At 71.9% G+C, this 41,168-nt stretch carries 37 protein-coding genes (1 of these 37 cut by a window edge); 10 read left to right on the top strand and 27 right to left on the bottom strand.

All coding sequences use genetic code 11. The features are described 5' to 3' along the window. Window positions 1–192: 192 nt before the first annotated feature. Both AAFO60_RS13555 and guaB read right to left on the bottom strand, forming a co-directional pair. Window positions 193–1,359, bottom strand: a complete 1,167-nt coding sequence (locus AAFO60_RS13555; protein WP_347956729.1) for a GuaB3 family IMP dehydrogenase-related protein — start codon at window positions 1,357–1,359, stop codon at window positions 193–195. Between the two features lie 66 nt (window positions 1,360–1,425). Then, the gene (gene guaB, locus AAFO60_RS13550) at window positions 1,426–2,937 is read right to left on the bottom strand and encodes an IMP dehydrogenase (RefSeq protein ID WP_347956728.1); all 1,512 of its coding nucleotides are present in this window, start codon (window positions 2,935–2,937) and stop codon (window positions 1,426–1,428) included. Between the two features lie 66 nt (window positions 2,938–3,003). Between guaB and AAFO60_RS13545 the strand changes: the two genes are divergently transcribed. Beyond that, window positions 3,004–3,390 (top strand): DUF5319 family protein, encoded by a 387-nt coding sequence (locus AAFO60_RS13545; RefSeq protein ID WP_424306989.1) that lies wholly within the window; start codon window positions 3,004–3,006, stop codon window positions 3,388–3,390. 124 nt (window positions 3,391–3,514) lie between these two features. On the opposite strand, the gene AAFO60_RS13540 is transcribed toward AAFO60_RS13545, so the two are convergent. The 3 genes from AAFO60_RS13540 to AAFO60_RS13530 all read right to left on the bottom strand — a co-directional run bounded on the left by AAFO60_RS13540 (window position 3,515) and on the right by AAFO60_RS13530 (window position 5,843). Then, on the bottom strand, window positions 3,515–4,354 hold the full coding sequence (locus tag AAFO60_RS13540; RefSeq protein ID WP_347956726.1) for an anti-sigma-D factor RsdA: 840 nt from the start codon (window positions 4,352–4,354) through the stop codon (window positions 3,515–3,517). Next, window positions 4,351–4,926, bottom strand: coding sequence for a sigma-70 family RNA polymerase sigma factor (locus tag AAFO60_RS13535; RefSeq protein ID WP_347956742.1), 576 nt, complete (start codon window positions 4,924–4,926; stop codon window positions 4,351–4,353). The genes AAFO60_RS13540 and AAFO60_RS13535 overlap by 4 nt, the downstream gene beginning before the upstream one ends. Before the next feature lie 83 nt (window positions 4,927–5,009). Next, on the bottom strand, window positions 5,010–5,843 hold the full coding sequence (locus tag AAFO60_RS13530; protein WP_347956725.1) for a hypothetical protein: 834 nt from the start codon (window positions 5,841–5,843) through the stop codon (window positions 5,010–5,012). 403 nt (window positions 5,844–6,246) lie between these two features. On the opposite strand from AAFO60_RS13530, the gene AAFO60_RS13525 reads away from it, so the two are divergent. Beyond that, window positions 6,247–6,543, top strand: a complete 297-nt coding sequence (locus tag AAFO60_RS13525) for a WhiB family transcriptional regulator (RefSeq protein ID WP_347956724.1) — start codon at window positions 6,247–6,249, stop codon at window positions 6,541–6,543. An 84-nt stretch (window positions 6,544–6,627) separates the two neighbouring features. Here the strand turns inward: AAFO60_RS13525 and groES are convergent, their stop codons facing one another. The 16 genes from groES to rplM form a co-directional block, all read right to left on the bottom strand. Continuing rightward, on the bottom strand, window positions 6,628–6,924 hold the full coding sequence (groES, locus tag AAFO60_RS13520; protein WP_066166059.1) for a co-chaperone GroES: 297 nt from the start codon (window positions 6,922–6,924) through the stop codon (window positions 6,628–6,630). Between the two features lie 166 nt (window positions 6,925–7,090). Further along, window positions 7,091–8,119 (bottom strand): tRNA (adenosine(37)-N6)-threonylcarbamoyltransferase complex transferase subunit TsaD, encoded by a 1,029-nt coding sequence (tsaD, locus tag AAFO60_RS13515; protein ID WP_347956723.1) that lies wholly within the window; start codon window positions 8,117–8,119, stop codon window positions 7,091–7,093. After that, window positions 8,116–8,652, bottom strand: coding sequence for a ribosomal protein S18-alanine N-acetyltransferase (gene rimI / locus AAFO60_RS13510; protein ID WP_347956722.1), 537 nt, complete (start codon window positions 8,650–8,652; stop codon window positions 8,116–8,118). The genes tsaD and rimI overlap by 4 nt, the downstream gene beginning before the upstream one ends. Then, entirely contained in the window at window positions 8,645–9,352 is a 708-nt protein-coding gene (gene tsaB / locus AAFO60_RS13505) for a tRNA (adenosine(37)-N6)-threonylcarbamoyltransferase complex dimerization subunit type 1 TsaB (RefSeq protein WP_347956721.1), read from the bottom strand. Before tsaB ends, rimI begins: the two co-directional genes overlap by 8 nt. Next, window positions 9,349–9,822, bottom strand: coding sequence for a tRNA (adenosine(37)-N6)-threonylcarbamoyltransferase complex ATPase subunit type 1 TsaE (gene tsaE, locus AAFO60_RS13500; protein ID WP_347956720.1), 474 nt, complete (start codon window positions 9,820–9,822; stop codon window positions 9,349–9,351). Before tsaE ends, tsaB begins: the two co-directional genes overlap by 4 nt. Then, entirely contained in the window at window positions 9,819–10,937 is a 1,119-nt protein-coding gene (locus tag AAFO60_RS13495) for an alpha/beta fold hydrolase (protein ID WP_347956741.1), read from the bottom strand. Before AAFO60_RS13495 ends, tsaE begins: the two co-directional genes overlap by 4 nt. Before the next feature lie 157 nt (window positions 10,938–11,094). After that, the gene (alr, locus tag AAFO60_RS13490) at window positions 11,095–12,255 is read right to left on the bottom strand and encodes an alanine racemase (RefSeq protein ID WP_347956719.1); all 1,161 of its coding nucleotides are present in this window, start codon (window positions 12,253–12,255) and stop codon (window positions 11,095–11,097) included. Window positions 12,256–12,261: 6 nt separating this feature from the next. After that, window positions 12,262–13,689 carry an NAD(P)H-hydrate dehydratase gene (locus tag AAFO60_RS13485; RefSeq protein ID WP_347956718.1) on the bottom strand — a complete coding sequence of 476 codons (1,428 nt, stop codon included), beginning with the start codon at window positions 13,687–13,689 and terminating at the stop codon, window positions 12,262–12,264. 7 nt (window positions 13,690–13,696) lie between these two features. Beyond that, the gene (glmS, locus tag AAFO60_RS13480) at window positions 13,697–15,559 is read right to left on the bottom strand and encodes a glutamine--fructose-6-phosphate transaminase (isomerizing) (RefSeq protein WP_347956717.1); all 1,863 of its coding nucleotides are present in this window, start codon (window positions 15,557–15,559) and stop codon (window positions 13,697–13,699) included. Window positions 15,560–15,576: 17 nt separating this feature from the next. Beyond that, the gene (locus AAFO60_RS13475) at window positions 15,577–16,479 is read right to left on the bottom strand and encodes a chlorophyllase/cutinase-like alpha/beta fold protein (protein WP_347956716.1); all 903 of its coding nucleotides are present in this window, start codon (window positions 16,477–16,479) and stop codon (window positions 15,577–15,579) included. Window positions 16,480–16,844: 365 nt separating this feature from the next. Beyond that, window positions 16,845–17,114 carry a hypothetical protein gene (locus AAFO60_RS13470; protein WP_347956715.1) on the bottom strand — a complete coding sequence of 90 codons (270 nt, stop codon included), beginning with the start codon at window positions 17,112–17,114 and terminating at the stop codon, window positions 16,845–16,847. Beyond that, a complete protein-coding gene (locus AAFO60_RS13465) occupies window positions 17,111–17,788 on the bottom strand; it encodes a hypothetical protein (protein ID WP_347956740.1) in 678 nt (225 codons plus the stop codon). The genes AAFO60_RS13470 and AAFO60_RS13465 overlap by 4 nt, the downstream gene beginning before the upstream one ends. Beyond that, on the bottom strand, window positions 17,785–18,105 hold the full coding sequence (locus tag AAFO60_RS13460) for a hypothetical protein (RefSeq protein ID WP_347956714.1): 321 nt from the start codon (window positions 18,103–18,105) through the stop codon (window positions 17,785–17,787). The genes AAFO60_RS13465 and AAFO60_RS13460 overlap by 4 nt, the downstream gene beginning before the upstream one ends. Before the next feature lie 112 nt (window positions 18,106–18,217). Beyond that, window positions 18,218–19,564 carry a phosphoglucosamine mutase gene (gene glmM, locus AAFO60_RS13455; protein WP_347956713.1) on the bottom strand — a complete coding sequence of 449 codons (1,347 nt, stop codon included), beginning with the start codon at window positions 19,562–19,564 and terminating at the stop codon, window positions 18,218–18,220. Window positions 19,565–19,572: 8 nt separating this feature from the next. Continuing rightward, window positions 19,573–20,094 (bottom strand): 30S ribosomal protein S9, encoded by a 522-nt coding sequence (rpsI, locus tag AAFO60_RS13450; protein ID WP_347956712.1) that lies wholly within the window; start codon window positions 20,092–20,094, stop codon window positions 19,573–19,575. Next, complete coding sequence (gene rplM, locus AAFO60_RS13445; RefSeq protein ID WP_347956711.1) at window positions 20,091–20,534, bottom strand: 50S ribosomal protein L13; 444 nt, start codon at window positions 20,532–20,534, stop codon at window positions 20,091–20,093. Before rplM ends, rpsI begins: the two co-directional genes overlap by 4 nt. A 234-nt stretch (window positions 20,535–20,768) precedes the next feature. Between rplM and AAFO60_RS13440 the strand changes: the two genes are divergently transcribed. Further along, complete coding sequence (locus tag AAFO60_RS13440) at window positions 20,769–21,332, top strand: YceI family protein (protein ID WP_347956710.1); 564 nt, start codon at window positions 20,769–20,771, stop codon at window positions 21,330–21,332. Window positions 21,333–21,467: 135 nt separating this feature from the next. Here the strand turns inward: AAFO60_RS13440 and AAFO60_RS13435 are convergent, their stop codons facing one another. Both AAFO60_RS13435 and eccCa read right to left on the bottom strand, forming a co-directional pair. Next, the gene (locus AAFO60_RS13435; RefSeq protein ID WP_347956709.1) at window positions 21,468–22,664 is read right to left on the bottom strand and encodes a type VII secretion-associated protein; all 1,197 of its coding nucleotides are present in this window, start codon (window positions 22,662–22,664) and stop codon (window positions 21,468–21,470) included. Beyond that, window positions 22,661–26,647, bottom strand: a complete 3,987-nt coding sequence (gene eccCa, locus AAFO60_RS13430) for a type VII secretion protein EccCa (protein ID WP_347956708.1) — start codon at window positions 26,645–26,647, stop codon at window positions 22,661–22,663. Before eccCa ends, AAFO60_RS13435 begins: the two co-directional genes overlap by 4 nt. Before the next feature lie 306 nt (window positions 26,648–26,953). On the opposite strand from eccCa, the gene AAFO60_RS13425 reads away from it, so the two are divergent. Both AAFO60_RS13425 and AAFO60_RS13420 read left to right on the top strand, forming a co-directional pair. Then, on the top strand, window positions 26,954–28,456 hold the full coding sequence (locus AAFO60_RS13425; RefSeq protein WP_347956707.1) for an amidase: 1,503 nt from the start codon (window positions 26,954–26,956) through the stop codon (window positions 28,454–28,456). Then, a complete protein-coding gene (locus tag AAFO60_RS13420) occupies window positions 28,453–29,124 on the top strand; it encodes a GntR family transcriptional regulator (RefSeq protein ID WP_347956706.1) in 672 nt (223 codons plus the stop codon). The genes AAFO60_RS13425 and AAFO60_RS13420 overlap by 4 nt, the downstream gene beginning before the upstream one ends. A 25-nt stretch (window positions 29,125–29,149) precedes the next feature. On the opposite strand, the gene AAFO60_RS13415 is transcribed toward AAFO60_RS13420, so the two are convergent. After that, window positions 29,150–32,047, bottom strand: a complete 2,898-nt coding sequence (locus AAFO60_RS13415) for an FAD-binding and (Fe-S)-binding domain-containing protein (protein ID WP_347956705.1) — start codon at window positions 32,045–32,047, stop codon at window positions 29,150–29,152. A 4-nt stretch (window positions 32,048–32,051) separates the two neighbouring features. Further along, window positions 32,052–33,338, bottom strand: coding sequence for an aspartate aminotransferase family protein (locus AAFO60_RS13410; RefSeq protein WP_347956704.1), 1,287 nt, complete (start codon window positions 33,336–33,338; stop codon window positions 32,052–32,054). Between the two features lie 79 nt (window positions 33,339–33,417). Between AAFO60_RS13410 and AAFO60_RS13405 the strand changes: the two genes are divergently transcribed. Beyond that, the gene (locus AAFO60_RS13405; protein WP_347956703.1) at window positions 33,418–34,404 is read left to right on the top strand and encodes a D-2-hydroxyacid dehydrogenase; all 987 of its coding nucleotides are present in this window, start codon (window positions 33,418–33,420) and stop codon (window positions 34,402–34,404) included. An 82-nt stretch (window positions 34,405–34,486) separates the two neighbouring features. On the opposite strand, the gene AAFO60_RS13400 is transcribed toward AAFO60_RS13405, so the two are convergent. Next, window positions 34,487–35,398 (bottom strand): LysR substrate-binding domain-containing protein, encoded by a 912-nt coding sequence (locus AAFO60_RS13400; protein WP_347956702.1) that lies wholly within the window; start codon window positions 35,396–35,398, stop codon window positions 34,487–34,489. 123 nt (window positions 35,399–35,521) lie between these two features. On the opposite strand from AAFO60_RS13400, the gene AAFO60_RS13395 reads away from it, so the two are divergent. The 3 genes from AAFO60_RS13395 (at window position 35,522) to mycP (ending at window position 39,641) form a co-directional block, all read left to right on the top strand. After that, window positions 35,522–36,760, top strand: a complete 1,239-nt coding sequence (locus tag AAFO60_RS13395; protein WP_347956701.1) for a Glu/Leu/Phe/Val dehydrogenase dimerization domain-containing protein — start codon at window positions 35,522–35,524, stop codon at window positions 36,758–36,760. A gap of 137 nt (window positions 36,761–36,897) precedes the next feature. Beyond that, window positions 36,898–38,346, top strand: coding sequence for a type VII secretion integral membrane protein EccD (eccD, locus tag AAFO60_RS13390; protein WP_347956700.1), 1,449 nt, complete (start codon window positions 36,898–36,900; stop codon window positions 38,344–38,346). Then, window positions 38,343–39,641 (top strand): type VII secretion-associated serine protease mycosin, encoded by a 1,299-nt coding sequence (gene mycP, locus AAFO60_RS13385; protein WP_347956699.1) that lies wholly within the window; start codon window positions 38,343–38,345, stop codon window positions 39,639–39,641. Before eccD ends, mycP begins: the two co-directional genes overlap by 4 nt. 59 nt (window positions 39,642–39,700) lie before the next feature. Here the strand turns inward: mycP and AAFO60_RS13380 are convergent, their stop codons facing one another. Then, window positions 39,701–40,654 carry a 4-hydroxy-3-methylbut-2-enyl diphosphate reductase gene (locus tag AAFO60_RS13380; protein ID WP_347956698.1) on the bottom strand — a complete coding sequence of 318 codons (954 nt, stop codon included), beginning with the start codon at window positions 40,652–40,654 and terminating at the stop codon, window positions 39,701–39,703. A gap of 34 nt (window positions 40,655–40,688) precedes the next feature. Between AAFO60_RS13380 and AAFO60_RS13375 the strand changes: the two genes are divergently transcribed. Next, window positions 40,689–41,168, top strand: partial view of a lipid droplet-associated protein gene (locus AAFO60_RS13375; protein ID WP_347956697.1) — the 5' portion only. It continues 264 nt past the right edge of the window; the window shows 480 of its 744 coding nt (coding positions 1–480); its start codon is at window positions 40,689–40,691; its stop codon lies beyond the right edge, outside the window.

The following is a 41,168-nucleotide window of genomic DNA, read 5'->3' as shown; positions in this document are numbered from 1 at the left end:
AAGACACCCAAAATGGCCCGCCGCGCCGTCATGCGCTACGTCACCCGAGACATCTACCGCTACCTCGAAGACAACAGCCCACAACCAGCCCCCACCGCTTGACAAAATCGATAAGAGCGTCGAGACCCCGCACCGCACAGAAGACGGAGGGCCCCGGCATCATGCCGGGGCCCTCCGTCGAGGTCAGGGATGTCAGCCGCGGACCGACAGTCCCACCTTCTGGAACTCCTTGAGGTCCGAGTAACCCGCCTTGGCCATCGAGCGGCGCAGGCCGCCCACCAGGTTCAGCAGACCGTCCGGGTCGTCGGACGGACCGTTCAGGACGGTCTCCAGCGACGGCCGACCCTCATCGAGCGCGACCTGCAGCATCGCACCGCGCGGGGTGTCCGGGTGGGCTGCGGCCGACGGCCAGAACCAGCCGCGACCCGGTGCGGTGTCGGCCGCGGCGAGCGGGGTGCCGAGAACCGCGGCGTCGGCACCGCACGCGATGGCCTTGGCCAGGTCGCCGGAGGTGTGGATGTCACCGTCGGCGATGACGTGCACGTAGCGACCACCGGTCTCGTCCAGGTAGTCCCGGCGGGCGGCGGCCGCGTCGGCGATCGCCGTCGCCATCGGAACACCGATGCCGAGCACCTCGCCGGTGGTGGTGGATCCTTCGGTGGAGCCGTAGCCGACGATGACGCCGGCGGCACCGGTCCGCATCAGGTGCAGCGCGGTGCGGTGGTCGTGGACGCCGCCCGCGATCACCGGGATGTCGAGTTCGGAGATGAACGTCTTCAGGTTGAGCGGCTCGGCGACCAAGCCGTCGTCGGCGCCCCGATCGACCAGCGTCACGTGCTCGGCGGAGATGATGGTGCCGTGCACGACGAGGACCTCGGCACCCGCCTTGATCAGCGTCGGCGTCAGCTCCGGGGCGTGCTGCGGGCTCACCCGGACCGCGGTGGTGACGCCCGCCGCGCGGACCTCGGCGACCGCCTTCGACAGCAGGTCGAGGTTGATCGGCGCACGGTGCAGTTGCTGCAGGTGGCGGATCGCCGCGGACGGATCCGGGTTGTTCTCCGCGATGTCGACGAGTTCGGCGATCTTGTCGTCGACGTGCTCGTGCCGGGCCCAGAGCCCTTCGCCGTTGAGCACGCCCAGTGCACCCAGCCTGCCCATCGCGATGGCCGACTCGGGCGAGCCGAGGGCATCGGTCGGGTGGTTCAGGATCGGCGATTCGAAGCGGTACGCGTCGATCTGCCAGGCTGTCGAGACGTTCTTCGACGACCGCGTCCGTCGGGACGGGACGATCGAGATGTCTTCCAGTTCGTACGTTCGGCGGGCTGTCCGGCCCATGCCGAATTCGACGAGGTCACGCACTATTGCGCCTTTCTAGTGGACTCTCCGTCGAGCAGATGCGGCGGCGGACCCGCCGCCGCACTCCACTCACCGTGAATAGTAGTTGGGCGCCTCGGCGGTCAGGGTGATGTCGTGCGGGTGCGACTCCTTGAGGCCCGCCGCGGTGATCTGAACGAACTGCGCATTCTGCAGGTCGGCGATGGTCTGCGAGCCGGTGTAACCCATGGCCGCGCGCAGCCCGCCGGTCAGCTGGTGGATGACCTGGTTCAGCGGACCGCGGAACGGCACCCGCCCCTCGATGCCCTCCGGGACCAGCTTGTCCTCGGCCAGGACGTCGTCCTGGAAGTAGCGGTCCTTGGAGTACGACTTGCCCTGCCCGCGGCCCTGCATGGCACCCAGCGAGCCCATGCCGCGGTAGCTCTTGAACTGCTTGCCGTTCACCAGGATCAGCTCGCCCGGCGATTCCGCGGTACCCGCCAGCAGCGACCCGAGCATGGCGGTCGACGCACCGGCGGCCAACGCCTTGGCGACGTCGCCCGAGTACTGGAGCCCGCCGTCGGCGATCACCGGCACGCCCGCCGCCTTGCAGGCGGAGACGGCTTCGAGGATCGCGGTGATCTGCGGAGCGCCCACACCGGCGACGACGCGGGTGGTGCAGATGGAGCCGGGGCCCACCCCGACCTTGACCGCGTCGGCGCCCGCGTCGATCAGCGCCTGTGCGCCACCGCGGGTGGCGACGTTGCCGCCGATGATCTGCACTCGGTCGCCGATCTCGCCCTTCAACTTGGAGATCATCTCCAGCACGCCGCGCGAGTGTCCGTGCGCGCTGTCGACGACGAGGACGTCGACGTCGACGTCGGCGAGCGCCAGCGCACGCGTCCACGCCTCCTCACCCGCACCGACCGCGGCGCCGACCAGCAACCGGCCGTCGGCGTCCTTGGTGGCGAACGGGTGCTGCTCGGTCTTGACGAAGTCCTTGACGGTGATGAGTCCGGTGAGCTTGCCGTTGCCGTCGACGATCGGCAGCTTCTCGACCTTGTGCCGACGCAGCAGGCCGAGCGCAGCCTCGGCGGAGACGCCTTCGGCGGCGGTGATCAGGGGTGCCGGCGTCATGACCTCCGACACCGGACGCGAGTCGTCGGCCTCGAACTGCATGTCGCGGTTGGTGATGATGCCGACCAGGTCGCCCGCCTTGTCGACCACCGGCAGACCCGAGATCCGGTAGCGGGCGCAGGTGGCGTCGACGTCGGCGAGCGTGTCGGTGGGCAGGCAGGTGACCGGGTTGGTCACCATCCCGGCCTCCGACCGCTTGACCGTGTCGACCGCGGCGGCCTGCGCCTCGATCGACAGATTGCGGTGCAGCACGCCCATGCCGCCCGCACGGGCCATGGCGATCGCCATCCGCGCCTCGGTGACGGTGTCCATCGCCGAACTCACCAACGGCACGCGCAGCGTGATCTCCCGGGTGAGCTTCGACGACGTGTCCACCGCATTCGGGACGACGTCCGACGCCGCCGGCAGCAGCAGTACATCGTCGAAGGTGAGGCCGAGCATTGCGACCTTGTTTGGATCATCTCCACCAGTGCGAACCTGCGTCATCAGTACATCGTATCCACTGTGGATCGAGCGAGCCGTGCGGCCGCCTGATCGGCTACGGTGGAAGACGTGCATGACCCGTTTCCTGGACTCCCGCCGGATCCCTTCGCCGACGACCCTGACGACCCCGCGTCGGTGCTCGACGCCCTCGACCCGGGAATCCCCCTTGACGAGGGAGAACGCACGGCTGTAGAGGAAGATCTCGCCGATCTCGACGTCTACGAACGACTCCTGTCGCCGCGCGGTGTCCGGGGCCTGGTGGTACTCTGCGACGACTGTCGTGAAGATCACTACCACGACTGGGACATGCTTCGCTCGAATCTGCGCCAATTGCTCGTCGACGGCAGCGTCCGTCCGCACGAGCCGGCCGTCGACCCGCAGCCCGACGACTACGTCACCTGGGACTACTGCCGCGGGTACGCCGATGCTTCACTGCGCTACCACGAACGCTACTGAGGTGAACGCTGCTGAGGTGGCGCGGCACCGAGCCTGAGCCGCCGCCGAGCCGCGACACCGCATGGGAGAGGGACCGTGATCGATGATCACGGTCCCTCTCTCATGCGTGTGCCGACTCGGGGCGCTACCGCACCAGCGATGACGAGGGCACGGTGATCGACACCGATGCCGACAGCGGAACCGACGTCGACGTGGTCGGCTCCGTGGTCGGTGCCGGCTCGGACTTGGTGGTGCTCGGCTCCACCGTGCTCGACGGGGTGGTCGGCTTCGTGGTGCTGGTGCTCGCCGGCGGCTCCGGCGTCCCGGTCGGGGCCTGCGACCCGCCGGTGTCGGCGACGGTCGGCGCCGGCTTGGTCTGCAGTGCGGGCAGCGACGGGATCAGCTTGCGCAGATCCTGCTTGCGCAGTTGCGCAATCAGATCGGCGAGGACGTCCTTCTCCCGCTTGTCCTGGATGGGGCCCAGCTTCGCCTCCGCCTTCGCGATGAGTTCGCTCGCCTTCACCGTGTCGCCGGCCTCCAGGGCCTTGCGCGCCTCGGTGATGCTCTCCTGGGCGTCGAGTCGCGCCTGCGTCTCCTGTGCCTGGTCGGCGAAAACGACCTGCTTGACGCTCCACAACGGGTCGCCGGGCTGCGATCCCTCCGACAGCACCAGCAGACCGGCTGCGGCGACGGCCATGACCGCGGCGGCACCCGAGACGATCCGCAGGCGGCGCGACAATCCGCCGCGACGTGCCCGCTCGTTGGTCCGTGCGATCGCCGTCTCGATCTCTGCGACGGTCGGCGACGACGGCACCGGGCCCGCCAGGGACTCGGCGCGCCACTGCGCGATCAGACCGGCCAGCTCGTACTCTGCGCGGTCGTTGACGGCAGCGGCGCGGCCGGCCGCCAGATCGTCGACGAACTGGTCGTCGCGGCGAACCGCGCCCACATCGATCGGGCCGGTGGACATGTCATCGTGACTCATCGATGTTCACCTCTTGGGGTCATGATCTTCTTAAGCTTCGTGAGTGCTCGGTGCTGCGCGACCCGCACCGCGCCGGGACTGCTGCCGACCATCTCCGCGGTCTCGTCGGCCGAGAGTCCGACGACGAGCCGCAGGACGAGGATCTCGCGCTGCTTGTCCGGCAGGGTGGCGAGCAGGTCGCGCATTCGTCTGGAGGCGTCCGAGTCGAGGGCAGCCTGCTCCGGCCCGCTCGCGAAGTCGAGCGAATCGGGCACTTCTTCGACCGGATCGGACTTCACACGCGCCGCTGATCGCATGGCGTCGGCCACCTTGTGCGAGGCGATGCCGTAGACGAATGCCATGAATGGCCGCCCCTGGTCTTCATACCGGGGCAGCGCCGTCATCACCGCCATCAACACCTCCTGTGCCACATCGTCAGCGGAGAACAGGTGACGTTCTCCCGAACCGATTCGTCCTCGGCAGTAGCGCAGCACGGGCTCGCGCACGCTGTCGAGGACTGAGGCCAGCGCATCACGGTCACCTTCAGCCGCTGCACGGACCGCCTGGCCCAACGCCTCACCTGTCAGTTTCATCGTCACCGGACTGCCTGAGCGTTACGCGTAGAGAGAGAACTGACCGCGACCGCACACCTGGTCCCCCGTAGATCAGCCATCAATCAAGCGTACCGATCTGCGATCACGGATTCGGGCGCGGGACCAAAGCCCATGCCCCGCTCCACGAGCACCCCGCGCAGCGCCTCGGCGCGGGCGCCGTCGGCACCGTTGCGCACCAATCCGGCGAGCATGCTGTGCGCCGCCCACTGCAGCGGAAGCAGGTCGTCGTCCGCACAGGCCCGGGCCACTCGCTCGGCGGCGGCGACCGCGACGTCGGATCGTCCCGCGGCAGCGGCGGTCGCGGCAGCGATCAACTCGGTCTTGAGTCGGTGCCTGCGCGAGGGTGCGTGCCGAGCCTCCCGCACCGCCCGCTCCCCGAGTTCCCCGGCGGCGCCGTCCCCGGTGTACAGCGCGAGCTCGGTGCGGACCCACGCCAGCCGCAGTCGCGGCCGACCGACCACGAGCCAGTCGTCATCGGTGTCCGGCAGATCGGCGAGGTCGGTGGCCGCCCGCCGGAGCAGTCGCTCCGAGGCGCCGAAGTCCCCGACCCCCAGGTTGTCGGCCGCCAGCCCGATCAGCGCATCGGCGCGGGCGGCGCGGACCCAACCATCGTGCTGATCCTCGGCGCGCTGCAGCACCGCCAGCGCGGCGCCGTCATCGGCGCGGGCGTCGGCGTGCCCGCCGGCCTGGCGCGTCAGCGACGCGCGCGTGGCCAACGCCAGCGAGACGACGGCGACGTCGGTCCGACGGTCTCCGACGACCTCGGCGACGACCGATCTCGCGGCCGCCGCGCGACCCGTCGCCCCCAGGGCGACCGACCGGGCCCATCTCCCGGCTCCGGTCGGCACCACCGACGGCTCGGGAACTTCGAACGCAGCCCACCACTGCTTCGACATTCGCAACACACCTTCCGACACTCCGCCCGACACGGAATGCAGATTTCATTTCGACTAACAAACGGTGAGCATCGGGAGCTGAAATTGCCCCACATGCAAACTACCGTTAGCTTCGTCGTCACCTTTCTCCGATCGTGATCCATCATCCCACTAGCCCCACTCCCGTCGAGAATCGGACACGCGGGTGATGCACCATTCTCATCGTCACTGCTCAGAGGTACTTTCTGCCGCGTTCCGCGCATCGGCGAGATGGCCCGGAGTGGTCTTGATCACGACACCTTCTGTTCATCTACCCGGGCTTCTGAAGGGCCGATTGCGCCCCGGAATCGGGTTTGACTCGCATTTCCGAGCGCACATACCGTGAGCGGCGTAGGCAGATGGCGTTTCTCATTCAGGAGCGAAAATGACCACCACACTCGACAGACTTCCCGGCCCCAACTCCGATTTCTGGGACTGGCAGATGCACGGGAAATGCCGCGGACTGGAGTCGGCCGTCTTCTTCCATCCGGAGGGCGAGCGCGGCCAGGCGCGTGCGCGCCGCGAACGGCGCGCCAAGCAGGTCTGCGCCGAGTGCCCCGTGTTGATGCAGTGCCGATCCCACGCGATGGCCGTGGACGAGCCGTACGGGATCTGGGGCGGGCTCACCGAGTCCGAACGCAATCAGATGCGACGACGCTCGCCGAGCCGGCTCGCCGGCTGACGCGCAGGCGTCACTCGGTCCGCCGAGAACGAATCAGCCCCGGTTGAAGATTCAACCGGGGCTGATTGCGATGCTGGGGCTGGATCAGCCGACCACTGCGAGGATGTCGCGAGCGGACAGGATCAGGTACTCCTGGCCGGCGTACTTGACCTCGGTGCCGCCGTACTTGCTGTAGATGACGACGTCGCCTTCCTTGACGTCGACCGGGATGCGGGTGCCCTGGTCGGTGACGCGGCCTTCGCCGACGGCGATGACCTTGCCCTCCTGGGGCTTCTCCTTGGCAGTGTCGGGGATGACCAGGCCGGAGGCGGTGGTGGTCTCAGCCTCGACGGCCTGAACGAGGATCTTGTCCTCAAGCGGCTTGATGTTCACGCTCGCCACGATGTCAGTCCTTTTCTTCATGTAACTGATGTGAAAGTTCGCGGCACCGGGTCGCATCGCCACGTCGTCGCGGGTGCCGCGGCGCTGCATCGGAGCCAACTAGCACTCTACCCATGCGAGTGCCAGCACTCAAGGGGAAGGTGTGCGAATAGGGGCCGCTGATCGCTCAGAGCTTACTGATCTGCACGCTCATGCCCGGGTCGGTCGCCACGGTCAACGGCGACGGCGGCGCGCCGCCCCCGATCACATGGGCGCCCAGGGTGGCGACCATGACCCCGTTGTCGGTGCACAGGCGCGGCTTCGGCACCCGCAGCTCGATCCCGGCCGCCGCGGTCCGTTCGGCGGCCAGCGAGCGGATCCGCGAGTTCGCGGTCGCACCGCCGCCGAGCACCAAGGTGTCGACGCCGCGGTCGGCGCACGCACGCAGCGCCTTCGCCGTCAGCACGTCGGCGACGGCCTCCTGGAACGACGCGGCCACATCGGGCACCGACACCGGAGCGCCGGCCCGAACGCGGCCCTCCACATACCTCGCGACCGCGGTCTTGAGCCCGCTGAACGAGAAGTCGTAGGGTGCATCGCGCGGTCCGGTCATGCCGCGCGGAAAGGCGATCGCCTCCGGGTCACCGTCGCGAGCGGCCGCGTCGAGGGCCGGCCCGCCCGGGTAGCCGAGGTCGAGCAGTCGCGCGACCTTGTCGAAGGCCTCGCCCGCCGCGTCGTCGACGGTGGTGCCCATCTCGACGATCGGCCGCGAGAGGTCCTCCACTCCGAGCAGGTGCGTGTGCCCGCCCGAGACCAGCAGCGCGACCGCGGAGGTCATCGGCCCGTGCTCGAGCGTGTCGACCGCGACGTGACCGCCCAGATGGTTCACCGCGTACAGCGGCACGTCCCAGGCCAGCGCATAGGCCTTCGCGGCGGCGACCCCGACCAGCAGGGCGCCGGCCAGCCCCGGTCCGATGGTGACGGCGATGGCGTCGGGCCGGTCGATGCCGGCCGCCTCGCGCGCCCGCTGCATGGTCGGGACCATGGCCTGCAGGTGTGCGCGGGACGCCACCTCGGGGACCACGCCGCCGTAGCGGGCGTGCTCGTCGACGCTGGAGGCCACCTCGTCGGCGAGCAGCGTCGCGCGCTCTCCGTCCCAGGAGACGACGCCGACGCCGGTCTCGTCGCAGGAGCTCTCGATGCCCATCACGATCATGAGTTCGCAGGCCCTTTCGACTCGGGGTTCTCGGCTGCACTCGGCTCGCTCCGGGCCGGTCGCACCATGGTGTAGGCGTCCGCACCGGACGGCTGGTAATAGTTGCGGCGCACTCCCGCGATCTCGAAGCCGTTGCGCTCGTAGAGGGCGATGGCTGGAGCGTTGTCGGTGCGCACCTCCAGGAATACCGGCGCGCGGGCCTCGTCGGCAACTCGCAGCAGCGCCTCGAGCAGGGCACGACCGTACCCGCGGCCCTGATGCTCCGGGTCCACCCCGATCGTGTGGACCTCGCACTCCCGGTCGCCGGGACGACCGAGCACACTGATCCCCGCGTACCCGACCGGCGGCGCGCCGGCCTCGGTGCGCGCGGCGACGTAGGTGTTGTACGGCGCGCGCAGCTCGGAGACGAAGCCGCTCAGGGGCCACGGCGAGTCGACGGCGAAGAGCTGCTGCTCGATCTCGACGCAGCGCACGAGGTCGGCCGGTTGGAGCGCGTCGATCAGCGGCTCGCCCGGCGCGGGCCGCTCAGGCATGTTCGGCCGGGGGCAGCAACGACTTGCGCTTCTGGTCCTTGAGCTCCACCGCGTCGGGTCGTCGCAGATACAGCGGAGTCAGCGGTTCGGCGGGTGCCGCGGCCAGCACCGCGGCGGCGCCGGCGCGAGCCAGCGAGACCGCGGTCGGCGACACCGTCGGGGCGGCGCGCGCCGCGAAGCGTTCGGTGAAGCGGCCTTCACCGACCACCTCGGTCAGTCCCCGGCCGGCGAACTCGGCGGCGACCGCGTCGGGTGCGTCGACGCCCGGACCCTCGATCCGTCGGCCGTCGCGGTACACCGCCCAGTACACCTCGCGGCGGCGGGCGTCGGTGAGCACCAGCCGCTCGCCCGCACTCGGCTCGGGCACGGCCAGGTCGATGGCGTCGAGCGTGCACACCCCGTAGGCGGGGATGGCGAGCGCGTCGGCGTACGCGGTGCCGGTCGCCATCCCGACGCGCAGCCCGGTGAACGGTCCGGGCCCGCAGCCGACGATCACCGCATCGAGATCGGCGCCGGTCAGGCCCGCCTCGGCGAGGGTCTCGCGCATCAGACTGGTCAGCACCTCGGCGTGGCGTCGCTGATCGTCGAGGATGCGTTCGGCGAGAGTCGACGCCGACCCGTCCGGCGCCAGTTCGACGACGCCGGTCACCACCGCCGAGGTGGCGGTGTCGATCACCAGCACCCGCTTGTGTTCCGTCACCGGTTCACCCACTCCCAGGTCGCATGTCGGGTCTCGCTGTCGTCGTCGCGACGCAGTCGGACGATGAGGTACTCGTCGACGAGGCGCTCGACGACGCCTTCGCCCCATTCGACCACGACGACGCTCTCGTCCAGGTCGGTGTCCAGGTCGAGCGCGTCGAGATCGTCGAGGCCGCCGAGCCGGTAGGCGTCCACGTGGACCAGTCCCGGTCCGCCGTCGGGCCCCGGCCTGTGCTGGCGGGCGATGATGAAGGTCGGCGACGACACCCGCCCGACGACGCCCAACCCGGCGGCGATGCCGCGGGTCAGCGCCGTCTTGCCCGCGCCCAGGGGCCCGTCGAGGATCACCAGGTCGCCCGCTCGCAGGACGGCTGCGAGTTCCCGGCCGAGCGCCTCGGTGTCAGCGACGTCGGGCAGGTCGCGCGACCCGGAGGTGCGTTCTGGTCCCGTCGGTCGTTCGGTATCGGTCACTTGCGCTTCCTTTCGCCGCCGCGGCGCCACGGCATCACCGGGCGTCCCAAGGCCAGCCGCGAGCGCGAGACGAGGTCGTCGATCGCGTCGGTCACCAGGTCGGGATCCTCCATCGGCAGCATGTGTCCGCAGCCCTCGGCGATGACCAGCCGGGAGTCGTCGCCGAGCTGCGCGTACATGTTCAACGAGTTGGGCAGCGGCGTCAGCCGGTCCTCGTCGCCGCACAGGACGACGGTCGGGACCTGCGCGATGACCGGCAGCGCCGTGGACTCGTCGTGGCTTTCGAGCACGCGGAGGAAGTTCACCATGGTCGCGATGGGGGTGTTCTGAATCATCGCCTCGACCGCATGGCCGGCGGACGGGCTGTAGTAGTCGTGCCCGAAGCTCGCCGCGACCAGGACCGGTTCCACTGCGCGCCTGGTGATTCCGCGGCCCGCCTGAACGGCTTTGGGAATGTACCGGACCGACAGGCGCAGGGCGTCGACGATCGGATTGTTGAGGCCTTCGCCGAGACCGGCGTCGGTGATCCCGCGCGCGGCGGTGGAGACCAGGGCCACGCCCGCGATGCGACCGCGGTGGGCGAACAGTTTCGCGTGCCGCCGCGCCAACGACATGATCGACATGCCGCCCATCGAGTGGCCGACGAGCACCACCGGCCCGGTCGGTGCCATCGTGCGGATGACGGCGGCGAGGTCGTCGCCGAGCTGGGCCATCGTGCAGCTCTCACTCGGTGCGGCGTCGCTGGCGCCGTGCCCGCGCTGATCGTAGAAGACCATCTTGATGTGGCGGTCGGCCCAGCGTTGCGCCAGCGCATAGCGCTGAAAGTGCCAGGAGGCCATCCGCAGAGTGAAGCCGTGAACGAAGATCACGGTGAGCTCGGGGGTCGCCGATCGTCCCCACTCGGGTGCGGAGCCGGCGTCGGGTTCACCGGTCACCACGGTCCGCACGGCGAGCAGGACGCCGTCGTCCGCCGTGACCGTGGCGGCCTCCCCGCGGTAGATCGACTTGAAGTCGACGCCGAGGTGCGGATCCACCCGGCCCTCGCTGCGACGCCTGCGGCGCCGACGCACGACGCTGCCCGCGGTCTGCGCGCCGAGCGAACCCGCCTGCGACAGGCCCGACCGCCACGCGCCGGTCCGCCTGCCGGTTCCGTTCCGCCCGTTCTGCTCGTCGCTCTTCGGTCCGCTGTCGCTCTTCGGTCCCCGGCCGCTCTTCGGTCCCCGCTCGCCCTTCGGTCTCCGGTCGCCGCGTCGCCGGGCATCGCCGGCCGAGTCAGTCATCGACGCCTCCCGCCGGATCGTTGAGGTAGCGGCGCACCGCTCGCGAACCGATCCGGGAGATCACCTCGTAGTCGATGGTGCCGGTCGCGTCGGCCCAGTCGGTGGCGGTGGGCACCGGCGCTCCCGGCGCGGCCTGTGCCGGACCGAACAGGACTGCTCGGTCGCCCTCGGCGACGCCCGACCCGTCGGGCCCCAGGTCGATCACCAGCTGGTCCATGCAGATGCGGCCGATCCCGGGGAAGAGCCGACCGTTGACGTGGACGCCGATCCTGCCCGACAGCGCGCGCGGCACCCCGTCGGCGTAGCCCGCGGGCACCACACCGATCACCGTGCTCGTCGGCGCCACCCACGTGTGGTTGTACGAGACTCCCTGTCCGGCGGGGATCCGCTTGATCAGCGCGATCCGCGTCTCGAGGGTCATCGCCGGGATGAGATCGAAGTCGCCGATCTCCGGCACCGGCGAGTAGCCGTAGATCGCCAGACCCGGCCGCACGGCGTCGCGTGCGAGGTCGGGTCGGGTCAGCGCAGCGGGCGAGTTGGCCAGGTGCACCAGTTGCGGCGACACGCCGCGACGACGCAGATCGGCGACCGCCTCGTCGAGCCGCTCGGCCTGCTGAGAGTTGAGGGGATGGTCGGGGACGTCGCCGAACGCCAGGTGACACATGACGCCGTGCAGCCGCACCGCGCCCTCGGCGACCGCCGCGGCCAGCAGGTCCGCGGTCTGCGCCCACTCGTCGGGGCCGACGCCGCTGCGGGCGAGCCCGGTGTCGACCTTGACCGAGACCGTCGCGGTCCGCCCGAGGTCGCGAGCCGCGGCCGTCACCAGGGCGAGCTGTCGCGGCGACGACACCGCGATGTCGATGTCGTCGGCCACGGCGCCGGCGAAGTCGGCCTCCCCGGTGTGCAGCCACGCGGTCAGGTGGGCGTCGATGCCGGCGGCCCGCAGCGCGCGGGCCTCGCGGATCTGGGCGACGCCGAGCGCCACGGCGCCCGCGGCGAGCGCCGCGCGGCCCACCCGGACCGCGCCGTGGGCGTAGCCGTCGGCTTTGACCACGGCGATCACGTCGGCTCCGGACCGCTGCCGAAGGACGCCCACATTGTGGGCGACAGCCCCCAGATCAACGGTGGCGTAAAGGTTTGCGTGCGAGTCCATCGCTGCCTATTGTCGCAAATTCAAAAGTTCGCGCAGCACCGGAGGGATGGCGTCGCACAGGCCGACGGCGCTGATCGGGGCGCCGCCGCTGGCCCGCTCCGCGGCCAGGGCGTGGACGCGAGCCGCCATCACACCGGCCGATCTGGGCGGCAGACCCGAGGCCAACAGCGAGCCGGCGATGCCCGTCAAGACGTCGCCGGCACCCGCCGTCGCCGCCCACGACGAGCCCGCGTCGTTGCCGCTGACTTCGCCGTCCGGGTCGGCGACGAGCGTGATCCGCCCCTTGAGCAGCACTGTCGCCCCGAGCTCGGCCGCCAGCGCGCGCACCGCCGACAGCCGATCGGGGGCGAGCGCGGTGCCCGACAGGCGGGCGAACTCACCGGCGTGCGGAGTCAGCAGAGTCGGTGCGGTCCGCCCGGCGAGCAGCCCGCGATCGCGCGCGAGCACGGTGAGTCCGTCGGCGTCGATCAAGGTCGGCAGGTCGGCGGCGAGCACATCGGCGAGCACTTCGTGTGCTTGCTCACCCGTTCCGAATCCGGGGCCGACCGCCCACGCCTGGACACGGCCCGCGGCGGCGACGGACGGCGCGGTCACCACCTCGGGAGACACGGCCAGGACCTCGGCGATCGCCGGGCCCACGTAGCGGGTCATGCCGGAGGTCGCGGCGACGGCGGCCGAGGTCGCGAGCACGGCCGCGCCCGGGTACACCGCCGATCCCGCGACCACCCCGACCACTCCCTGGGTGTACTTGTCGTCCGCCGGTCCCGGCAGGGGCCACGCGGCGGCGACCTCCGCGTCGGACGGGCTGGTCACCGTCGCCGGCGGCAGGTCCAGGCCGATGTCGGCGACGACGGTCGCGCCGACACGGGGGGCGGCGAGCAGGTGCGCCAGTCGCGGCGCCCCGAAGGTGACGCTGACGTCGGCTCGGACGCTCGGGGTGTGGACCACGCCCGTGTCCGGGTCGATGCCCGACGGCAGGTCGACGGCGACGATCACCGCGCCGGTGCCGGCGACGGCGTCGAAGACCCGCGCGGCGGCCGGGCGCAGCGGGCCGCGTCCGCCCAGTCCGACGACGGCGTCGACGGCGAGGTCGAGCGTGTCGGGCACTCGGGAGACGACGCGGCCGCCCGCCCTGCCGAAGGCGGCCAGGCCGCCGCGGTGAGCGCGATCGGGGTCGAGCAGGATCGCCTCGACCCCCACCCCGCGGCGAGCCAGGAGCGCTCCGGCGTACAGGGCGTCGCCGCCGTTGTTCCCCGCGCCGACCACCAGCAGCACGCGCCGCCCGTAGACGCCGCCGCAGGTCGCCCGCAGCCGGGCCAGCACGGCGACGGCCACCGCGTTCGCGGCGCGGGCCATCAGCGTGCCGCCGGTCAGCAGGTCGCCGGTCGCCTGCTCGGCGTCCCTGATCTGCTGGGCGGTGTAGTAGCCGGTCACGACGGCCTTACTCGACGGTGACCGATTTGGCGAGGTTGCGCGGCTTGTCGACGTCGTATCCGCGGGCCTGCGCGACGGTGGCCGCGAAGACCTGCAGCGGCACCGTCGACACGAGCGGCTGCAGCAGCGTCGGCGTGTGCGGGATCGGGATCAGGTGGTCGGCGACATCGGCGGCCGCGGTGTCGGTGGCCTCAGCGATGACGATCGTCTTGGCGCCGCGCGCCTGGATCTCGCGGATGTTGCTGATCATCTTCGAGTGCAGCAGCGCGCGGCCCTCCGGGGACGGCATCACGACGATCACCGGCAGCCCGTCTTCGATCAGCGCGATCGGTCCGTGCTTCAACTCACCGGCCGCGAAGCCCTCGGCGTGGATGTAGGCGAGTTCTTTGAGCTTGAGGGCGCCTTCGAGCGCGACGGGGTATCCGACGTGGCGCCCCAGGAACAGCACGGTGTCGGCCGAGGCGAGGCTGCGCGCCAGGTCGCGGACCGGTTCCATCTGCGCCAACACCTGTTCGACGACTGCCGGAATGGCCTCCAGGGCCTCGAACTCGCGCGTCACCTCGTCGGCGTACTTGGTGCCGACGGCCTGCGCGAGCGCCAGCCCCACCATGTAGGCGGCCGCGATCTGCGCCAGGAAGCACTTGGTGGACGCGACCCCGATCTCCGGGCCGGCGTGCGTGTAGAGCACCGCGTCGGACTCACGGGGGATCTGGGCTCCGTTGGTGTTGCAGATCGCCAGCACCCGCGCCTTCTGGTCCTTGGCGTGTCGGACGGCCTCCAGCGTGTCGGCGGTCTCGCCGGACTGGCTGATGGCGACCACCAGCGTCGACCGGTCCAGCACCGGGTCGCGGTAGCGGAACTCGCTGGCGAGCTCGACCTCGACGGGCAGTCGGGTCCAGTGCTCGATCGCGTACTTGGCGATCATGCCCGCGTGGTAGGCGGTGCCGCAGGCCACCACGAAGACCTTGTCGACGTCGCGCAGGTCTTGATCGGACAGGCGCTGTTCGTCGAGGACGATGCGTCCGTTCTCCAGGTGACCCATCAGGGTGCTCGCCAGCGCCTCGGGCTGCTCGGCGATCTCCTTCAGCATGAAGTAGTCGTAGCCGCCCTTCTCGGCGGCGGCCAGATCCCAGTCGATGTGGAAGGGCTTGCCGCCGGTGGGCTCTCCGTCGAAGTCGGTGACCGCGTAGGTGTCGGCGGTGATGACGACGACCTCGTCCTGCCCCAGTTCGACCGCGTTGCGGGTGTGCTCGATGAAGGCCGTCACATCGGAGGCGACGAACATCTCACCGTCACCGACACCCACCACCAGCGGAGTGGAGCGGCGGGCGGCGACGATGGTGCCCGGATGGTCGGCGTGGGTGAAGACCAGCGTGAACGCGCCTTCCAACCGTCGCAGGGTGCGGTAGGCGGAGGCCACGAAGTCGCCGGCGTCGACGCCCGAGGCGTACTCGCGCTCCATCAGGTGCACGGCGGTCTCGGTGTCGGTGTCGGAGGAGAACTCGACACCGGCGTCTTCGAGTTCGGCGCGCAGCGGCGCGTAGTTCTCGATGATGCCGTTGTGGACCACGGCGATCTTGTGGTCGCGGCTCACATGGGGGTGAGCATTGCGGTCGGTCGGCTGACCGTGGGTGGCCCAGCGGGTGTGCCCCATGCCGGTGGTTCCCGCCAGGCTCGCGCTCCCCACGTCGGCGATCTGCTTGTCGAGATTCTCCAGCCGACCGGCCTTCTTCTCGACGGCCAGCGACCCGTTGCCGTCGAGGATCGCCACCCCGGCCGAGTCGTAACCGCGGTACTCCATCCGACGAAGGGCGTCGACGACGATGTCGAGCGCGTCGCGACTGCCCACGTAACCCACGATTCCACACATGGGTACCAAGAATAGCGTCAGGCGGAGCGTGGTTTCGCGCCGAGCAACTGCGACACGGAGTCCAATTCGGGCGCTTGCGTCGTCGTCGCGTCCAGCGCGAGCACCTCACCCATCGTCGTCTCCGGATCGGAGAATGCGGCATACCGTTCGTCGCCGGTCAGCCGGTGCAGGAAGAATCCGGTGAGCTGTGCGCGGACGGCCTTGTGAACGCCGCGGTCGGCGCCGTTGACGCCGATCACCGAGCGCAGTGACGGACGTTCGATCAGATCGCCGGCGGTCGCGCCGGGCAGTGTGCGCAAAACCACATCACCGCTCACCTGCCGGGCGATGTCGAGGCCGTTGCCGGTCATCGACGACAGATGCTCCGAACCCGCGAGCACCAGCGTGGGCACGGTCACGCTCGCGGTCGCAGCGCTCAGGTCGGCTGTGGTCGGTGCGGGGAAGACGGCGGCGAGTGCGGCGACCCGGATCGGGGGCCGCCCCAGGAGAACGGTGTCCGAGGCCGCCCGGACTGCGGCGGCCGCGCCGAAGCCGTGGCCTGCCAATCCGATCCGCTGGGGGTCGACGGTCACCGCGCCGCCGCCCAGCTGGACGCTGCCCGCAACGGTCGCCGCGGCTCGCAGGTCGGTGCCCAGGTCGATGTCGGACGGAAAGGGCCCACGACTGCCGTCGGGTGCGGCGACCACGATGCCCCACGACGCCAGGTGGAACAGCAGGTCCCGGTACCGGGCGCTGCCGACCAGCCAGCCGTGACCGAAGGCCACCGCGGGCAGCCCGCGACCGGTCCGCGGGGCAAAGATCTGCCCCGACATGCCGACGATGCCGAGGTCGCCGCGGTCGACCTTGTTGGGTCCGCGGCGGGCCAATTCCTTCATCAGCTTGTCGGGCGGTGGGGCCACGACCTTCTTTTTCCCTGGCACGGTTCCCACCCTATGACATCGGATCTGCACCGCGACCCGCTCGGCGCCGACTTCGGGCGCGGTGTCGCCGGGCGGTGTCGCGGAGCGGTGTCGCAGGGCGGTGACGCGGGGAGGTGTCGCAGGGCGGTGACGCGGGGAGGTGTCGCGGGGCGGCATGCGTTGGCAGTCCGCCGAGTCGGACAGGATTCCCCGATGCGACCGGACAACGCAGCTACCGGGCATGTACCCAGTCGTCGGGGAACCTGGTCCGAGATCCGGCACCGGCGACGGCCAGCGCCGGGTGAACTCAGTGCCAGGCAGCGCCGCATGAGGTCGGTGCCCGGCAGTTGCCACGCTAGTGCTGGGCAAGCCAGCACCGTGCGAGGTCAGCGTCGGCGAACACCCGGTCGTGCTGCGGCACGATCGGCGGGCAGCAGCAGACGCGCCACCGGGGTGTCGGCCGCGACCGCGTCGGCCACCAGCCGTCGCCGGAGCCGCCCGAGCTCCGCCGACTCCGGGCGGGTCGGTTGCCGCGGCGCAGCGCCGTGTTCGCGGTAGCGGCGTTCGGCGGCGTCGAATCCGGCTCCCGCGGCGGCCGCGATCTCCTCCAGTCGCCCGGCAGTGCGATCACCGGCCGCGCGACCGACCCCGGTCATCGCAGGTCCGCCAGGACGAGTTCACCGGCCGACGCGTTCTCCCCGGCCCAAGCGTCGGCGACTTCGGTGAGGGCGGCCGTGATCGCCTCACCCGCCAGTGTCCCGGCGGCGGCCGCGTAGTCGAGGCGGGCCTGGACCTCCCCGCGCAACGCCGGTGGGTGCACGGCGCCCGAGTGCAGTGCCGCGGGCAGTGCACCGAGGTCGAAGCCGGCCAGCTGCGGGGCACTGACCGTCTCGAGCGCCCTGCGGTGCCGGACCAGCACGGTCTCCAAGACGCTCGCGGCGTGCGCGGTGGCGGCGGCCCCGTCGCGCAGCCCTCGCGCAGCCGCCGAGACCTCGGTGCCGACCAGATGCAGCACACTGCGGGCGGACCGGCTCGATCGGCCCGACCACTGCGCTTCGGTGACCGATGCGTTCCCCGTCGCAGCCGTCGATACGAGATCGGCGCCCGCCGCGACCCACAGCTCGTCGGCGAGATCGGTAAGCCGCCGTGCATCGTCGGCGAAGGTCGGGTGGCGGAACTGATCGACGGCCCGGTGCGGCTCACGGACCGCGGCATCGTCGACGCCGGTGAGTCCGAGTTCCCGGCAGGCGGCGATCAGCGCGACGAACCGGTCGGCGCACGACGGCCGATCAGCCGGATCCTCGAGTTCGGCAGCAGGCCGGCCGATCATTGCGACCACGCTCGCACCGCGGTCGCGGCCGCGTCGTCGGCGGTGTCGAAGGAGTCGGCGGCGCGGGCGAGATCTGCGGCGACGGCGTCGACCGCGACACCCGCGGTACGCAGTCGCGCGGCCAGATCCCCCATGCGATGAGCGGTCAGGGCCGCCGCGCGCTGCGCCGGTCCGGCATCGGCCCAGTCGCAGAGGCCGCCGTCGGTGAGGACGGCGGCGCACTCCCCCAGCCGGTCGACCAGGACCCGCTGGGTGGCGGTCAGCCGGGCCAGGGCATCGAGATCGACACCGATTCCATCGTCATCCTGCGCGCGCATACCCCTTTAGACGCAGCAGCGACCCGATCGGTTCCACGACACGCCGACGAATGCGCGACGTCCCCGCCGAGAGGTCTCGGCGGGGACGTCGCGAGTCGATGTCGGGGCGTCGTCAGACGGCGGCGACCACCGCGGCCACCCGTTCGGCGATGCCGCGCGCCGACTCGGGCGTCTGCGCCTCGACCATCACGCGAACGAGCTGTTCGGTGCCCGACGGCCGCAGCAGGATGCGGCCCTGTCCGTCGAGTTCGCTCTCCGCGTCGGCGACGGCCGCGAGGACCTGCTCGGCGACGGCGACGGCGTGCTTGTCGACGACCTGCACGTTGATCAGCTCTTGCGGGAGCACGGTCATCACGGCGGCGAGGTCGGCCAGCCGGGTGCCGGTCGAGGCGATCCGCGCGGCCAGCATGAGACCGGTCAGGACGCCGTCGCCGGTGGTGCCCGCGGACGGGATCACGATGTGTCCCGACTGCTCACCGCCGAGTGCGTAGCCGCCCGCGCGGAGTTCTTCGAGGACGTACCGGTCGCCGACGCCGGTCACCTTGAGCTCGATGCCCGCGGACTTCATCGCCAGGTGCAGGCCGAGGTTGCTCATGACCGTGGCCACCAGGACACCGTCGGTGAGCTCGCCGGACTCGTGCATCGCCAGCGCCAGGATCGCCATGATCTTGTCGCCGTCGACGACGGCCCCGGTCGAATCGACCGCCAGGCAGCGGTCGGCGTCGCCGTCGTGCGCCAAGCCCAGGTCTGCGCCGTGCTCCAGCACCGCGGCCTGCAGCTTCTCCAGATGGGTGGAGCCGCAGCCGTCGTTGATGTTGAGCCCGTCGGGTTCGGCGTGGATCGCGATGACCTTGGCGCCGGCCGCCTCATAGGCCGCCGGTCCCACCTGCGAGGCCGCGCCGTGCGCGCAGTCGACCACCAGGGTCAACCCGTCGAGCGGGGTGGTGACGGCTTGTGCCAGATGGGCCAGGTACCGGTCTGCGGCGTCGGCCGCGTCGACGATCCGACCCACGTCCGCACCGGTGGGGCGACGGCGCTGGGTGCGCATCTCGGCTTCGATCGCGTCTTCCACGTCATCGCGGAGCTTGTGACCGCCGGCGGCGAAGAACTTGATGCCGTTGTCGGGCATGGGGTTGTGCGACGCCGAGATCATCACGCCGAAGTCGGCTCGATAGTCGGCGGTGAGGAAGGCGACGGCCGGGGTGGGCACCACGCCGACGCGGATCGCGTCGGCGCCTGCGGCGGCCAGGCCCGCGCACAGCGCGGCTTCCAGGAGTTCGCCGGAGGCGCGGGGATCGCGTCCGACCACCACGCGCGGTCGGGTGCCGGTCGGGCGGGAGGAGTCTGCATCTGCACCGAGAACGCAAACGGCGGCCGCGGCCAGGGCCAACGCCAGCTCGGGGGTGAGCTGTTCGTTGGCCCGGCCGCGGACGCCGTCGGTGCCGAAAAGGCGTGCCACAGAAGCGATCAGCGCTTGCTGTACTGCGAAGCCTTGCGGGCCTTCTTCAGGCCGTACTTCTTCCGCTCCACGGCGCGCGCGTCGCGGGTCAGGAAGCCGGCCTTCTTCAGGGCCGGACGATCCTCGGGGCTGACCTCGATGAGGCCGCGGGCGATGGCCAGACGCAGGGCGCCTGCCTGACCCGAGGGGCCGCCGCCGACCAGGCGGGCGTGGATGTCGAAGGCGTCGGTGCGCTCGACGGTCACCAGCGGCGCCTTGATGAGCTGCTGGTGCACCTTGTTCGGGAAGTAGTCTTCCAGGGTGCGGCCGTTGAGGGTGAACTCACCGGTGCCGGGCAGCAGGCGGACGCGGACGACGGCCTCCTTGCGGCGGCCGACGGTCTGGACGGGGTGGTCGAGGACCACGGGACCGCGCGAGGAGACCTCGGTCTCGACGACCTCGACCGACTCGGTGGTGTAGGTGCCGTCTTCGCTGAGCGTCTCTTCTTCGATGATCTCGACGTCGACGTCGTTCACGTTGTTGTCGCTCACTGGGCCACCTGCTTGATCTCGTAGTTGACCGGCTTCTGCGCGGTGTGCGGGTGGTTCGGGCCCGCGTAGACCTTGAGCTTGCCTGCGATGGCGTTGCCCAGCTTGTTCTTCGGCAGCATGCCCTTGACGGCGCTCTCGACGACGCGCTCGGGCTTGGTGGCCAGGAGCTCACCGATGGTCTGCGAGCTGAGGCCGCCCGGGTGACCCGAGTGACGGTACAGGCGCTTGTCGGTCAGCTTGTTGCCGCTGACGGCGACCTTCTCGGCGTTGATGATGATGACGTAGTCGCCGCCGTCCATGTGGGGGGCGAAGGTGGGCTTGCCCTTGCCGCGGAGCAGGTTGGCGCTCGCAACGGCGAGGCGGCCGAGCACCACGTCGGTGGCGTCGATGACATACCACTCGTGGGTGATGTCACCGGCCTTCGGGGTGTAGGTAGGCACAGTAGTCCTCACTCGATTTCGTTTGCTGCTGGTCAGACGCTCCCGCAGAGTGCTCTCCCGGCGACCAGTGGGGACCCGGGAGCTCTGTATGCGCAGGGCACCAGCGACCCAGGATACGCGGACGGCGCCGCCGCGGTCAAAACGCCGCCGGTCACGGCGCCGGGTCCGCGCACGGTCGTTCGCACCGCTTCCGTCGCACGGTCTGTCTGACGATCCTGTCGTATCGTGGCGACCATGAGCCCGCAGCAGTCCGGCCCGCACCGCATCGAGTTCGGTCCCGATCGGGGGACGCTCACCGTCCGCACCGACGTCACCGGCCGGGCCGCCCGTACCGGGCATCGTCTCGTCCTCGGCTTCGACCGCTGGCGCGCGACGGTCTCCTTCGACGACGGTGTGCCGACCCGCGTCGATCTGACCGTCGAAGTGGAGTCGATGCAGGTGCTCTCCGGCGAGGGCGGCCTGACGCCGATGACGCTGCCCGAACGGCTGGTGGCCCGCGGCAACGCGCTCAAATCACTCAAGTCCGGGAAGTTCGGCGAGATCGGCTTCGCCGCCGACGAGATCACCGCCACCGACGACGGTTACGAGTTGACCGGGCAGCTCACGATCTGCGGAACGCCGCGGCCGCACACCGTGCGGGTCTGCGTGACCGGCGACGACGGTCGGACGCAGCTCGCCGGCGAGTCCACCGTGCGGCAGACCGACTTCGGGGTGAAGCAGTACTCGTTGATGATGGGAGCCCTGAAGGTCGCCGACGAGGTCGTGGTCGAGTTGGCGGCGACGGTCGGCGACACGTAGCCGACCGGGTCCGCACGAGATGCGAGCCGAACCTGCCGCAGTCGTGCCAGGTCGGACAGACGTCACCGCTGAGGCCCGACGCCCTTCCCTCGAACCATGCGGGCTCTCAGCGGGGAACTCTCTCCGGCGCATCGCCTAATCCGGCCCCACCCGCACCGACCCGACCGCCCCACGACACGCCGCCTCCACCGACTCCGCGCCGGTCCCGCCCTGACAGCCGACGCTGACCTGCGTGCGCTGATCGACGCTGATGTACCAGGCCACCGGCTCCCCCGACGCCGGTGTCTCGCGATAGCCGATCACCTGCCGCCCCGCATACGCCAGGTCGGGCGCGAACTCCGCCACCACGTCGTCCCCACGCTGCGCGATCCGCTGCCGCAGACTCGCCGCCACCGTCGCCGACGACGACCCCGACCGCAGCGTCGAGACCACCACGATCACCCGGCGCCCGTCGTCCGGTGCGGCGAACACCGCCCGCCGCCCGGCACCGTCGGCCCCGGTGGAGGCCATGTCCGTGCGCCTCCAGCCGCCCGGCACCTCCAGGCGAGCCCGCCCCACCTGCACCGCCTCCCGATCGACGACCGCCGGGCGCGGCCAATGGCTCCACACGCCGACGACCACGACCGCTACCGACAGCAACGCCGCCACCAGAGCCGGAGCCCACGCGCTGGGGCGTCGACCGGCGACCGGCGCCGCGGGCAGCCCGGCCAGCAGATCTGCGCCGGTGACTGCCGCGATCCCCGCGCCGTGCCGCCCCAGGAGCCGCCGGTCGACACTCTCGGCCCGCACCCCGAAGACCTCGGCCAGCAGGCGTCGCGCCCGCTCGATCGACGCCGGGTCGGGACCGTCGACGAACACCGCGTCGGACTCCTCGAGCAGCCGCGCCCACCCCGGATCGGCCGGGATCCGGTGCGGCAGCGTCACCTCCCCGTTCCCCAACTCCCAACGCCCCTGCCTGCGCGCCACCGCGTGCACGGACCAGTGCCCGCCGGTCGACGGCAGCATTCGTGTCTCCACGACGGCGCATCGATGCACGGTGGCATCGGCGTGCGAGGCGGCGATCGCGACCGCTCGCGGAATCGGCACGACAGCCGCGGCGTGCGGGGCCGCTGCGGCCAGCTCGGCCCGCAACGAGCCGGTACGCACCGGGCCCCACACCGTGGGGGCCACGACGGCGACCGAGCCGGCCGCCCGCAGCGCCTCAGCGAGCGCGGGCCGGGCCGGGGCGCGTCGTCGCGGGTCGTCGATGTCCTCCAGGACGACGCCGACGTCGAATTGCCGGTCGCCGACGCGCACCCGACCGTAGGCGAGGTCGAGCACCGACCCGCTCACTCCCGCTCCCCCAGCGCCACCTGCACGATCTGCGGCGGATGGTTGCGGGAGACGAGCTCGCCGCGGCCCGCGGGCAGCCGCTGCAGCCGGTGCCTGCCGACGATGTAGCCCTCGTCCGGGTCGCCGTTCATCAGCAGCACGTCGCACGACAGGTCGCGCAGGGCGGCGACGACCGGATCGAACAGCGCCCGGCCGAGCCCGCCGGACCGACGCGTCAGGATCATCCGGAACCCCACGTCGCGGCCGTGGCCGAGCAGTTCCACCAGCGGCAGCAGCGGATTGCCGGAGGCGGTGGCGACCAGGTCGTAGTCGTCGACGACGAGGTAGACCGTCGGGCCCGACCACCACGACCGTTCCCGCAGTTGCTCGGCGGTCACGTCGTCGCCGGGCAGCCGGGCCGCGAAGTATTCGGCCAGCTGCGCCATCATCGGTCCCGCGGTCCGCTCCGAACTGGCGTAGCCGCCCAGGTGGGATTCGGGGACCTCGCCGAGCAGGCCGCGCCGGTAGTCCACCAGGACCACCTTCACCTCGTCCGGGCCGCCCGATGCGACCAGCCCGCGCACCAGGGTTCGTGCGGTCTCGGTCTTTCCCGACTCCACGTCGGCGAACACCAGCAGGTGCGGCTGGAGATCGAAGTCGAGCACGGCGGGCCCCAGGTCGGTCTCCGACAGTCCCAGCGCGACCCGCCCCGCCGTCGCCGGGGCGCCCGCGGCGGCGACGGCGCGCGCCAGTTCGCCGTCCCCGACCCGCCGCGCGAGGGTCCGCACCGCCGGTGCCGAGCGGCCGTCGAAGGCCTGCGCCACGTGTGCGACGAGCGCGGCCGTGCCCGCCGAGACGCTCTGCGCGTCGGCGACGTCGTCGATCCGCGGCAATGCCACCAGCAGGTGCTTCTCCTGCGCGGTGAGGCCGCGGCCGGGCCGCCCCTCCGGGACCCCGGCGGCGGCGCGGCGCCCCATCTCCGAGTCGAGGGCGTCGCCCAGCTTCAGCTCGATCCGTCCGCCCATCAGGTCTTTCATCGCCGGCCGGATCTCCGCCCACCGGGTCGCGGTGACGATCACGTGGATGCCGTACGCCAGCCCGCCGGACACCAGGGCGTTGACCTTCTCCTCCAACAGCTCGAAGTCGGCGCGCAGCACCCCGATGCCGTCGATGACCAGGAAGACGTCGCCGTATGGGTCGTCCCGGTCGGCCTCGGGGCTGAATCGCCCCTTCGCCCGCGCCGCGCGGTACTCGCGCATCGACTCGACACCGTGCTCGGCGAAGGCCTGTTCGCGCGCGGCCCGCACGCCCTCGATCTCGGCGAGGGTGCGTCGGATGGTGTCCCGGTCGGCCTTGGTCGCCACCGATCCGACGTGCGGGAGTCCGACCAGCGCGGACAGGGAGCCGCCGCCGAAATCCAGGCAGTAGAACTGCATCTGCTCGGGTGCGTGGGTGAGGGCGGCGCTGCAGATCAGGGTGCGCAGCGCCGTCGACTTGCCGGTCTGCGGCCCGCCGACGACCGCGACGTGCCCGCCCGCGCCGGACACGTCGAGCACCGCCGTGTCACGTCGTTGCTCGTAGGGAAGGTCGACGACGCCGTACGCGATGACGAGGTCGCCGTCCGCGGCCGGGTCGGGCGCCCGCCCGCCGACCAGTTCGCCGAGGGTGACCGCGGTGTCCAGGGGCGGCAGCCACACTTGATGCGGGCGGCGACCGTGGCCGTGCAGGGCACCGACCATCGTCTCCAGCAGGGTGGCGGTCGGCTCGTCGTCGACGGCGTCGCCCGCCGCCGGGTCTCGCGGGACGATCGGCACGTCAGCGGTGGTGAAGGCCAGCGGCGCCGTCCCCGACGCCGACCGCTCGCCGCCGGTCGCGGCCGTCGCCGTCGTCGGCGGCCGATAGGGGCCGGAGACGTAGCAGGTGGTGAAGCGGGTCGGCGCCCCCGAATCGCATTTGAGGTAGGCCGCTCCCGGCGAACTCGGCAGGTGGTAGGCGTCGGGGACCCCGAGCACGGTCCGGGATTCGTTGGCGGAGAAGGTCTTGAGCCCGATCCGGTACGACAGATGGCTGTCCAGCCCGCGCAGGCGTCCCTCCTCGAGCCGCTGCGAGGCGAGCAGCAGGTGGATGTGCAACGACCGCCCCAGCCTGCCGATCGCGACGAACAGGTCGGCGAACTCCGGCTTCTGCGCCAGCAGTTCGGAGAACTCGTCGACGACGATGAACAGGGCGGGCAGCGGGTCGAGCGGGGCGCCGCCGCGGCGGGCGGCCTCGTAGTCGGTGACGTTGGCGAAGTTGCCCGCCGACCGCAACAGTTCCTGGCGCCGATTCAGTTCGCCGGAGAGCGCGTCGCCCATCCGGTCGACCATCGACAGCTCCTGCTCCAGGTTGGTGATGACCGCGGCCGTGTGGCGGAGCTCCTCCAACCCCAGAAACGTTGCGCCGCCCTTGAAGTCGACGAGCACCAGGTTCAGCTCGTCGGGCGAGTGGGTGGCGACCAGGGCCAGCACCAGGGTGCGCAGGAGCTCCGATTTGCCGCTGCCGGTGGCCCCGATGCACAGCCCGTGCGGGCCCATCCCGCCGTGCGCGCTCTCCTTGAGATCCAGCTGCACCGGAGCGCCTTCGGGCGTGTAGCCGATCGGCACGCGGAGCCGGTCGGCGCCGGTGCGGCCCGGCCAGACGCCGGCCGGGTCGGGTCGGGCCGGGTCGCCGATCCCCAGCAGCGCCTGCAGTCCCGGGTCGCCCGCCACCAGCGGGGTGTCCAGGTCGAGCAGGGCGTCGAACGACGCGGGCCGGTACCGCGCCAGGCGCCGCGCGACCGCTTCAGCCTCCGCGGCCCCCAACCGGTCGACGACGGCGAACTCTTCGAGCCCCGCGGCGGTGTGCGCCCCGATCCGACCGCCGTCGACCACCAGCTGCAGGCCGCGATGAACGGTCAGCGGGCTCGGCGCCCGTCCCAGCCCGAGCACGGTGACCCCGTCGATCCCGGCCCCGCCGATCAGCTCGTCCTCGGCGTCCACGGCGTCGGTGTCGACGACGACCACCAGGTGCGTGGCGGCGAGCGATTCGGCGGTGCGGCTGAAGCCCGCGCGCGTCGAGAGGTCGGCGTCGAGGTCGGCGGTGAGCGCGGCGAGGGTCGAGTACACCATCCGGGCCGGGCCGAGCGCATCGTTGCGCACCGGGTGTCCCGCGTGCGGCAACCACTTGACCCAATCCCATTCCGCCGCCGACGGGTCGTCGGTCACGACCGCGATCCGCAGGTGGTCCGGGCCCTGGAGCACCGCGAGTTGGCACAGCATCGACCGCAGCAGGCCGCGCACCTGGGCGGGGTCGCCGGTCAGGCTCACCGCCGGAAGACTCCGCAGTGCGACGGCGGTCGGCACGTCGTCGACGGCCGCGTGGGCGGCGGCGAAGCGTCGCAGCGCCACCGCGGACACCGGTTCCAGATCGTCGCCCGGCGCCGTCTGGGGCGGCAGCAGTTCGGTGGCCAGGCGGTGGGTGCCGCAGCCGACCCGCACATCGGCGAAGTCGTCGTCGGCCAGGCGGCGCTCCCACATCCGCCGACCGCCGACGAATCCGAGGAGCGCGGCCGGTTCCGGGTGCTGGAACTCGGCCGACTCACGTTGCCGCATCGCCGTCTCCGTCACCTGCTCCCGGAGTCTCCCGAGGTGCCGGAGATAGTCTTTGCGGTTCTCGTTGAGTTCGGCCGCGCGTTCGGTGCCGCCGCGTCCGCCCGAGGCGAGCATGCCGACCATCGACATCACCATCATCATCGGGAACATCAGGAACAGCGGGTTCGCCAGCGCGCTCGCGCCGCCGGTCACGAGCATCATCGCCACCATGCCGACGACGCCCAGCACCATCACCACCGGCAGCAGTCGCACCAGCAGGTTCGGCGGCACGGCGCGCGACAGTTCCGGCGGCGAGGTCAACTCGATCTCGTCGTCGGCGACGGGCGCCCCGACGATCCGCGGACGGCGTGCGAAACCGATTGTGGCACTGCCCATTCGAGCCCCCCAGCTCCATGGCGACCGCCCCCGCGATCGCACTCGCGCCCCGCGCGGCGAATCGACGGCCTCCCCGAACCCTCGACCCCAGGCGTCGCCGACACGACCGGCTCGGCGCCCCCTTCTCGCCGCGCAGGCGATGGATGACGTTGTACCAAGTTCTCCGCGGGCGGGTCCGCGGAATGGGCCAGGTTCGACCGGCCGGCCCCGCAACGTCGCCGCACCCGAGGACTCGCCGCCGTTGACTCCACCCACGCGAAGCGTACGATTGTCGACAATCAACAGCACGTCGGAAGGGGCACCGACATGGCCGCAGATCGTGCCGAGCTCTGCGCCCTGAGCGCCTTGGAGCTGTCGAAGGCCTACCGCGACGGCTCGCTGTCTCCGGTGGACGTGATCGACGAGGTCCTCGGGGCCGTCGACCGGGTCGACGCGCATCTGAACGCCTTCTGCCTCGTCGACCCGGACGGCGCGCGCTCGGCCGCCCGCGCCGCGGAGCGCCGGTACCGGGACGGGTCCGCGCTGGGGCCGCTCGACGGCGTCCCCGTCTCGATCAAGGACATCTTCCTCACCGCCGGGCATCCCACTCATCGCGGGTCACGGCTCGTCGCCGACCTCGACGGCGGCCGCACCGCCACCGTCGACGCACCCGCGGTCGCCGCGATCCGCGCCGCCGGGTGCGTCCCGTTCGGCAAGACGACGACGCCCGAGTTCGCCTGGAAGGGGGTCACGGACTCGCTGCTGACCGGGATCACCCGGAACCCGCACGACCCGGCGACCACCCCGGGCGGCTCGAGCGGCGGTTCCGCCGCCGCGGTCGCCGCAGGCCTGGGGCCCCTGTCGGTCGGCACCGACGGCGGCGGCTCGGTCCGGATTCCGGCGTCGTTCACGGGCACGGTCGCGCTGAAACCGACCTACGGCGTGGTCCCGATGTATCCGTCCAGCCCGTTCGGCACCCTCGCCCATGCGGGACCGATGGCCCGGACCGTCACCGATGCCGCCGCCTTCATGGACGCGCTGATCCGCCCCGACGCCCGCGACTGGTCGGCGATGCCCCCGTCGGCGACATCGCCGGAGCAGGGCGGCTACCTGACCGCCGCCCGGGACGGCACGCTCGGGCCGCGGCCGCTGGCCGGGCTGCGCGCGGCCTACAGTCGTGATCTCGGCTTCGCGACCAATCGGCCCGACGTGGAGCGCGCGGTGGATGCGGCAGTCGCGGTGATGACCGACCTGGGCGCCGCCGTCGAGGAGGTCGACCTCGGCCTGTCCGATCCGGTCGACGCCTTCCATGTGCTCTGGTTCGCCGGCGCGGCGGCGGTGCTGAAGCCGTTCGGCGACGACGCCGCCGACCATGTCGACCCGCGACTGCGCGAAGCACTGGCGCGCTATCACGACTACTCGGCCCTGGACTACCTCGACGCCGTCTCCCGACGGATGGCCCTGGGACGACGACTGGCAGCGCTCCACCGCGACCACGATGTGCTCGTGACCCCGACGATGCCGATCCCGGCGTTCGACGCGGGCGCGGACGTGCCGCCGGGCTGGCACAGCCCCGATTGGACCTCGTGGACGCCGTACACCTACGTTTTCAACATGACTCAGCAACCGGCGCTGTCGATCCCGTGCGGCACCTCCGACGACGGCCTCCCGGTGGGACTGCAGCTCGTCGGCGAGCGGTTCGCCGACCGGCTCGTGATGCGGACCGGCGCCGCCCTGCACGCCCGGATCGCCGATCAGACGCCTCGGCCGCCGATCCACGCCTGCGCGGGCGACGTGCCGGCCGCACCGACGTGGCCGCGACGGCGATGACTGACTACTCGGCGATGTCGCTGGAACCCGTCGTTCAGGAGTCGACGCCTGCGATCATCGCCCGGTCCCTGCGCCGGGCGATCGCGGCAGGCGACTTCCCTCCCGGCTCGCAGCTCGGCGAGGCCGCGCTCGCCAAGCATCTCGGCGTCAGCCGCGGCCCCCTCCGCGAAGCGATGCAGCGCCTCACCCAGGAAGGACTGCTGGTCTCGCACCGCAACCGCGGACTGTTCGTTCCCGAGCTGACCCCGGCCGCCGCGACCGACATGTACCTGCTGCGCACCACGATCGAACGCGCCGCCGTCGAGCAGATCCTGCAGGTCGGCGACGGCGCGGCCTGCGCGGCCCGGCTCGGCGCGGTGGTCGCCCGGATGGCCGAGTCGAGTCCGGATTCGCCGGAGATGATGGCCGCCGACCTCGACTTCCACCGCGAGCTGGTCGAGGCCGCGCACAGCGAGCGCCTCTCGCGCGTGCACGAGACCGTGATCGTCGAGACCAGCATGTGCCTGCGCGCGATGGCCTCGACCTACGGCCCCGACGAGGACCGGGTGTCCGAGCATCGGGAGCTCGCCGACGCGATCGGCGCCGGCGACCTCGCGCGAGCGACCGCAGCGCTGACCGCGCACATGCGCGACGGCCTGGCGCGGGTCGTGCGGCCCCTGTCCTCGTGACCGACCCCGTCCCCGGCGCAGGACACTAGCCGCTGCTCGCCTCGGGATCGAGCAGTTCGAACAGATGCCTGCCGCGGCGCCCCGGTCCCGCATCACCGCCAGTGGTCGGGTCGACGGCCGCCAGCCGGCGGATCTGGGTGGCGCACGAGAAGCCGTCGGTGAGGACGGGCGCGTCCGGATGGCTCCGCAGCGCCGGCGCCAGCGCCTGCTCGGCGACCGCGTCCGACACCGCTTCGTGTCCCGCGGTGAAACCGAAGTCGCCTGCGACGCCGCAGCATCCGGTGGCCTCCACCACGCTGCCGACGCCGAGTGCGCTGAGCGTCGTCCGCTGCACCCGGTTCCCGAAGCCCGCGTACTCGTGGCAGTGGGTTTGGACGACGACGTACGCGGGCGGCTCACCGGGCCAGGCGGGCGCGCGACCGTCGGCCGCCAGCATCCCCAGATGCGTGGCCGCCGACCGCACCCGGGCGGCGACGCGCCGGGCGCGCGCCGACTCCTGCGCACCCACCTGTTCCGCCGTCAGCAGCCGCGGCAGGTCGTCGTGCAGGGTCGCCGCACAACTCGGCTCGACCACGACGATCGGCACCCCGTCGTCCCACGCGTCGAGGCGGCGAGCGGTGCGCCGCAGGGTCTTGCGCGCGGCGTCGAGCCTGCCGGTGGTGATCTGGGTGAGTCCGCAGCACAGGTCGGCCGAGCACGCCACCGACCGGTGGACCCCGCCGAGCACGCGGGCCGCGGCGCCGGCCACCTCGGGACGCAGCCCCCGGGTGAACGAATCGAGGAACAGCACGATCTCCGGCGGCGTCGGCGCGCCCACGCTCGGCGGCGTCCGCCGCAGTTGGGCGCGCAGCGCGCCGGCCGACGCGAACTCCGGGAGCACGCGGTCGGCCCCGATCCCGCCCCAGCGGGCGCCGACCCGCCCGGCGCGGGCGCCGAGCAGCGCATTGAGCGGTCGCGCCAGGTGGGGAGTCACCCGCAGCCAGGTCGGCAGCATCCCGAGCGTGTAATGCTCCCGGGGCCGGATCCGACCCCGATACCGGTGGTACAGGACCTCGGACTTCATCGCGGCCATGTCGACGCCGGTCGGACAGTCCGACGAGCACGCCTTGCACGACAGGCACAGGTCCATGGCCTCGGCGAGCGCGGGCGCGCGCCAGTCGACGGCGTCGAGGCCGTCGCGGGTCGCCTCCTGCAGCACGCGGGCCCGACCGCGGGTCGAGTCCTTCTCGTCGCCGGTGGCGCGGTACGACGGACACATCACCCCACCCGAATGGGTGCGACACCGTCCGACGCCGATGCACGCCTGCGACGCGTGGTCGGCGGTCACCTCGGCCAGCGCGAGATCGGCGTCGATCGGCGCCGTCTGACGCAGGCCGCCGGGCGCGAGGATTCCCGCCGGATCCCAGACGGCCCCGAACCGGTCGAAGGCCGAGCGCATCTGTGGCGAGTACATGATCGGCAGCAGCTCTGACCTGGCACGACCGTCGCCGTGCTCGCCCGACAGCGACCCCTCGTACCGCACGACCAGGTGCGCGGCGTCGGTGCAGAAGGCGCGGAAGACGGCGCGTCCGGGCGCCGTGCGGAGGTCGAAATCGATGCGGATGTGCATGCAGCCGGCACCGAAGTGCCCGTACATCACACCGGTCAGGCCGTGCCGGTTCAACAGTTCGCGGAACTCGGCCAGGTAGTCGCCCAACAGGTCGGGGCGCACGGCGGCGTCCTCCCAGCCCGGCCACGACAGGATGGTCTCGCCGGTGTCGGGGTCGGTGAGCCGGGAGCTGAGTCCGGCACCGTCCTCCCGCACCCGCCACAGGTCGGCGCGCTCGGTGGCGTCGGCCACCTGGCGCAGGTCGACGGCGCGACCGTCGGCGCGCAGGTCCGCTTCCAGCGCCGCGGCCCGCTCGGTGCCGCTGCCGGTCTCGTCGACCTCGATGAACAACCATGCCCGCCCCTCGGGCAGTTCGGCGACGGCGTCGGCGCCCCGCCGTTCGCGCATGGTCGCCACGATCACCTCGTCGACGCCCTCCACCGCGGTCGGGCGATGCTTCAGCAGGAGCGGGACGTCCCGGGCGGCGTCGACGATGTCGGCGTATCCGGCGACGATCAGCGAGGTGCGCGCAGGCCGGTCGACCAGCGCGACGGTCGCGGCGGTGACGACCACGCAGGTCCCCTCGCTGCCGACCAGGGAGCGGGCGACGTCGAAGCCCTCTTCGGGGAGCAGGTGCCGCAGGTGATAGCCGGAGACCTGCCGCGGGATGCGCCCGAGTTCCACGCGGATCGCCGCGAGGTGATCGGCGGCGAGCGCGCGGAGTTCGGCGGCCAGGTGATCGGCGCGGGCGGCGGCGGCCGCGTCGCCGGGCACCGTCGCACGGATTCCGGTGCGGGTCACCGTGAGCCGCAGACCGTCGGCGGTGACGGCGCGCAGTTCGACGATGTGGTCGGCGGTGCGTCCGTAGCGGACCGAGTGGTTGCCGCAGGCGTCGTTGCCGATCGCGCCGCCCAGGCAGGCGCGCGTCTGGCTGGAGGGGTCGGGGGCGAACGTGAGGCGCCGGTCGGTCGCCTCGAGCACCGCGGCCCGCAGACTGCTCAGGACGACGCCGGCCTCGGCCGTGGCGGTGCGCGCCCGCTCGTCGACCGCGAGGACCCGGTGCATGTGGCGCGACAGGTCGAGGATGACCCCCGCCCCGATCGCGTTGCCCGACATGGAGGTTCCTCCGCCGCGTGCGGTGACGGGCACGCCGAGCCGGTGGCACACGGCCAAGGCCGCCGCGACCTGCGCCTCGGTGCGCGGGAACACGACGGCGGCGGGGACCACCCGGTAGTTGGAGGCGTCGTAGGAGTATTCGGCCAGCCGCCGCGGGTCGTGTTCGGGTTCCAGGCCTTCCGCTCGCAGTGCCGCTGTCAGTGCGCTCGGATCAGCCATGACGTCAGCCTTCCACTGTGCGGCGCACGGCGCGAACGAATCGTTCGGCGCCGGCGGCGACCTCCTCTTCGGTGACGACGAGCGCCGGAATGATCCGGACGATGGATCCGAGTGGACCGCACGTCAGCGTCAGCAGGTCCTCGTCGAGGCACGCCTGTTGGACTGCGCCGGCCAACCGCACGGCCTCGCGGGACTCGGGGCCGCCGGCAGCGGCGGTGGGGTCGCCGAACTCGACGGCGAGCATCAGCCCGATGCCGCGGACGTCGCTGACGGCGTCGATTCCGGCGATCCCCTCGCGCAGCGCGGTGAGCAGCTGGTCTCCGCGAATCCGAGCGTTCTCGACCAGCCCGTCGCGTTCGACGACGCCGAGGGTCACGACCGCGGCCGCCGCCGCGACGGCGTTGCCGCCGTAGGTGCCGCCCTGGGACCCGGGCCAGGCCTTGGCCATGATCTGCTCGGGTGCGGCGATCGCCGAGATCGGAAAGCCCGAGGCGATGCCCTTGGCGGTGATGATGATGTCGGGCACCAGCCCGTCGGTGTGCTGATGGCCCCAGAACCGCCCGGTGCGGCCGATGCCCGCCTGCACCTCGTCGAGCACCATCAGCGCGCCGTGCCTCCGGGTTCGCTCGCGCAGACCGGCCAGGAAGGCGGGCGGGACGGCGAGATAGCCGCCGTCGCCGAGGACCGGTTCGATGAGGACGGCGGCGAGCTCGCGCGGGTGGACGCGCGTGGCCATCAGGTAGTCGAACTCGTTGAGCGCGTAGGTGACGGCGTCGTCCTCCGACATCTGCAGGCGACGCGCATCGGGGAAGGGGGTGGCGCAGACGCCGGCCATCATCGGGCCGAAGCCCGCCGAGAACTTGGTGCCCGCGGTCGTGAGCGATGCGGCGGCCACGGTCCGGCCGTGAAAGCCCCGCTGCACGGTGACGATGCAGGGCCGCCCGGTCGCCATCCGCGCCAGCCGGACCGCGGCCTCGACCGCCTCGGACCCGGAGTTGGCGTAGAACACCGAGTCGATGCCGTCGGGCAGGTGCTCGCCGAGTTTCTCGGTCAACTGCAGCAGCGGTCGATGCATCACCGTCGTGTACTGCGCGTGAATGATCTCGGCGCACTGCTTCTGCGCGGCGGCGACCACCTCGGGATGGCAGTGACCGGTGCTGACCACGCCGATGCCGGTCGTGAAGTCGAGATAGCGACGCCCGTCGGTGCCGTGGATCCACGAGCCGAGCGCGTGGTCGACGACGACCGGTGTCGCCTGCTGCAGGACCGGAGAGAGGGAGGCCTTGGTCATGTGGCCAGTGTCTGCCCAGCGCCCAGCATTGTCAACGGTCCGATTGTCGACAATCATCGTCGGGGTTACGGTGGTCGACATGACCGACCGCCGCCCCGTCGTCGTCCTGCTGACCGCCGCGGACCTCGCGCCGCCGTCGGACCTCGAGTCGATCCGCAGCCTCGCCGACGTCCGCACGGCGACCGCCGAGACGCTGGCCGACGCCCTGCCCGGCGCCGACGTGCTGCTGGTGTGGGACATCTTCTCCCGCGCACTCGCCGGCGCCTGGCACGCCGCCGATGCGCTCGGCTGGATCCACGTGGCGGCGGCGGGGGTCGACGCGATCCTGTTCGACGAGCTGCGCGCCTCCGACGTCGTGGTCACCAACGCCCGCGGCGTCTTCGACCGCCCCATCGCCGAGTACGTCCTCGCCTGCATCCTGGCCAACGACAAACAGCTCCACCGCACCGAGGAGTTCCGCCGGCGCGGCGAGTGGGTGCACCGCGAGACGCTGCAGGTGAAGGGGCGCCGCGCCCTCATCGTCGGCACCGGCGGCATCGGTCGGGCGATCGCCCGGCTGCTGAGCGCGGTCGGCATGGACGTGCGCGGCGCCGGTCGCACCCCGCAGCTCGACGACCCCGACTTCGGCACCGTCGTCGGTTCGGCCGATCTGGCCGCGCACCTGCCCGACGTCGATCATCTGGTGATGGTCGCACCGCTGACCGACGCGACCCGCGGCATGCTCGGCCCCGACGAGCTGGCCGCCCTCCCCGACGGCGCGCACGTGATCAACGTGGGCCGCGGGCCACTGGCCGACCAGACCGCGCTCACCGCGCAGATCGCGTCGGGCCGCCTGACCGCGCACCTCGACGTGCTCGTGCAGGAGCCGCCGGCCGCCGACGATCCGCTCTGGACGCTGCCGGGCGCGCACATCAGCCCGCACATGTCGGGCGATGTCATCGGCTGGCGCAACACCCTGTCGGCGCAGTTCGTCGAGAAGCTCCGCGAATACGCCGACGGTCGGACACCGGGACCGGCGGTCGACAAGCGGCGGGGCTACGTGCCCGGAGACGCCGCCGGCGGCTGAGCCGCACCGCACCCGTGGACCGAAGCGAATCCGGCCGGGTGCGCCTGCCCGGCGCGCGGTTGCTGCGGCGACGGTCTCCACCTCACCCGGTTCGCAGCCCCAGCTCCGCGGCGCCGTCGACCATCGCATCGATGAAGGCGGTCAGCGGCTCGCGGTCGGCGTCGCGGCTGCGATAGGCGATGAACAGATTGCGCTCGAAGCGACCCGCCAGCGGCGTCAGCTGCACCCCGCCGGGCAGTCCCATCGCCCCCAGGTCCGACACCAGCGTCACGCCCAGCCCCGCCGCGGCGAGCGCGAGCGCCGTCGACTGCTCCCCCACCGCATGGTGGACGTCGGGATCGAAACCCGCGTCGCGACAGGCCAAGCGGACGGCCCGGCCGAAGTGCGATCGCGCATCCGACAGGATCCAGCCGCGACCGGCCAGTTCGGCCAGTTCGATCGGCTCGGTCCCGAGGGTCCCCGCCCGCGCCGCGACGGACAGTCGTTCGACGGCGACCAGCCGCCGCTCGAGGGTCCGGACCTGCGGCATCGCGTAGTTGGAGTAGTCGATGACGAACGCGAGGTCGAGCGAACCGTCGCGCACCGCGTCCGATCCCGCTTCCGGTTCCAGTTCGACGGTCTGCACCTCGATCCCCGGCGATCGCGCCGCCAGGAGGTCGAGCCCGGTCGGCAGCAGTCCCGTCGCCACCGACGCCCAGACCCCCGCAGTCAACGACGCGGTGGTGCCCTCGCGCAGCGATTCGATCGCGTTGCCTGCGCTCTCGACGGCATCGAGGATCTCTTCGGAATGATCGGCCAGGACCCGCCCGGCCTCGGTGAGCGTGATCCGGCGCCCGATCCGGCGGAACAGCGTGGTCTGCGCCTCCCGCTCCAACTGCGCCAACTGCTGCGACACCGCGGACGGCGAGTAGTGGAGGGCGTCGGCCACCGCCGTCACCGTGCCGCGGTGCCGAAGCTCTCGGAGCAGCTTCAGACGGTGCAGCGAGACCTCCATACATCGAGGTTACTGAACGATCATGCACACGAAGTCGACATGGACGCCGCCCCGCTCCCCCACCGACCATGAAGGTGAGCGGATCGGCGGGATTCGCCGGATACCACCTGTGAGGAGGCTGCCATGACGATCGTCCCAGCGGAACCCCGGGGCCTGGGGGCGCCGACCACCTCCGAGTCGGTGCCGCCGCCGTCCGTGCTCCCCGCCTCCGACCGCCGCCCGCCGTACCTGCGGATCGAGTGGTTCGACGAGGAGACCGGCGCCCTCGGCTACCTGATCATCGATTCGCTCGTTCAGGGCATGGCGACCGGCGGCACCCGCATGCGCGCGGGTTGCACGATCGACGAGGTGGCCGACCTCGCGCGCGGCATGTCGAACAAGACCGCCGCCTTCGACCTCCCGGTCGGCGGCGCCAAGGGCGGGATCGACTTCGATCCGAAGGATCCCCGCGCCCTCGACGTGCTGACCCGGTTCTGCGAGGCGATGCGCCCGTTCCTCGACCGCCACTGGGTCACGGCCGAGGACCTCGGTGTCTCGCGGGCGACGATCGACATGGTCTTCGACCGGCTCGGCATGCGCCAGTCGTATCACGCGGCGATCGAGCGGTCGGCCGATCCCGCCGCGACCGCCGACCGCGTCCTGGCCGGTCTGCACGCCGCCGCGCCCGGCGGTCTGCTGGGCGAGGTGATCGGCGGGTACGGCGTCGCCCGGGCCTGCCTCGCCGCGGCCCGAGCGATCGGCAAGGCCCCGGAGGAGACGACCGTGGCCGTGCAGGGCGTGGGGACGATGGGCGGCGGAACCGTCTTCTACCTGCACGAAGCGGGCATGACCGTGGTCGCCCTGGCCGACGCCGTCGGCACCCTGTTCGACGCCGACGGTCTCGACGTCCCGCGGCTGCTGGCCGCTCGCAACCGGTTCGGTGAGATCGACCGCCGTGCGGTCCCCGACCGCGTCGCACGGTTCCCGCGCGACGCCGTCCTCGCGACCCACTGCGACGTCCTGGTGCCCGCCGCCGTCTCGTATGCGATCACCGCCGAGAACGTGGCCGCGGTGAACGCCCGGGTGATCGTCGAGGCCGCCAACGCCCCGACCACCGCCGACGCCGAACTCGACCTCACCGCGCGGGGCATCGCGGTGATCCCCGACTTCATCGCGAACGCCGGCGCCGTCGCGTGGGCGTGGTGGTTGCTGCTCGGGTACGTCGGCGACGACTACCGCGATTCGTTCACCCGCCTGCGCACCCGGATGGAGGCGAAGGTGACGTCGTTGGTCGTCGGTTGGGATCGCTCGAACGGCCCGATCCGCTGGGCCGCCGACCTGACGCAGCAGGTCCGCTCCCCCGCGCCGCTGGTGGTGCCCTGACCGCGGCCGCTCCGGCCGGCCGACGATTTCGGCGAACCGCGACCGCCGGCGGCGTCGACGTGGTTACCTCGACGCCATCCTCACCGCGCATGCGCCGGAGGAGGCTTTGTCGAAAACCTGGGGGGAAGGTTTACGCAATGACCGTGTTCGCTGAGCCGGAGTTGGTCCGAATCTCGATTCTGGGCACCGATCGACAACTCGACGTGGGCCTGCCGGCCACCGTACCGATCGCCGCACTGATGCCCGACATCCTTGCCGCACTTCGCCTTCCGATGCCCGACCACGCGGCTCCGCAGCGGTGGACCCTGGCCCGGATCGACGGCGTGCGTCTGGCACCCGACGACAGCCTGGCGCGGTGCGGAGTCCTCGACGGCGATCTGCTGATCGTGCGCGCCGATCGGCCGGGGCCGCGGTCGGCGCTGGTCGACGACGTCGCAGACGGCGTGGCCGCACTCTTGGCCGACGATCGAGCGGGGTGGTCGGCGGACTCGTCGCGGCTGGTCGGGTACGCGGTGTTCCTGCTCGCGACGATGGTCGCGATCCCCGCCGCGCGATGGACCGCGGCCGCAGGCGAGCGACCCGCGGCGGCCGCTCTGACGGGCGTCGGTGCCGCCGTCGCACTCGGCGTCGCGCTCGCCGGCGCACGTCTGCGTCTCGACCCGCGGACCACCGCGGTCCTCGCCGTCGGGGGATGCCTGCTCGCGGCCGCGGCCGCGTCGCTCGCCGTCGAGGCGCCGGCCGGGGCGCAGGTGACGCTCGCGGCGCTCGCCGCGGGCACGTGCGCGGTGATCGGCCACCGCGCCACCGCGCTGGTTCCCGCCGTACCCGCCGCGTTCGTGGCGACCGCGATTCCCGCTGCGGTCGCCGGGACGCTGAGTGCCGTGTCGGGCCTGTCGGTGGGCCAGGTGGCCGCGGTGACGGCGGCGCTCGGCGTCCTGACGATGCTGACCGCACCCCGGTCGGCGATCGCCGCGGGCCGGCTGCCGCTGCCCGCGGTGCCGACGACCCCGCCGGTTCCGTCAGCCGACGCAGCCGCACCGGTGGACGGCATCGGCGCCCTGCCGCTGCCCTCGAACGACCCGCTGGCCGCGATCGCCGACCTCGCGCTCGGCGACACGCACGCGCTGGCCCGCCGCGCCCGGCTCACTGCCTCCCTGCTGACCGGTCTGCTCGTCGGCGCGGTGATCACGGTGGGGGCGTCGACGGTGATCGCGGCCGCGACCGCGCACGGCTCGGCGGTCACCCTGGTGTTCTGCGCGTGCGCGGTGGCGGCGCTGTCGGCGCGCGGCCGCACGCACACCGACCGCCTCCAGTCGGCGGTGCTCGTCGGCGGTGCCGGCCTCACCGCACTCGCCGCCGTCCTCGCGGTGCTGCTGGCCGGCTCGGGTCCGGGACCGTTGACGATCCTGATCGCGGTCATCGTCGCCGGCACGGCCGCGCTGCTGCTCGGCACCGTCGCGGCCGGGGCGAGCTATTCACCGCCAGCGGTCCGTGCCGCCGAGATCGTCGAGTACGCGGTGCTGATCGCGCTGATCCCGCTGCTGCTGTGGGTGCTCGAGGTGTACCAGACGGTTCGCGAACTGTGATCCGGCGCCTCCTCGCGACCGCGGCCGCCGCCGCGGTCGCGGTCGTCGGTTCGGGCGGTCCGGCCGCAGCACTGCCGCCGGTCAGCGCGCTGCCGCTCGGCCCCGATGCCCCGACCGAGCAGCGCACCCACTGCGCGAGCGCCGTCTCCGCCGACCTCGCCGACCCGCCGCCGGGTCATCGACTGCTCGACATCGCGGCCGCCCACCGGTTCAGTCGCGGCGCCGGTGTCGCCGTCGCGGTGATCGACACCGGCGTCGCCCCGCATCCGCGGCTGCCGCGGCTGATTCCCGGCGGCGACTACGTCGGGACCGGCGACGGGCTGACCGACTGCGATGCGCACGGCACCCTGGTCGCCGGCCTCATCGCCGGCCAGGCCGCCCCCACCGACGGATTCGTCGGGGTGGCCCCGGAGGCGACGATCATCGCGATCCGGCAGTCGAGCGGCGCCTATCAGGCCACCGGCCGCGGCGCCGACGGTCCGGTGGTCGGTGCGGGATACGGACCGCCGGCGACGCTGGCGCGGGCGGTGGTGCGGGCGGTCGATCTGGGTGCGCGGGTCATCATCGTCTCCGAGGTCGCGTGCGCTGCGCCCGGCGATCGGGCGGGCGACGAGCTGCTGGGAGCCGCGCTGGCCCGGGCCCGCGAGCGCGACGTCGTGGTCGTCGCCGCAGCGGGCAACCTGACCCGGGCGACGGCCTGCCGCGAACAGAATCCGGCGGGCGCCGCATCTGCGGCTCATGCGTGGGCACAGCTCCGGACCTCGGTGTCGCCGGCCCGGTTCGCACCGCTGGTGCTGGTCGTCGGTGCGGTGTCGGCCGTGGACGGATCGCCCGCCGAGTTCAGCCTGAACGGACCGTGGGTGGGAGTGGCCGCTCCGGGGACCGACGTGGTCAGCGTGATGCCGGGGCCGACCGGGCCGCGGCTGGTCGCCGGCCTGCAGACCGGCGACGGACCGGCGCCGCTGGCCGGCACCAGCTACGCCGCGCCCTATGTGGCGGGCCTGGCCGCCTTGGTCCGCGCACGATATCCCGAGATGTCGGCGGGCGAGGTGATCGATCGGATCGTCCGCACCGCCCACGGCGGCGGGCACGATCTGACGGTCGGCGCCGGGGTCGTCGACCCGGTCGCGGCGCTGACCGACGAACTGCCTGAACCGACCGCAGCCGCACCGCGAGCGTTCCAGGCTCCCGGCCCGCGCGAGATGCCGACCACGGGCTCGGGGGCGATGCTGATCGGCGCCGGATCGGCCGGCTGCGCACTGCTCGGCGCGTGGTTGCTGCGGCGTCGGCGATGACCGCATCAAAACGTTGGCGACATCGAGGCCCTCTGGGGGCCTGGATGTCGCCAACGTTGTCAGCGCGGGTTGCGTGCCGGGCGCACCTCGCGCGGCAGCGAGAAGGTGAGCGTCTCCTGCGCGGTGGTGACGGTCTCCACATCGGAGTAGCCGTGCTCGTCGAGCAGATCGAGGACCCCGCGCACCAGGACCTCCGGCACCGAGGCGCCCGAGGTGACACCGACGGTCGAGACGCCGTCGAGCCAGGCGAGATCGATGTCGCGAGCATAATCGACCAGGTAGGAGGCCTGCGCGCCGTTCTGCAAGGCCACCTCCACGAGCCGCTGCGAGTTCGACGAGTTCTGCGAGCCGACGACGATCACCAGATCGCAGCGCGGCGCCATCGCCTTGACCGCCACCTGACGGTTCTGAGTGGCGTAGCAGATGTCGTCCGACGGCGGATCGTTGAGTTCGGGGAAGCGCTCGCGCAGCCGACCGACCGTCTCCATCGTCTCGTCCACCGACAGGGTGGTCTGCGAGAGCCAGATGACGCGCGACTCGTCGCGCACCTTCACGTTGTCGACCGCGTCGGGGCCGTCGACGATCTGGATGTGCTCGGGCGCCTCGCCCGCGGTGCCCTCGACCTCTTCGTGGCCCTCGTGCCCGATCAGGACGATGTCGTAGTCGTCACGCGCGAACCGCTTGGCCTCCTGGTGCACCTTCGTCACCAGCGGACAGGTGGCGTCGATCGTCTGCAGACTCCGCTCGGCGGCGGTCTTGTGCACCTCGGGGGACACACCGTGCGCGGAGAACACGACGATCGCGCCCTCGGGCACCTCGTCGGTCTCGTCGACGAAGATCGCACCCCGTTCGATCAGGGTGTCGACCACGTGCCGGTTGTGCACGATCTCCTTGCGGACGTACACCGGGGCGCCGTGTTTGTCGAGGGTCCGCTCGACTGTTTCCACGGCCCGGTCGACGCCTGCACAATAACCACGGGGCGACGCGAGAAGGACGCGCTTACTATCAGCCATGAGCTCCAGGGTACGGCTGTGAGACAGTAATTACATGAGCCGTCCTCCGTACCCTGCCCGCGTGGCCGCCGGTCTGGTCGCTGCAACCCTCGAGGAGACCCGAAAGCTGCCCACGCGCGTCATCACCTTCCCGATGAGCGCGGTCAGCCTCGGCCTGCAGGCGGGCATGCGCCTGCAGCAGAACATCGCCGAGCTCGCGATCAAGGGCGACGAACTGCTCGCACCGCTCTGCGAGAAGACGCAGGAGCAGCCGCAATGGGCTCATTTCGACGAGGACGACGCCCCCGCTGAAGCGCCGCAGCCATTGCGCGCGGACGCCCCGCGCGTGGTCGTTCCCGCCGCCGATTCCGCAGGCCCCGAGGCACCGGCGCCGGCCGAGGACTCGGTCGCGGAGGCCGCGGCGGCCGACACGACGACGACCGCCGACGCGGCTGCCACTGAGACCAACGGCACAGCGGAAACGAATGGAACCGGCGCGGCGGCGCCGGGCAGCGGACGATTCGCGCTGTACAGT

This window comes from Gordonia aichiensis (assembly GCF_039946255.1).
Lineage (GTDB): Bacteria > Actinomycetota > Actinomycetes > Mycobacteriales > Mycobacteriaceae > Gordonia > Gordonia aichiensis_A.
This window is presented reverse-complemented; position numbering and strand designations above follow the sequence as displayed.

Excerpts from the sequence above, each read along its gene's own strand:
- guaB (WP_347956728.1), bottom strand. The coding sequence starts at position 2,937 with ATGACGCAGGTTCGCACTGGTGGAGATGATCCAAACAAGGTCGCAATG.
- AAFO60_RS13540 (WP_347956726.1), bottom strand. The coding sequence starts at position 4,354 with ATGAGTCACGATGACATGTCCACCGGCCCGATCGATGTGGGCGCGGTT.
- AAFO60_RS13535 (WP_347956742.1), bottom strand. The coding sequence starts at position 4,926 with ATGAAACTGACAGGTGAGGCGTTGGGCCAGGCGGTCCGTGCAGCGGCT.
- AAFO60_RS13530 (WP_347956725.1), bottom strand. The coding sequence starts at position 5,843 with ATGTCGAAGCAGTGGTGGGCTGCGTTCGAAGTTCCCGAGCCGTCGGTG.
- AAFO60_RS13525 (WP_347956724.1), top strand. The coding sequence starts at position 6,247 with ATGACCACCACACTCGACAGACTTCCCGGCCCCAACTCCGATTTCTGG.
- tsaD (WP_347956723.1), bottom strand. The coding sequence starts at position 8,119 with ATGATCGTGATGGGCATCGAGAGCTCCTGCGACGAGACCGGCGTCGGC.
- rimI (WP_347956722.1), bottom strand. The coding sequence starts at position 8,652 with ATGCCTGAGCGGCCCGCGCCGGGCGAGCCGCTGATCGACGCGCTCCAA.
- alr (WP_347956719.1), bottom strand. The coding sequence starts at position 12,255 with ATGGACTCGCACGCAAACCTTTACGCCACCGTTGATCTGGGGGCTGTC.
- glmS (WP_347956717.1), bottom strand. The coding sequence starts at position 15,559 with ATGTGTGGAATCGTGGGTTACGTGGGCAGTCGCGACGCGCTCGACATC.
- AAFO60_RS13470 (WP_347956715.1), bottom strand. The coding sequence starts at position 17,114 with ATGACCGGGGTCGGTCGCGCGGCCGGTGATCGCACTGCCGGGCGACTG.
- AAFO60_RS13465 (WP_347956740.1), bottom strand. The coding sequence starts at position 17,788 with ATGATCGGCCGGCCTGCTGCCGAACTCGAGGATCCGGCTGATCGGCCG.
- AAFO60_RS13460 (WP_347956714.1), bottom strand. The coding sequence starts at position 18,105 with ATGCGCGCGCAGGATGACGATGGAATCGGTGTCGATCTCGATGCCCTG.
- AAFO60_RS13440 (WP_347956710.1), top strand. The coding sequence starts at position 20,769 with ATGAGCCCGCAGCAGTCCGGCCCGCACCGCATCGAGTTCGGTCCCGAT.
- eccCa (WP_347956708.1), bottom strand. The coding sequence starts at position 26,647 with ATGGGCAGTGCCACAATCGGTTTCGCACGCCGTCCGCGGATCGTCGGG.
- AAFO60_RS13425 (WP_347956707.1), top strand. The coding sequence starts at position 26,954 with ATGGCCGCAGATCGTGCCGAGCTCTGCGCCCTGAGCGCCTTGGAGCTG.
- AAFO60_RS13420 (WP_347956706.1), top strand. The coding sequence starts at position 28,453 with ATGACTGACTACTCGGCGATGTCGCTGGAACCCGTCGTTCAGGAGTCG.
- AAFO60_RS13415 (WP_347956705.1), bottom strand. The coding sequence starts at position 32,047 with ATGGCTGATCCGAGCGCACTGACAGCGGCACTGCGAGCGGAAGGCCTG.
- AAFO60_RS13410 (WP_347956704.1), bottom strand. The coding sequence starts at position 33,338 with ATGACCAAGGCCTCCCTCTCTCCGGTCCTGCAGCAGGCGACACCGGTC.
- AAFO60_RS13405 (WP_347956703.1), top strand. The coding sequence starts at position 33,418 with ATGACCGACCGCCGCCCCGTCGTCGTCCTGCTGACCGCCGCGGACCTC.
- AAFO60_RS13400 (WP_347956702.1), bottom strand. The coding sequence starts at position 35,398 with ATGGAGGTCTCGCTGCACCGTCTGAAGCTGCTCCGAGAGCTTCGGCAC.
- AAFO60_RS13395 (WP_347956701.1), top strand. The coding sequence starts at position 35,522 with ATGACGATCGTCCCAGCGGAACCCCGGGGCCTGGGGGCGCCGACCACC.
- eccD (WP_347956700.1), top strand. The coding sequence starts at position 36,898 with ATGACCGTGTTCGCTGAGCCGGAGTTGGTCCGAATCTCGATTCTGGGC.
- AAFO60_RS13380 (WP_347956698.1), bottom strand. The coding sequence starts at position 40,654 with ATGGCTGATAGTAAGCGCGTCCTTCTCGCGTCGCCCCGTGGTTATTGT.